We start from the raw sequence: 55,342 nt of genomic DNA on the forward strand, positions 1-55,342 counted from the left end.
TGGCACACCTTGGAAACGGAGTTGTCATCTCTTCGTGGGACGCCCGTCCAGGCAGCGCCGCCGATGCCCCCAATGCCAACAGCATTGTCCAGCGGCGAAGCACGGACAACGGCGCCACCTGGGGCCCGCTCAGCACTATTGCCGCGGGATTCTCCGGCTCGGCAGCAGAAGGCAAATACGGCTATTCGGATCCAAGCTACGTGGTGGACCGAGAGGGCGGAAAGGTCTTCGCTTTCTTCGTGTACTCCAAAGACCAGGGCTTCCACGGAAGCGCCTGGGGCAATGACGACTCCAATCGCAATGTCTTGAGCGCAGCCGTGGTGCATTCAACGGATGCCGGGCTAACCTGGAGCGAACCACGGTTGATCACCGACGTAGTCAAACCCGGAGATAGTGCGGTCCCTGGGGCAGTGCGTGGGACATTCGCGACATCCGGCGAGGGTATTCAAGTCGCACGCGGGCCATATGCCGGACGCCTGATCCAGCAGTACGCCGGCGACGTCATGCAGCCGGACGGTTCACGATCCATCCAGGCATATTCGATCTATTCCGATGACCACGGAAAAACCTGGCAGCGCGGCGAATTCACCGGGCATTCGATGGATGAGAATAAAGTTGTCGAGCTTTCCGATGGGCGTATCATGCTCAACTCCCGCGATTCAGCCGGTGGCGGCTACCGAAAAGTTGCCGTCTCGGACGACGGAGGGCATAGCTATTCGAAGGTCGAACAGGACAAGAACCTTCCCGATCCAACAAACAACGCTCATGTGACGCAAATGCACCCAAACGCCGAAGCAAATAGCGCAGAGGCCAAGAAGCTGCTCTACACCGGCTCCAATTCCCAAACCGCACGTGAGAACGTTTCGGCACGAGTCTCCTGCGACGACGGCAAGACCTGGCCCGGCCTGCGCACCATCCGCCGCGGATTCTCCGCCTACTCGGTGGCTACCGCCTTAGACAAGGGACAGTTCGGTGTCTTCTTTGAGGCGAGCTACACCAACAACATGCAGTTCGCTTCCTTCGATGAACAGTGGCTGAACTACGTCTGTGCACCACTGTCTGCCGATGGCTTCAGCGCCGCGGCCGGAAGCACCCAGGATGTTGAAGTGACCATCACCAACCAGGAAAGCGAGCCGCTCTCCGGTTCGGTGCAGTTCGCTTCCTCCGAAAACTTCTCGGCGGAACCGGTGGATGTAGCGAACCTGCCAGCAGGCGAAAGCACTACGGTGGCGCTGCCGGTGGATATCGCCGCCGTGGCCAACGGCCGACAAAACCTTCAACTGCAGTTCATCACCGCCTCGGGCAAGACCTCGCAGGCTGTTGTGGAAACCGCCATCGCCGGCAGGGAAGTCACGGGCATCGAGGTCACTGGAAAACGTGGCGATGCCGACCGTGATCCAGCAGCGGATCCTTATCAGGTCGGGGAGAAACTTCCCTATCATTTCCTGGTGAAAAACACGGGGAATATCAACCAGTGGGTCGTTCCCACGGAAGGCAACTTTTCACCTTTTGCGGCCAAACCGGTAGGTGAGCCCAGCCCTTCGGGGAACTGCCGCTATTCGAACCTCGCCGCCGGCAAGTCTTATGCCTGCACTACCCCTGCCCACGAGGTAACCGCTGACGATGTAGCCGACGGATTCTTCGTCCCCGCAACTCATTGGACCTCGGGACGCTTGAATGAGTTCAATGCGATTGTTGACGAATACCAGATCACCGGGGACGAAGTGGACCTCCTTGAACGCAATCCCGGGCTGAGCATCTCGGTCGCCGAACCGGTATTCGTCGACAAGGACGATGATGGCTTCGCCTCCCTCGGTGACGTCGTTGCCTACGAACTCACAGTTTCCAACGAAGGCAACGTTCGGCTCACGGACCTGCAGGGGGCCGGAAATGATCTTTCCGCGCTGGAAGCCGGGCAATCCCAGACGGCGAGCGCCACCCGAAAGCTTTCCGCGTCGGATATCGAAGCCGGCACCCTCGACGCCTACACCGAGGTTTCGACGGCAAAAAATGGCTTGCGCCAGGTCGAAGCCCAGTACACTTTGGCCGCCACGCAGCTTCCGCAAGCGCCCCAGGACTCAGAGACCAGCCAACCGGCGCGTGCGGTGCTTTCGCACGATAACGGTTATGACACTGGCCTGAAGGACGGTGACTACACCGTCAGCATGAACCTGTGGTGGGGCGCCAATGCTTCACGATTCGTGCTGCTGGAGGACGGCGCGGAGATCTCCCGCCAAGAGCTCGAACCAAATTCGCCTACGGCCCAGCAGGCGACGGTAGACGTTGCCGGCAAGCCCAACGGGGTGTACGTCTACCAAGCCGTGCTCACCAATGCTGCCGGAACCACGAGGACCGAAGAGCTGGAGCTGGAGGTTACGGACGCCAACCCAGCGACGGGCGTGCTCAGCGGATCCGCCGAGAAGACCGGCGGGAGGGTTAACCTTGAGACCAACATATGGTGGGGCACCAATGCCAGCGGCTATCGCCTCTACGAGAATGGTGAGCTCGTCGACGAACAGGAGCTGAGGGTTGCTACCCCCGCAGCGCAAAAAGCCGTCACCGCATTGAGCCAGCGAGCACCCGGCACTTACCAGTACCAGGCGGTGCTGAGCAACGAGGTCGGAGAAACCAAGACCAAGATCATTGAAGTCAAGGTGCGCTAGCGGCGAAAGGCAATTTCTGGCGGTGACCCGGTAGCTGATCCACCGGGGCGCCGCCAGCTGCTGTTGCGCTAGCGGCGGGCGACCAGCTCGACCTCGAAACCGGCGGCGTCCGCTAGGTACGCGGCGTAGTGTTCTGCTCCTCCGGCATGCGGATGCTCCGCGGGGAACAGCAGCGTGAAGCCGTGCTCGAGCGCCTCGGCGGTCAGCTCATCGACCTGCGCGCGGCTTCCGGCATGGAACGCCAGATGGTTCATTCCCGGGGCGCAGCGTTGATGCGGGGCATCGATTACGTCCGGACCGGATTCGAGCACGATGTAGAAGTCCTGCTGCCGATAGCTGATGCCGCTGGCCCACGTGGATTCGACGTCGAATCCCAGGCGCAGCAGCAGCCAGCCCAACGAGCTGGTGCTGGCGCGCAGGTCGGCCACCCAGAGTTCTAGATGATGCAGCATGACTAGGGGGTGAGCACGAAGTCCCAAGGGTCGGAGTTGATCTGCGACACCTCGATCTCCACCTCGTGGCCCAGATCCTGCAGGACGTTCTGCAGCGCCCGGGCGCCGGCCGAAAGCCAAACCCATTCCGAGGCAAAATGCGACACATCGATGAGGAAGGGGTGTCCCCCGTCGGCTGATTCGCGGGCCTCGCTGGCCGGGTGGTGGCGCAAATCCGCGGTGACATAGACATCGGCCTTGTGCGCGCGCACCGCGTCGAAGAGGGAGTCGCCGGCCCCGCCGCACAATGCGACCTTGCGGACGATGCCCAGACGCTCCCCGGCCACGCGCACGCCGCCGGCTACCGCAGGCAGCACGGAATACACGCGTTCGGCGAAGTCCTCGAGCTTCATCGGCTTGTCCAGGAAGCCGACCCGGCCCAGCCCCTCTTCGGGCAGGCCATCCTTGGATTCGACCAGCGGCACGCAGTCCTTGAGGCCGAAGGCGTCGGCGAGGGCGTCATTCACGCCGCCAATCGCATTGTCGGCATTGGTGTGGGCGGTCAACAAGGCGGTGCCTGTTTCGATCAGCCGGTGAATTGCTTCGCCCTTGAAGCTCGTGCCCGCCACCTGGGTCACTCCGCGCAATAACAGCGGATGGTGGGTGATCAGCAGGTCGGCGTCGCGCGCGATCGCATCGTTGATGACCTCCAAGGTCGGGTCCACTGCCAGGACGATCTTCTTCACCTTGGCGGTGGTGCGGCCGGTGACAAGGCCTACGGCATCCCAATCTTCGGCCAACGACTGCGGCCACAGTTCTTCCACGGCCTCAAGCACGTCGCCTAAGGTCGTGGCACTGATATTAGCGTCGGCCTCGACGTTTTCTGCCGCTTCATCGCTCACGGTAGAAAGATTGGCGGACGGCGAAGCCGGGTTCTTCTGCTCCGGATCCTGCGGGGTATTAGCCTTGCTCTGCATGCTTCCACCCTACGCCGTGCAACTGGGTCAGGAACATAATGCAACGCCGCGACGTTATGGACTCTGTGAGTATTCTCAGATTAGACACACCCCATCGTTTCTCCGCCCGAATGACCGTGGCGGACACCGAACTGACGACCTTTGTCCTTGCCGGTGGCTGTTTTTGGTGCCTCGACGCCGTGTACCAGCGCACCCGCGGAGTGCACGCGGTGCTCTCCGGGTACCAAGGCGGACACACCAGCAATCCGGATTACCGGCAGGTGTGTTCGGGCACCTCCGGTCACGCCGAGGTGGTTGCGGTCATCTTTGATGAACAGGTGGTTCCGGCCGAAGTCATTTTGGACATGTTCTTCACCGTGCACGACCCGACGACGCTCAACCGCCAAGGCTATGACGTGGGCACGCAGTATCGTTCGGCGATGTTCCCGCTGGATCAAAGCCAGCGCGAAGTCTTCGAGGCAAGCATGCAGAAGTACGCGGCACTCTACCCGAGCCCGATCGTGACGACTATCGAGGAGTCGAGAGATTTCTACCCGGCCGAGCAAGTGCACCAAGATTACTACTCGGAGAACCAAGAAGTCGGGTATTGCCGAGTCATTATTGACCCGAAGCTCGCAAAAGTCAGGAAATATTACGCCCAATGGCTTAACGAGAGCTAAGCGGCGCACCAGCCGATTAGGGTTAGTAGTGAAACTTTAGGGACGAAACGCCGTATTCACGGACTTCTCCAACCACCCTCGCCGGGCATCAGCGGCCTGCATCGAGTCACGTAAGGATTGCGTATACATGGGCAAGATCTACAACAATGTCACCGAGATCATCGGCAACACTCCCCTGGTGAAGCTCAACCGCTTAGGCGAAGGGCTGCCGGGCAGCGTCGCGGTGAAGCTGGAGTTCTACAATCCAGCCAACTCGGTCAAGGACCGCATCGGCGTAGCCATCGTCGATGCCGCCGAAAAGTCTGGTGACTTGAAGCCAGGCGGCACCATCGTTGAAGGCACCAGCGGCAACACCGGCATCGCCCTGGCCATGGTTGGCGCAGCCCGCGGCTACAAGGTCATCCTGACCATGCCGGAGACCATGTCCACCGAGCGCCGCGTGATGCTGCGCGCCTATGGTGCCGAGATCGTACTGACCCCGGGTGCCGATGGCATGCGCGGTGCGGTAGAGAAGGCCAAGGAAATCGTGGCCACCTCGGACAACGCCATCTGGGCCCAGCAGTTCGCGAACACCGCGAACCCACAGGTGCACGCGGACACCACCGGCCCGGAGATCTGGGCAGATACCGATGGCAAGATCGACGTGCTCGTGGCCGGCATCGGTACCGGTGGCACCATCACCGGCGCTGGCCGTTACCTGAAGGAAAAGAACCCCAACCTGAAGATCGTTGCGGTCGAGCCCAAGGATTCACCAATTCTCAACGGCGGCAAGCCGGGCCCGCACAAGATCCAGGGTCTGGGCGCGAACTTCATCCCTGAGGTGCTCGATACCGAGCTGTATGACGAGGTGCTCGACGCCTCGATCGAGGATTCGGTCTCTGTGGCACGCGACCTGGGCGTGAAGGAAGGCATCCTCGGCGGTATTTCCGCCGGCGCAGCCGTCTGGGGCGCCTTGCAGATCGCGGCCCGCGAAGAGAACGCCGGCAAGCAGATTGTCACCGTTATCCCCGACTTCGGTGAGCGCTACATCTCCACCCTGCTCTTCGATGACATCCGCGGCTAAGAAATAGTTTCTTTCTTCGCGAATAAATCGGCGTGACCCGTCGTTGGATCTTAATAGGTCCGCGGTGCGGTTTGCGCCGATTTGTCATGTGCCCAATTCAGCGGCACCTCAGCATGCAGCACGCACTAAGGTTGTTTATATGAGTTTTTTCTCCCGGTTACGTGAAGACCTCGCCAACGCCCGCTCCCATGACCCGGCAGCACGCAGCGATACCGAGAACTTCTTCGTGTATTCAGGATTGCATGCCATCTGGATTCACCGGTTGGCGCACAAGATGTGGCAGAACCCCTCGCTGCGCTGGCCGGCCAGGCTGCTCTCGCAGGCGAACCGTGCGATCACCGGCATCGAGATCCACCCCGGTGCCACCATTGGGCGGCGCTTCTTCATCGACCACGGCATGGGAATCGTCATCGGCGAAACCGCCGAGATCGGCGACGACGTGATGCTTTATCACGGGGTGACCCTGGGCGGCCGGTCGCTGGCCAAGACCAAACGCCACCCGACCATCGAGGACCGCGTGGTCATCGGTGCCGGCGCAAAGATCCTGGGCCCGATCACCATCGGTGCCGACTCGGCCGTTGGCGCGAACGCGGTGGTGGTCAAGGACGCACCAGCAGGTTCGATCGTCACCGGCATTCCGGCGCAGAACCGACCGCGCAAGCCAGATGAGCATAAGCCCGCGGTGGATCCTGCGGAGTACATCGACCCGGCGATGTGGATCTAATTCCCCGCTGAATCGACTGCGGCGGCCCGGTGCCTTGGCATAGCAATTGCTGTGCCAAGGCACCGGGCCACCGGCATTTAACCTGCTCTGCGAAGTGGTGCCGGCAAGTTATGGCAACCAGTGGACTGCCCGATCTGGCCCCTAAGATGCTGGCGATCAGGGGGTGCGCAGATGCATCCCGATCATCACCTTAGCCCCACGAAGGAGTGGATCGTGCCTCATCAATCCAGAAACCTGCGATACCGGAAGCTCTTGGCGGCGTCCTGCCTCGGCGCGCTTGGCCTGGGCTTGCTCGCCTCCCCGGCGGGGGCGGCCCCGGCCAAGCATCCGTACCCCGGCAGCGGCACGCTCGAAGTCGTCCCCGAGGTGCTCGGGCCGATCGAAGCCACCGGGGATAGCTATCCCTGGTCCTCCCTGAGCCACGCTCGGGTGCCGGCGGATGTCTCGGAGCTGGGCTACGTGGAGGAAGAGTTCTTCCTGCGCGGTGAAGCGAACGTCTACGGCAATCCCGAGGGCGAACTGCAGGTAGTCACGGAAAACGTGCCGTATACCAACCACCTGCTGGTGCGCCGCCCGGCCAAGAAGGCGGACTCCTCTGGCGTGGTGCTCGTGGACATCCTCAACGCCTCCAACGGCTTTCCCGGCGAGGACCACCTGCGGCGCATGTGGGACTGGGCCGTAGAAGAAGGCCACACGATCATCGGCGTGACGTCCAAGCCCATCCAGGTCGACGCGTTGAAGAACTTCGACCCCGAACGCTATGCGCCGCTGAGCTGGGATACCGCGGACGCTGAGCGCGAACCGATCATCGCCGACCGCGATGACCCCTCGTCCTTCGACCCGTTCATGGTGGTGCCCGGAGCCGAAGAAGGGCTCGCCTGGGACATCATCACCCAGGTGGGCACGCTGCTGGAGAGCAGGCAAGGCCGCGCGCTGCTTGGCGGCCAGCAGGCGAAAACCGTGCTGCTCATGGGCCAATCCCAGTCGGGACTCTACCTGAACACCTATGCCTCGAACTTCCACGAGCCCGTCACCGAGGCCAACCGCGGACCGGTCTTCGACGGGTACCTGAACACCGTCGGAGCCGTCCTCGAGCGTCCTCTGGCCCAGCCGCAGGCCGGCGGGCTGGCGACGGTGCCCGGGTCCGAGCCGGCGCTGGATGTCCCGTTCATCACGGTCACCTCCGAGGGCGATGCAGGCCTGTTCGGGGCCGCCACCCTGGCCGAGAAGGAACTGACGGAGAATCGACGTCACTGGCAGGTGCCGGGCACGCCGCACACCGATCTGCTGTCGCCGGTCGTCCCGGCGGATGCCGAAATCTACCGTTCCGGACGACTGCCGAATACCGCGGTGCACGACGAGGCATTCCGCAGCACGCTGAACACCTTTCCGCTGGAACCTGCGGTCGTTGCGGCCACCGAGTCGCTGATCAACTGGTCCAAGCGAAATCGCGAAGCCGCGCCTTCTCAGTGGTTCGAGCAGTCGGCGGGCCAATTGGTACGCGGCGCGGACGGCAATGCCGCCGGCGGACTGCGCTACGGGCTGCTGGAGCACCCGTTGGGCCAGTTCCACGGGGCAGCGCACCCTGGGGCGGTATACGGCTCGATGGAGCTGATCTCCGCGGAAGAATTTGCGCAGAGCTACGGGACCCGGTCCGCTTATCTGGAGCTGGTCGGCAAGGTCGATACGAAGCTGATCGAGCAGGGCTACCTCACCGAATGGGGGCAGCGTTACTTCGCCGAAGTGGCCAACGATCTCCTGGATCGCATCGGCGTGCCAGCCGGCACGAAGTAGCTTCCGAACAACGGTTGAGCGCAAAAGCACCTGGGACCAACGCATCAGCGTTGGTCCCAGGTGCTTTTGGCGGTGCGCACGGTCTCCGACGGCTGCTGGAAGCGCAGTCGCCCCAACTGCGCGATTACCCCGGCTTGAGCGGCCATCCGGGTTTCGCCGAAGCGTAGAGGTGATGCCCGCGGATGTCTCTCCATACCCACCATCACCTGGGGCATAGCTCAGACTCGCAGCGTCCGGGTCTGGCAATGAAGCTCGAGGCACGAGCCGCATCCGTCCACATCCATTCTTTGCCTTTGGTTCAAAGAGGGAAAACCATGAATGGAATCGAGGTCTCGGCGCCAGAAGTTCCGGTGGTGGATCGGCGTACGGGATCGGAGCAGCAATACCCGAAGAGAATCCACGCCGGTAGCGCTAGGCTGGCCACATGATGAGGATTGTTTCAGCTCCGGCAGATCTTGTTGTCGCAACCAATGATGGCGTAGACGTACGGTTTGCCGGCATCGAAGCGATGGCCGATGTACCGATCGTTTCCGACGAATGGCTGGGACGCGAAGGCGTCAGGATCTACTTTCAAGGCATTCGCAGCCACGAGACGTGGCAGCGCGACGTTCGCTACGAAGAGCAATTGGCGCAATGGGCCGAGCTGAGGAACCGTGATGGGGAGGAAGCCGCGGGAGACCCGCCATCAATGCCCGGCCAGCTCGTTCTTGGTCCGGTTGGAGCGGTCATCTCCGACGACGCGGGGACCACTTACCGGTTGAGCGCCGGACAAGTCGCCGGGAGCGCGGCGGGGTGGGAGGCCTCTTGGGTGTATCTTCCCGAGCCTCCGAAGACAGCTCGGCTCTTAACGCTTGAATTCACTCTTGATAGTCAGCTAACCGGCAAGACATGCCAAGTGCGATTGGACTGACTCGGGAAAGTGCCGGTTTTGGGTTCGGTCGGCGGTGCAACATCTGGATTTCTATGAGAAGTCGCCCCGCCCGGGCCCCTAGGTCCAGAGCGGAATGCGGGTCAAGATGTGGACCATATGGCGCGGAGGATACGGATCGTTTCATCTAGCTCAACGGCTTCGCTTTTGCTTGTTTTGACAAGGTGCGTAGCCGCTGAGAGAACAGCGCCAGGGGTGGCCGAGCCATTTGCGCTCACGCGTGTACCACTTCCGATCCGGGTGACGAGGAAGCCTTCGCCCTCAAGGGCCGTATAGGCTTTGGCAACTGTGCCAGGCGCTATGCCTAAGTCATTGGCCAGTTGCCGGACGGAGGGCAGCTTCTGGCCGGCGGATAACAAGCCGGAGGTAATGAGCCCGAGAATTTGGTCCCGAATCTGATCGACAATCGGGGTGCCTGAATCGCTGAGGGTGATGATCATGGCCGCGCTGCCTTGCTGGTTTCATGTGTACGCGTGGCGAGTGATCCGATCAAGACTGACCACCACAACACCATGCCGACGATGGACGAGAGGAGCGCAGCCACCTGCAGCACTGGCCCAAGTGCCGCAAAGGAGGTTCCGAACTCCGACCATCCCGTTTGAGAGTAGCTGAGCGAGGCCGTGCCTGAGAGGGTTTGCAGGGTGACGCTGAGGTGGAGAAGCACCCCTCCCGTGGCGACAGAGAAGATCTTGCTGCTGCGTACGGCCCTTTGGCCTGCATCGCGTTGTGAGTCGCTGGCTAGTGCTGGACGTGAAATCGAGGCAATACCGATCAGTACGGTGATGCAAATGATCGCGATCAAGATCAAACAAGGCGTCGAAAACCACCATCCGTAGATATTCGTGCTCGCGCTGACGCCTTCGGCGGGGTGCATCGTGAACATCACATATCTGCCGCGTTCGTCAGGGCTTGAAGCCAGTCCAGCGAAAAGCGCGATGGCGAACGCCGCAGCCACCACAGCGGCCAGGCAAGCTAGCCAGGCACGAGAAGTGAAAGTCAGGAGAGTGCGTGGGGCCAGCGCGGCAGAGCCGCTCGGGCCGGATGCAGGCGCGGGAACCACCATGAAGATCAAGGCAACAACGGTCAAGACCAGTGGGGCCAGATAACGGACAAGCTGCACTACCAGGACTGGGTCTTCACCGAGGTTTGCCAGCCTCCACAAGTACAGGGGCCAGGCGGCCAATGCGATGACGCCTCCAAGCGCGAGGACCATTCCGAGGAGAGTGGATCGACGTACGGCTTCGGGCAGGACCAAGTGCGCTCGCCGGCCGAAAAGCGCCATAGCTAACGCTATGAGCAGTGCAACAACAGTTGGGCCTGCCATGTACAGAATCATGATCATTGAATTTGCCTCCCGAAAGTGTACTAGTGCTATGGCACATAAGTGTGCCATAGCGTTAGTACACTTTCTAGGGCTAGCACCATTTGATCCGGGCATCACGCTGCGCCGAGCGCTGGGACACGGAGGAAAATAATGCCCCTCAATGAGAATTCGCTTCAGCTCGAAGTGAAGCGTCTGATCAATCCATCGGGCACGGTCTTAGCGCTGGTCGGCCACCGTCACGACGGTGATCGAATATGGGATCATCGAACTCGCGTCAGTCACTGCCATGACTGCAATTCCAGCCGCGATCCAGCCTTATGCATTTCAAGGCTGCCGACCATTGTCCGCATCGGAACACGAGTCGTCAATCGGGGATACAGGCTGGGAAACGCTTGGGTTAATCACCGTCAACGCCGGCCGACCCTTGCGCGGGAACGGCTATGATACTCTCCGCGCCCGGGTGCGGCCGGCCAGTTTCTTGCCGTGCGGACGAACCTCAATTGGCTCCGGCTACTGCCCATCCTCGGCGCGTTGGGCGGCAGTCGATTGGTGGAACCTTTCCCAAGCCGACTGGCGCGACATCCCCAAGGATTCTCCGATGCTGGCCCAGCTCAGCTTCCGCACCCTGGCGGCAGAGACCCAGTTGCGAAGGTGGCCCTCGACGTCGTCTCGCGCCTTGGCCACACGGGGAAGCTGCCGGAGCAGGTCCGCGTCATTCAAGATGTCCCATGGGGCACGCGCAATCGAGTGCGCCTCGGGATCCGCTTTGTGAAAAAGCCCTAGGGCAGCCTCCGCGCATTGACGGCAGATACCCACCGCTGGCGCTCCCACCAGAACGCCCGTTTCTTCACGCGATCGGAGGCAGAACGAACACATGAACGGTTGGTCGGCACTGGCAATGTCCTTGACGCCGCCGATTTCATTTCCCATGAAACCAGTCTAGGCGAACTTCTTGTTTTGTCAGCCAGTAGCTGACAAGGTGTAAGGAAATGCCTGACACGAAGTTTGGGAGCCCATGACCTTTCACGATCCGACCGCGCTAGCCGAGCAAACACCGCCAAGGCTCCCCCGCGCCTTCACCTCTATGATGTCGACCAGCGCCGCGGAGGGTTTTGGCGACGTGCTGGCCCGGACGCTCCTGCCCATCCTGGCGGTCTCCATTTTGGGCTTCGGTACGGGATTTGTGGGGATCCTCAACTCGATCGGGCTGGCTTCGTTCCTTCTGCTAGGCGTGCCGGTTGGCATGCTCATTGACCGGTTGAGGAACCGACATCGGGCCATGCGCGTGGCCACCATTGCCCGGTGCCTGGTACTGCTGGGCCTTTTCGCATCGCTCTATGCCGGTTGGCTTTCGGATGCCGTGGTCATCGGCGCCGCGGTGGTCATCGGATTCGCAGATGTCGTGTTCACCACCGCCCAAAGCACTGTCATTCCGCGGCTGGTCCAGACCGAACGCTTGAAACACGCGTACTCACGGCTGGCCATCGTCAATCAGACAGCATCCACCGCTGCTGCGGCCACCGGCAGCCTTACCTTGGGATTGCTCGGTATGCCCGGCATGATCTGGGCGGCAATATGCTCCTACGCGGCGTCTGTCCTGTTCCAGCGCGGCATCAAGTTAGATTCAGCCCCTGCCCAGCGAAGTCCGGCACGCCGGGGAAAAGGGAGTTTCCGCGACGGATTCCAGACCTTGCACCGAGTACCTGCCTTATGGGCCTTGACCCAGTCCGGAGCACTGACGAACGCCGGGGTCATGCTGGGTAACACCGTGCTGCCGGTCTTCCTTTTGCGGGACCTCGGCGTTGCACCTGCAGCGTTCGCCGCCCTGGGAATCGTCTCCGCGATCGGCGCCATCCTCGGAGCAGGCCTTTCACCGCGACTTTCGGCGAAATTCGGTCTGAGAACGCTTCGAATCGCGGCAGCGTTCCTTTCGGTTCCCGCTGTAGCCATGGCTATCGCCTGCCAGCAATTGCCCGGCCACGAACTCATCTGGCTATCGGCCCAATCCCTCACATGGAGTTTTCTGGTTTCGATATCCGCAGTTGCCGGGGCGGAAGTCCTGCCACGTAGTGTTCCTGCCGAGGAACTGGCCACCGTGGGCTCGGCCCAACGGACCATCACCCTGGGCATCATGCCTATTGCTGCACTACTGGGCGGAGCAATCGCGGCATTAACCGGGCCCGTCCCGCTGCTGTGCGTCTGGGCGGTGTTGGCGGGAGCCGCCGCGCTACCGATCCTCCGCGAACAGTCCCTGAAGTCGTTTCGCTAGCAGGCAGAGGATGCGGCGCATGAGACCACGCGCCTTCACGGACCGGGAGAGCAGACAGCAAACGAGCTGCCGCGCAGTTGCCTAGCTGATCAGTTCACGGCGAAGAGCGTCGACCAAGACACGTCGATCACGCATAGTCCATCGTCGGTTTCGCGATAAAAGACGTCTCCCGGGTAGTCGGTGCCGGGCACTGCCCCCTCGGGAAGACCTTCTAGATTGATGCTCCACTGAGGGTCGAGCGCCGCTTGATCAACCCAATGCCCGGCGAAGAACTCCTCCGGCTCGCCGGCGGAACGCCCCGACCAGTCGCTGGGCGATCCGAGATCCGCAACGGAATCCTCGCAGACAGTGTCTGGCGTTTCGCCCGAAGCCATATCACTGACAAGCTGCTCGGTCGTTTGAATCACCTGGGCACCATCGTTTCCCCAGATGAGGCTGTCAATTGCGCATCCAGTCAATAGCGCCGCGAGCGTACCTACCGAAAGTCCGTAAACGGCTCTGCGAATCCGTGTCATGCTTCAAACCTACCGCCTTGCCTGCCCGTCCTTCGTATGGAAGCCAAACAACGAATGCTATGCCCGGTAATGGTTCCTTCATCGGGCAGGAACTAGGACGAACCGATCGCTTGGGGTCAAGAAAACATCAGCCGCGGGACCTGAAACCTGTGCTGAGGTAGCCTTTCATTAACGTCCACCCGGAGGGTTCGAAAATGCGCATGCGTAGGATTTCTTTAGCAGTCATTGGCATCGGTGGGGTGCTGGCACTCACCGCGTGCTCCGGGCATAGCGGGATTCAGGCACTGGATGAGCAATTCGCTTCCGAGGATGCCCTGCCCGCAGCGGTTGATTTGGGAGATGCCATAGACCGGGAAAGTTCAAGGCACCTGACTACCCACGAACAGGTCCGGTATTTCGTAGCCGCCTCCCCTGATTCCTCGCTAGGCTGCATCATCGTTGTTCCCCCAGGCGCAGATCCCCATTGGTTTTCCGGCTGCAGTTCGCTGGGAGCAACCGACGTGATAATGACCGCGTCGACTCCACCCAGCGGCCTTGCGGCTTCCCTAGTCAGGGATGACGCTGATACCCGCGAGCTGGAATCCGAAGGATGGATCAGGATTCACGACAATGTCCTCGTCCCCGGCCCGTAGCCACGTTCCTTGAACTACTGCGGCCCCATCGCGACAAGCACACCGGTTGAGCGCTTAAAGCACCTGGGACCAACGCTTATGCGTTGGTCCCAGGTGCTTTTTGATGGTGCGAAGAGCTAGTCGGCCAGGGTGTGCGACTCTTTGCCGCTGCCCGCGATGACCTCAACCTGCTCATCGGCAGGATCCTGCGCCTGCGCGCCGAGCTTGCCGCGGGTGAGCTTGTGCATGATCAACGCGATGGCTCCGTCGCCGGTCACGTTGGTGGCGGTGCCGAAGCTGTCCAGCGCGATGTAAGCGGCGAACATCAGTCCGACCTCGACCTCGCCAAAGCCGAGCATCTGCGCCAGCAGGCCCGCGGCGGCCGCGATGGCACCGCCGGGAACGCCAGGAGCGGCGATCATCATGACGCCGAGCATCAGGATGAATGGCAGGTAAGCGCCGAAGGAGACGTTGCCGCCGGTGAGCAGCAGCACGGCCAGCGAGAAGCAGGTGATCTTGACCATCGAGCCGGAGAGGTGGATGGTCGCGCCCAGTGGCACCACGAAGCCCGCCACCGAATCGGAGACGCCGTTCTTCTTCGCCGAGGCGAGGGTGACCGGAATGGTGGCCGCCGAAGAGGAGGTGCCCAGGGCGGTGAAGTAGGCGTCGCGCATATTCCACAGCGCCTTCAGCGGGTTCTGCCCGGTCATCGAACCGGCCACCGTGTACTGGATCAGCAGCACCACAAGGGTCAGCGCGAAGGACACCACGGCCACGAGCAGGAACTTGGTCACCACGGTCACGGCCGAGCCGCTGGCCGAGAGATCAAGGAAGATTCCGAAGATGAACAACGGCAGCGCCGGGACGATAATGCGGCGGATTACCATCTCGATGATGGTGCGGAATTCGACGGCACCGCGGAAGAGCACGGTGCTGCGGAATGCGGTCAGGCCGATACCGATCACGAACGCGAGGATCAGCGCGCTCATCACGCCGATGACAGGCTCCAAGACGATCTCGGTGGCACCGTCCCCTGCGGAAGTCACCAGCGAGAGGTAGGCCTCGAACCCGGATCCGGAATCCTCACCCAGGGTTTCCAATCCGCCGCCGCTGAGCGCGGAGGTGAACAGCCAGCGGCCCACGAAGTAAGCGAGCAGGCCGGCCAGAACGGTGGAGGAGTAAGCGATCAGCGCCGTCACACCGAGCCACTTGCCGGCACCCTTGCCCAGCTCGGCGATCGCGGGCATCACCAGGCCCAAGATGATCAGCGGCACGATGAAGCTCAGGAATCCCGAGAAGATCGAGTTGTATGTCAGGAATGCGCTGCCCAGCCACACCGGCATCACCGGCCCAAGCAGAATGCCCAGGACGATAGCAACAAGGATCCACCCAAGCAGTGGGATCTTTTTCAACAGGTTCATGTGCTTCTTTCATGGTGACGAATGATGTGTGATGAGCTGAGGGGCGTCGAACCCACGGGTTTTGTGGCGCACGACATGCATCCACCATGTTATGGCCTGCACTCGGTTCTTAGAAACCATGAGACAGGTCATATGGATGAGACGTGGCTCAATGCCGCCAACTCTCGCCTTTTGTCCAGAGAATCCCGCGCTTTGGCGAATCCATTGAGCGTTCCGTCTCCGAACAACGATTAAACGCTAGCGCCCCAGCCCGACGAGGGATACCAGGTTACCTGCACCGCGTCATATTCTGCCGCCCTGACGCCCCCGGGTTTAATGAGAGGGCCATCCTCTCCGCCCATGACTTGGAGCACCTCGATATGTTTTCCGGGCTCAGCGCCTTCCCGCTCACTCCCCTGGTCGAGGACCGCCTCGACGAGCCACGCTTCACCGCGCTCATCGAACGGCTATCTGGCAGCGGCGTCGATTCAATCACCGTGCTCGGCTCCACCGGCATGTACCCCTACCTCGATCCCGGCGAGCGCGCCCGGGCAGCCGAGCTGGCGGTGCCGGCCGCCAACGGATTGCCGGTATACGTGGGCGTCGGTGCGCTGCGCACCTCGCAGGTCTTGGCGAATGTGCGTTCGGCCGAGCTGGCCGGGGCCCAAGGACTGCTCCTGGCCCCGGTCAGCTATCAGCCGCTGACCGAAGATGAGGTGTTCGCCCTGTTTGCCGCGGTCTGCGCGGCGAGCACCTTGCCGGTGATCCTCTATGACAACCCGGGCACCACCCACTTCAACTTCAGCCTGGAGCTCTACGCGAGGATCAGTGCCCTGCCAAACGTCGCGTCGATCAAGATCCCACCGCTGCCGGCTAACCCGCAAGCGGCACGCGAGCACCTCGCCGCGATCCGTTCGGTGATCCCGGCGGAGGTCACCCTGGGGATTTCGGGAGATGCCGTCGCCGCGGCGGGACTGGCCGCCGGATGCGACGGGTGGTACAGCGTGCTCGCCGGAACCCTGCCGGAGCTGGCGTTGCGGATCTGCGCACCGGCCAGCGAGTCGGATCATGAGCGGGCGCTCACCGAATCGGGGCAGCTTGCCGGCCTGTGGGAGTTCTACACCGCCTGCGGCGGCAGCGCCCGCGCCATCGCGGGCCTGGCCCGGGAGCTCGGGATGGTCTCGGACTCCGCCCTGCCGGCCCCGCTGCACAATCTGAGCGGCGAACTGCGCACCCGGGCCAGGGAGCTGCTGCGGGAACTGGGTAGGATTTAGCTCATGACCCAGCATCCTGCAGATACCCATGACCTGATCCGCGTCCGCCAAGCACGGGAGAACAATCTGCAGGGGGTGGATGCGGACATCCCCAAGCGCCGCATCACCGCTTTTACCGGAGTCTCCGGCTCGGGCAAGTCTTCGCTGGTCTTCGGCACCATTGCCGCGGAGTCGCAACGGCTGATCAACGAAACCTACACCTCCTTCGTCCAGTCCTTCATGCCCTCGATGCCGCGGCCCGATGTCGAGGTGCTGGAAAACCTGTCGGCGGCGATCGTGGTGGACCAGGAGCGCATGGGGGCGAACTCGCGCTCCACCGTGGGCACCGCCACCGACGCGTACTCGCTGCTGCGCGTGCTCTACTCGCGCTATTCCACCCCGAGCGCCGGCGGGGCCGGAGCGTATTCGTTCAATCTTGGCGAGGGGGCCTGCGCGAGCTGCGAGGGGTTCGGCACCGAGGCGAGCATCGACCTGGACGAACTGCTCGACTGGGATAGAACGCTGGCCGAGGGAGCCATCACGGCCCCAAACTTCGCCCCGGATTCCTGGCTCTGGCAGACGCTGACCGCAGGCACCGAACCGGACCTGCAGGTGAAGCTCAAGGACATGCCCAAGGACATGCTGGAGCGGATGCTCTACGCGGAGCCGGGCAAGGTCAAGCTCAACGGGGCGAATATGAGCTACTCCGGGCTGATCACCCGGATCAAGTCCAACTACATCCACTCCGGCCGGGAAATCAAGCAGGCGCATATCCGGGATTGGATCGAGCGCATCTCCACCACCGCACCCTGCGCCGCCTGCAACGGCTCGCGGTTGAGCGAGAAGGCGCGCGCCTCGAAGATTGCGGGCCTGGGCATCGCCCAGATGACCGCCATGCAGGTCACCGACCTGCATGCGCAGCTCGAGAAGCTCGCGATCGAAGACGCCGCACCGCTGCTGGCCAATCTGCGCGCGATCCTCGCCTCCATGATCCAGATCGGCTTGGGCTACATCTCACTGGACCGCCCGGCCGGCACACTCTCCGGCGGCGAGGCGCAGCGCGTAAAGATGATCCGGCACCTGGGCAGCGCACTCTCCGATGTCACCTACGTATTCGACGAACCCACGGTGGGCTTGCACCCGCACGATATCCAGCGCATGAACCACCTGCTGCGCGACCTGCGCGACAAGGGCAATACGGTGCTGGTCGTCGAGCACAAGCCCGAGGTCATCAAGATCGCCGACCACGTGATCGACCTCGGCCCCGGGGCCGGGCTGCACGGCGGCAACATCAGCTACGCGGGCAACCTGGCAGGCCTGCTGGCCAGCGACACCGTGACCGGCAGGCACTTCTCCGCCCGGGTGCCGATCAAGCGGTCCGTGCGCAGCGGCCAGGACCCGCTGCAGATCCGCGCGGCCAGCACCCACAACCTGAAGAATATCGACGTGGACATCCCGCGCGGCGTGCTGTGCGCGATCACCGGGGTAGCCGGCTCCGGAAAGTCCACGCTCATCCACAGCACCATCTCCAAGCGCGAGGACGTCGCGGTGGTGGACCAGTCCGCCATTGGCGGCTCCCGGCGCAGCAACCCGGCAACCTACACCTCGATCCTGGACCCGATCCGCGCCGCCTTCGCCAAAGCCAATTCCGTCAAGCCAGCGCTGTTCAGCGCCAACTCGGAAGGGGCCTGCCCGAACTGCAACGGGGTGGGCTTCACCTACACCGATCTGGCCACCATGGCCGGGGTGCAACTGCGCTGCGAGGTCTGCGAAGGCAAGCGCTACACCGCCAAGGTCCTCGAATACCAGCTGGACGGGCTGAACATCGCCGAGGTGCTCAACCTGAGCATCGAACAAGCATTCGACCAGCTCAAGATCCCCAAGGCCAAGGCCATGCTCGAACGGCTGAACCAGGTGGGCCTGGGCTACATCAAGCTCGGCCAACCGCTGAACACCCTCTCCGGCGGCGAACGCCAGCGCCTGAAGCTGGCCATCAACCTGGGCAAGGGGCAGGGAACCTACATCCTGGACGAACCCACCACCGGCCTGCACATGGCCGACGTGGACCGGCTGCTGGGACTGCTTGATGAAATGGTGGACGAAGGCAATACGGTGATCGTCATCGAACACCACCTGGCCGTGGTCGCCCACGCGGACTGGGTGATCGATCTGGGCCCGGGCGCCGGCCACGACGGCGGCAGCATCGTCTTCGAAGGGACCCCCGAGCAGCTGGCCGGCTCCGGCACGCTCACCGGCCAGCACCTGGCCGAATACACCGCCGGCTAGCCCATGGACTTCACCCTGCGCGCCCCCGGACCGGCCGATGTCGAGGCCCTTGCCCGGCTGCATACCCGCTGCTGGAAGCAAAGCTACGCCAACCAGCTGCCGCCCGATTACTTCACCGCGGAGCAGCTGGAGTCACGGCGCGCCCTCTGGAAGCGGCTGGCCGCCGACCAGAATCCGGCGCTGCGCCGGATCGTGGCCGAGTCGCACGGAGAACTGGTCGGTTTCGCGCTCGCCGGTCCGGGCCTGGATGGCGAAGACCAGCTGCAGCTGTACAGCCTGTACTTGCTGGCCCAATGCCATGGAACGGGCATCGGGCAGGGGCTCTTGGATGCGGTGCTGGGAGACGAGCCGGCGGTGCTCTGGGTGGCCCAGGGCAATCCGCGGGCCACGGCGTTTTACCGGCGCAACGGCTTCGCCTTCGACGGGACCGAAAAGACGGATCCGCAGTTGCCGCAAATGATCGAGTTGCGCATGCTTCGCTGAGCGAATCCGCACGGGCCTACAATGAAGTTCGGTGGATTGCCCACCGGATCGAATTCTCCGCGTGAGGTGCACCGCCATGGAGGAAGCCAAGTCCCGGATCGTTCAGGGCTACCGGCAGGATGCGCAAAGTCTGCACCGCCTTCTGCGCACCGCTAGCAAGGCCGACCTGCACCGGAGGAGCAATGGCACCGGGTGGACCAATGAGCAGCTGCTCTTCCACATGGTGTTCGGCTATATGGTCGTCCGCGCGCTGATCCCGCTGGTCCACGTCCTGGTGCGCTGCCCCGCCGGCGTTCAGTCGGGATTCTCCCGGCTGCTGAACGCCACAACCCCGCTGTTTCATCCCGTCAACTACGCCGGCTCCTGCGCGGCGGCGCTGGTATTCAACCACCGGCGCATGGAGCGCCGGCTGCGGCTGAGCATCAATGCCCTGGAGCGGAAGCTGGATCGGGAGGGCCCCGCCGCGCTCTTGCGGCGGGCGAATTTCCCGGAGCGCTGGGATCCGTTTTTCTCCCGGGCAATGACGCTGGCCGAGATCTATGCCTACCCCAGCCGGCATTTCGCATTCCATGCCCGGCAGCTGAGCCTTCGGCCATAGTTATTCGCTGGTGAAGATCTTCAGGATCTCCGGGTCGCTGTCGCGCCCCAGTTTCTGGTCGATCCGGAGCGCCAGCTGGGCTTGGCGCATCATGGTCTCGTGCTCGGGACGCAGCTCCGGATTCAGGCGTATTCCCATCGAGCTAAAGCGCCGCGATTTGCTCAGCGCCAGATCCTTGACCATATCGTGGATCATCGCCAGATCCTCGGGCTGCACCTTCCAGCGCAATTTGCTCAGCCGTTCCCATTCGCGGCGCTGCTCCTCGTCCAGGCCCTCGGGCATCTCGCCCTGGCCCTGGAGGTGCGCGAGCATGGTGGTGCCCAAATTCTGCTCAACCGTGCTGTCGGCCAGGCAATGGTTGACGGCGTTTTCCACGCGCACCCACCATTGCTCGGCGCTTTTGATTTTAGTCCGGAAGCGCAGGGCCCTGAGCGCCACAAAAGCACCCGCCGCGGCGACCAGGACGGTGAGCAGCGGGGCGAGCAGCAGCAGTCCCGCGACCGGCCCGGAGGTCGAATCCAATCCATACATGATCCGATCCTAACCCGGTGGGCACTTCTTGTGGCTGGCCAGGTCGATTAAATGCGGATCATGATCCGCCAGGGCCCATCAGACCGGCGAGGCTTGGAGCACGGTGCTCAGGCGCTGTTCATTTCAGGGATTCGGCGTACCGCGGCCGACGGCCGAGGTGAAGTAGAAGTCCAGCATTTCGTTCAGCGGCTGGGCATTCCCCCGAAGCCGGCTGCGAAGCGCGGCGCCTTCCCAGCAATCCACCAAGAGGGTCGCCATGATTCGGGGGTCGGCCCCGGCCGCAACCTCGCCGCGTTCGATAGCCAGCTGGAGGCAGGCCGCGATGCGTTCGGCAATCTGGGTCAGGCACCCATCGATCTTGCGCCGGAACACCTCGCTGACCCCAGAGAGTTCCTGGCCCAAACCTCCCAGGAGACAGCCCAGATAGCCCTCCTCGCGGTAGCTCTGCTGGGTCAGCTCGAAGAATGCCCGCACCCGGTCCAGCGGAGCAAGATGCTCATCGGTCAGGCATGTATCGAGACCGTCGTGCACCCCGCGCATGTACTGCCCGATGACTTGGAGCGCAAAATCTTCCTTGTCCCGGAAATGATGGTAGAAGGAGCCTTTCGGCGTGCCGGTGGCCGCGAGCAGTGCCTGGATACCAAGATCGTTGTAGCCCTGCTTCAGCAGCATCGGCATCCCCGCATCGAGCAAGAGCTGCTTGGTCGGATGGTGCATTTGACCAGACGGTGCGTCCACGAGGGGTTAGCCACCGACTTTCTTGATCATATGGTCGATAACCTCGCTGTGCGGCTGCTCCGGACTGAACATGACGATTTGGGCATCTGCATCGACGCGCACGTTATGGCCCGACGGCCAGTAGAAGAGATCATGGGCGGCGACCGTTTCCTGAGCGCCCAGGGAATCCGTCGTGGTGATCCGGCCTTGCAGCACGTAGCCCCAATGCGGGCATTGGCACAGATCGCCTTCCAGTCCCTCGAACAACGCGGTGGTGTCCACGCCCGCGGCGAGGGTGAAGTATTCACCACTGATGGACTCGAATCCGCTCCCGTCGCCGAATCCCTTGCGCTGACGGATCACCGCGCCGGGAATTTCCATCCTGACTTCGACATCGTCCCTTGCCACACGCATGATTCTTCTCCCTTGAAGAAATACTGCATCAAATTAGACCGGTCGGTCTATTTCCACTCTACGCTTCACTCCGGCGCTCTCCTAGGGGTAGGAGCCAGATACTTTCTCGGCTTTCCGCGGCCTCCGTTGCGATGCGCACCGGGAACCGCAAGGTGGCCTGCGAGAATCGAGTTTTTAAGCACGCCCGCAATTTGCACCGATCGGGGCGAGCGGTGACCGGCCAAGTTCCGAAGCCTGCGAATTTCGCCTCGCCAAGCATGGTTGAATCCCCAGGCCCGCGGATTGGCTCACCGAATCACGCATGGTCTTGGTCGGCAAAATTCTCAATGCACTCTGGCAGCGACGGGAGACAGCAGGAGCGCAACTGGGCTCTGCAAAGTCATTGCAGAGCCCAGTGGCACTCACTTCATGGTGCTGGCGGCTAGATCCGCACCAGCATCTTGCCGGTGTTGGCGCCGCGCATCATGTCCAGGAACGCATCCACGGTGTGCTCGATGCCGTCGACGATGGTCTCGTCGTAGGCGATCTTGCCCGCGGCGAACCAATCCCCCATTTGCTGCCCGAATTCTCCGGACAGGTGCAGGTAGCTGGAGAGGGTGAAGCCCTGCAGCTTGAGCCCGCGGGTGATCAGGTTGGCCATATTGTCCGGTCCGGCGGCTTTTTCGGTGGTGTTGTATCCGGAGATCGCCCCGCACAGTGCGGCGCGTCCACCGTCGTTGAAGGAAGCTAGCGCCGCTTCGAGATGCTCGCCTCCGACGTTGTCGAAGAACACGTCGATTCCCTCGGGAGCGGCGGCGGCCAGTTGGCCGCGCACATCGCCATCCTTGTAGTTGAACGCCGCGTCGTAGCCGTACTTGCTGGTGAGCAATTCGACCTTCTCGGCGCTGCCGGCAGAACCGATGACCCGCTTGGCTCCGAGCAGCTTGGCGATCTGTCCGGCCGCGGTACCCACGGCACCTGCGGCGCCGGAAATGAAGACCGTCTCCCCGGCCTTCAACGAGGCAATCTCGGTCAGGCCAACATAGGCGGTCAACCCGGTCATCCCAAGGATATGCAGGCGCAATGACAGGGGCATGCCCGGAATCTCGGGAACCTGGCTGAAGCTGGAGGCTTCTTCCTGGACGGTATCGGACCAGCCGTGCTGGTGGAGCACCACCGTTCCGACCGGCAGCTCTTCGGCTGCGGACTCGACGACGCGGCCGATCGCGCCTCCCGTGATCCGTTCGCCAATCCCGTAGGGCGCAACGTAGGAACGCGCGTCGCTCATTCGTCCGCGCATATATGGGTCAACGGATAGGAATTCGTTGCGTACTCGCACCTGGCCGGCACGCAGCGGCCCGAAGGCGCTGGTGGTGACGTTGAAGTTTTCGGCAGTTGGCCAGCCGGTGGGACGGCTAGCTAGCTGGATCTGCGTACTGGTAAATTCGCTCATCCTGATGAGTACCTTTCTGGGGGCGGTTGTCGGGTACGGAAATAACCTAGAGGGCCAGACCGAGGATCATGAAGATCACCGCGAGGAGCGGCAGCACTCCCTGCTTCAGCGCCGCGGAGGCCTTGTCCGGACTGGAGATCAGCAGTACCGTGGCGGCAAGCACCATGGAACCGGCACCGGTGAGCACCAAGGTGGCTGCGATCACCGGCTGGCCCATGAGGAAAAGCACCACACCGAGCAAAACCGCGATTCCGAGGAACAGGTTGTAGAAGCCTTGATTGAAGGCCAGTTCCTTGGTGGCCTTCGCTTCCGCCTCGCTGGTTCCAAAAATTGCGCGCGCTCGCGGGGTGGTCCACCACACGGATTCCATCAAGAAGATGTAGACGTGAATGATTGCTGCCAACGCGCCAAGCACGAGTCCGGTAATAACCATGATGGAGGGCTCCCTACGGGCTTAGTGGCCCAAGTTATTTTGTAATGACCATTTCAATATATACTGGAATGGTCGTTACCGAAAGTGGAAAGGTATGTGATGGCAAGAACACTAGCTTTCGACCGCGCGGAAGTCATCGAAAATGCTCGCTCGGTTTTCTGGTCGAAGGGCTTCGAGGCTACCTCGGTGCCCGAGCTCGAAGCCGCCACGGGACTCAGCCGCTCGAGTATCTACAATTCCTTCGGTTCCAAGCGTGGCCTGTTCGATGCGGCTGTCGTCAGCTACCTCGAAGAAATCGTGCGGCCTCGGCTGCTCCCGCTGCTCGCAGACCAGGTTCCGGCCTCGGCGCTCACCGACTACCTGCAGGGGCTCGCCGCCGTTTTTGCCCGCCCAGAATCCCTGCCCGCCGCGCATGGCTGCCTGTTGATCAATACCGCCAGCGCACCTTTGGCCCAGGACTCGAAGATTTCGCGCATCATCGGCGAATACCGCGCCGAGTTGCAGGCCGCGATACTCCGTGGCGTGGCCAGCGCGCTGCCCGAGGCGAGTGCGGAGCGCGCGGGCATGCTGAGCACCGCGATCACCGGCCTTGTGGTCGCATCTTTCGCCCTGGTGCGCATAGCGCCCCAGGAGGCCGTGCGGCTGCTGGCCACGGCAGAACTGCTGCTCGCCGACTGACCTCCAATTAAACGAGCACACCCGCAGATTCTAAGAAGAATCTGCGGGTGTGCTCGTTTTACGTGAAGACTAGTGGGTGTCCACTGCCTCGACCTCGGTGCGGTCACCGCTCCACTGCGTGTGGAAGGTGCCTTCCTTGTCGACGCGTCGGTAGGTGTGCGCGCCGAAGTAGTCGCGCAGCCCCTGGGTCAGCGCTGCCGGCAAACGCTCGCGGCGCAGGCCATCGTAGTAGGCAAGCGAGGAGGAGAACAGCGGCGCTGGGATACCCAGCTGCACTGCAACCGAGACCACGCGGCGCCAAGCCGGCACGGCCTTGGCGATTGCCTCGGCGAAGGCCGGAGCGAAGAGCAGGTTGACCGGCTTCTCATCTGCCGAGTAGGCGGCGGTGATGTCCTTGAGCAGGGCGGCACGAATGATGCAGCCTTCGCGCCAGAGCCCGGCGATCTCGTCCATCTTCAGTTCCCAGTTGTACTCACCGGCAGCCGAGGTGAGCATGTCCAGGCCTTGTGCGTAGGAGACGAGCTTCGAGGCGAACAGCGCCTGGCGCACATCCTCGATGAAGTTCTCCGGCAGGGTGACCTCGGTGGTGTTGGCCGCCAGGACTTCCTGGCCCACCGCGCGGATCTCGCGCTGCGAGGACAGCGAACGGGCGAAGACCGATTCGGCGATGGCCGAAACCGGCGAACCCATATCCAGGCCGGACTGCACGGTCCAGCGACCGGTGCCCTTCTGGCCTGCCGAGTCCTGGATGACATCAACCAGTGGCTTGCCGGTGGCGGCATCCGTGTGGCCGAGGACCTCTGCGGTGATCTCGATCAGGAAGCTGGAGAGCTCGCCCTTGTTCCAGTCGGCGAAGATCTCTGCCTGCTTCGCCGGCTCGATGCCAGCGGCATTGCGCATCAGGTCGTAGGCTTCGCCGATGACCTGCATGTCGGCGTACTCGATGCCGTTGTGCACCATCTTCACGAAGTGGCCGGCACCGTCGGTGGAGATCCATGCGCAGCATGGAGCGCCATCGTCGGCCTTGGCCGCAATCTTCTCGAGCATCGGGCCCAGAGCCTTGTAGGACTGGGCCGACCCGCCTGGCATGATCGATGGGCCGAGCAGTGCGCCCTCTTCGCCACCGGAGACGCCAACGCCAACGAAGTGCAGACCCTTTTCGGTCAGTGCCGCTTCGCGGCGGCGGGTGTCGGTGTAGTGCGAGTTGCCGGCGTCGATGACGATGTCGCCCTCTTCGAGCAGTGGCACCAGCTGATCGATGACCGAATCAACCGGACCGCCGGCCTTCACCATGATCAGCACGCGGCGCGGGGTCTCGAGATTCGCGACCAGCTCTTCGAGCGATTCGGTGCGGATGAAGTCACCTTCATCGCCGTGCGTCTCTAGCAGGGCATCGGTCTTGGCGACCGAGCGGTTGTGCAGGGCGACAGTGTATCCGTTGCGGGCGAAGTTGCGGGCGAGGTTCGCGCCCATCACGGCCAGACCTGTGACACCAATCTGTGCAGGCATAAAAATAAGTCTCCATCAGTTACCGGGGAGTTGTACCGTTTTTTGGAAACCGGGAACTCACGGCCTCCATCACGGCCATGTGACGGGTTCTATTCTACGCGTGCGCACCCATCGATTCCCAGACCTGAACGCTTTTTAAAGCATATTTATTTTTCGCCTCGGCTGTGCCAGCGCATCTTGACCAGCAGATATTGGCTAAACTGACGCCATGGCAACTAGTCTGCACGCTCATGTGGTTGAGCACCTCGGCTCCCGAATCGTCAACGGGCAGATCCCGCGCGGATCGATCATCCTGGCCGCCGAGCTGGAGGCAAAGCTCCAGGTTTCCCGTTCCGTGATCCGTGAAGCGGTGCGCGTTCTAGCGCAGTGCGGCCTAGTCACCAGCACCAAACGCGTAGGCATCAGGGTTCTGGGGCCCGAAGAGTGGAATCCTTACGACACTCAGGTCATCCGCTGGCGCCTGGCGAGCGAGCAACGCGGCGCCCAGCTGCGCTCGCTGACCGAACTGCGCATCTCGGTGGAGCCGATGGCCGCAGAATTAGCCGCAGAGTTTGCCCCCGAAGCGATGCGCAAAGAGCTTCTGCTGATCTCGGCCCAGATGAATCATTACGGACGCCAGGGCGATTTGCGTCGCTTCCTCGAACTGGATATCCGCTTTCATTGCCTGGTGCTCGCCGCCTCGGGCAATGAAATGTTCGCGAATCTGGCCACCCCCATTGCCGCGATCCTGCGCGGACGCACCGAACTGGGCCTGATGCCCGAACGCCCGCATGAGGAGGCCCTGGCCTGGCACCAGTCGGTTGCCGAAAGCATCTCCCATGTGGATGCGCTCGGCGCACGGCGCAATATGGAAAGCATTATGCGCCGCACGCACAACGAAATCTGCAGCCTGTGGGACGGCGCACCGCGCGTATTCGTCGATCCGAATACGAAAAAATAGCGCCGCGCGACCACGGACCACGACCCGCCCCCGAGTGAGCCCGACACCTTTAATCGCTGGTCAGAGATTTATTCTGCGCTTGCGAGCTGTGGCAGAACACCCGAAAAAACTGTTTTCGATGTGACGTAAGTCAAGTATGGTTAGTGGCACGCGGCGACAGGCCACGAACAATTGCATAGTCTTCCGAACACTCGTGGCCGGTGAATCCCGGAGCACGCTCGGACACCGGTGGGGCTCACTTCGGCCAGCCTCATTCACCCCCGAGCCCCGCCGCGTACGGAAACCTTGGGGCGCAGTTACCGGGCATAACGGTTCCCCGACGAGAAGTGCCTGAGTTGTGCATCGGGCATGAAACTGGTTCAACACGGCGCTCGCTTACCGCCGTGAACCATGCGCTGAGGGGTAGACCGCTGATGCACTTCCCAGCCGTGGTGGACAACAATTCCACCGATATTCTCGCAGTAGCCAATTCGCCGGTGCTTTGGGCCTGCGCCGTCGGCGTTTTCTTGGTCATCGTGCTCCAGAGCATCATCTACATGAAGGCCGCCAAAATCGCGGCGCCTCATATAGGAATGAGCCAGGCGGAGATCAAGAGAAGCTTTAATGCAGGCGCCATCTCCGCTTTGGGCCCGTCGCTGGCAGTAGTCATGGTGGCGGTCGCCTTGCTCACGGTCTTCGGAACCCCGGCCGTGCTGGTCCGCATTGGTCTGATCGGATCGGTATCCTATGAAACCGCGGCCGCGGCCATCGCGGTGAATTCCACCGGCGCCGAACTCGGTGGCCCCACCTATACCCAAGCGGTCTTCGGCCTGGCGCTTGCGGCCATGAGCCTTGGCGGTGCCATTTGGATGATCGCCACGCTGGTGCTCACCCCGCTGCTCAAACGCGGTGATTCGGCGCTGCGCAAGGTCAACCCCGCCATCATGATGATCGTTCCGGGGGCCGCGATGGTCGCCGCCTTTATGGTGCTCGGCATCGGCGAGCTTCCCAAATCCTGGATCCATGTGGTCGCCTTCGGTTCCTCGGCGGTGATCATGACCCTGCTGATGCTCCTCGCCAAACGCGTGGACCGGCCCTGGATCAAAGAATGGGCACTGGGCATCGCCATCATCTTGTCATTGGCCATCACGCACCTCGCTACGCGTGCCTAGCCCACACTGGATTCAAGGAGCACATCATGAGCAATTCCACCGAAATCCACGAGGCGCTCGGAACCTTCGACAAGACCACCTCGCGCTGGGGCCGGATTACCATGATCATTGGCCTCTTTTTCTCTCTCGCGGCCCCGACCTATCTGGTCTTCTTCTCCGGGCTCGATATTGAACTCGCCGGTGTCCTCGCCGCCTTCGCCGCCCTAGCGGCGGTTTTTGGCGTGATCTGGGTCGTTGAACCGCTGACCTATTACCCGATCCTCGGCGCCTCGTCCATGTACCAGGCGTTCATGATTGGCAACATCTCCAATAAGCTGCTTCCCGCGGCCATGATCGCCCAGTCGACCATCGGGGTGAGGCCCGGAACCCGCAAGGGTGAGCTGTCCTCGGTCGCTGCCATCTGTGGTGCGGCCGCGGTTCACCTGACCTCATTGTTCATTTTCGTCGGGCTGCTCGGCACCTGGCTGGTCAGCGTGATTCCCGCCGATATCGTGAACACCGTCCAGGTCTACATCCTGCCCACGGTGATGGGTGCGGTTCTCATCCAGGCAATCGTCAGCCAGAAGTCCCCGCGCGCCGCGGTGATCGCGTTGGTGGTCTCGCTGATCGTGGTCTTCGTGCTGTCGCCGCTCTCCCCCAAGATGGCGCTGTTCTCCACCGCGATCACCGTGATCTCCACGGCCGTGCTGGCCTGGGTGCTACGCGACCGCAAGAGCCTGCCGTCCACGGAAGACTCCGAGGGCGAGGTGCCGCCGGAGGGTCCGGTGTATTAGCAACGAGCCGATTCACTGCGGCGATTCTGCGTGGTTCCGCCGCACCTACTTGTCAAAGGACCAGGAACTCCGATGAGCAACATCCCGCAGCCACTGAAAATGACCGAGGCCATGGCGGCCGATCTGCTCGACACCTACAAGCATTTGCATGGCAGCCCCGAACTTTCAATGCAGGAACAGCAGACCGCCGCGTATCTCGCGGCGCGTTTGGAGGCGCTTGGTCTTGAGGTGTTCCGCTGCGGGGGCACCGGGGTGGTGGGGGTGCTGCGCAATGGGGCCGGGCCGGTGATCGGCCTGCGCGCGGACACCGATGGGCTGCCCGTCCTGGAGGACACCGGTTTGGATTATGCCAGCCGGGCCAGCGGGGTTTTGGAGGACGGAACCGAAGTTCCGGTGATGCATGCCTGCGGGCACGACACCCACATGGCCACCGCGCTCAAGACCGCCGAGCTTTACGCGCAGGGAACGGAGCATTGGGCCGGTAGCATCGTTTTCATTCTGCAGCCCGGTGAGGAAACGGCCGCCGGAGCCAAGGCCATGGTGGACGACGGCCTGTGGGACAAGGCCCCAAAACCCGAGGTGATCTACGGGCAGCATGTGATGAACGGGCTGGCCGGAACGATTACCATCATGGAGGGCGCCGCGATGACCACCGCCGATTCCTTCCGGGTCACCGTGTTTGGCCAGGGTTCGCACGGTTCGATGCCCGAGCATTCCATCGACCCCATCGTGCTCGGCGCGGCGATGGTGATGCGCTTGCAGACCATTGTCTCGCGGCAGGTGGCCCCGCAGTCCGCCGCAGTGGTGACCGTCGGTTCATTCCATGCGGGGTTGAAGGAAAACGTGATTCCGGACCGGGCGATCTTCACCCTCAACGTGCGCACCTTCGACCCGAAGGTCCGCGAGACGGTCCTTGGCTCGATCCGGCGCATAATCACCATGGAAGCCGGCGCCTCCGGTGCCCCGGAACCACTGATCGAAGACATCTCGCACTTCCCGCCGCTCTACAACGATCCGGCGGAAACCGCGAGGCTCACCGAAGCATTCCACGCCGAATTCGGCGCGGAACGGGTCCTGCCGGGCCAAGCGGTGATGGGAAGCGAGGATTTCGGAGCCCTTGGCTCGGCGATCGGCGTGCCAAGCGTGTTCTGGTATTTCGGTGGAAACGACGCCAAAACTCTGGCCGCCGGAACCCCACCGGCGAACCACTCACCGTTTTTCGCACCGGTGCTCGAACCGACCTTGAGCACCGGAGTACGGGCCGCGGTGCGCGCCCTGTACTCGAAAGTCGGCAAGTAACGGCTGCGGTGGACCTAGCTGCCCGATGACAGGCGACCTACTACCCGGCATTCTTAAACAGCTTGCCTCCCGGAATCCACAGATTCCGGGAGGCAAGCTGTCGCCACATATCCAAGAGGCTAGGCGAACATGCTGGCAATCGCATAGAGCACCATGACCACGGCGAAACCGACGAGCGAGATCAGGGTCTGGCTCACGGTCCACACCCGCAAGGTGGTGGGAACGTCCATTTGGAAGAAGCGGGAGATCAGCCAGAAGCCCGAGTCGTTGACGTGGCTGGCAATGACCGAGCCGGCCGCCAGCGCAAGGACCATCAACACTACCTGCAGCGCGCTGAGCGAGGCGTCGGCCAGCACCGCGGGCTGGACGATAGCAGCCGCGGTGGTCAAGGCAACGGTTGCCGAGCCCTGCGCCACGCGGACGACGGCGGCAATCAGGAAGGCCGCAACGATCAGCGGCAGTCCGACATTCTCCAGCGAGGACGCAATGGCGTCGCCGATTCCGCTGGCGCGCAGGACGCCACCGAACATGCCACCGGCACCGGTGATCAAGATGATTGAGCATACCGGGCCGAGCGCCGAATCGACGATCGTCTCGATCAGGGTCTTGTCCTTGCCCTTGCGGAAACCCAGCAGGTACATCCCGAGCAAGACGGTGATGATCAGCGCGACTGGAGTTTCACCCAGGAGCCGCAACCATTGAACCCAGGTTGCTTCCGGATCAACCACGCCTGCGGAACCGAGCATGTTCAGCCCGGTGTTCAGGAAGATCAAGCCCAGCGGGAGCAGCAGCAAGCTGAAAACGGTTCCGACCGATGGGGAGGATTTGAAGTGGTTCTTGTCCTGGCCGTTGCCCAACGCGGCACCCAAGATATCGGGAACCGGGATGTCGAACTTGCGGCCGACGAACTTGGCGAACAGGTGCCCGGCAATGTACCAGGCGGGAATCGCAACAATCAGACCCATGATCAGCACAAGACCCACGTTGGCGCCCAGCAGGCCGGAGGCTGCCACCGGACCCGGGTGCGGGGGTACGAAGATGTGCATGGCAGAGAATGCGGCCGCGGCGGGAATACCGTAGAACAGCAGCGATCCGCCGAGGCGGCGAGCCACGGTGAAGATGATCGGCAGCATGACCACGAGGCCCGCGTCGAAGAAGATCGGGAAGCCGAACAGCAGCGAGGCGACGGAGAGCGCCAGCGGCGCACGGTCCTCGCCGAATTTATCGATCAGCCAATTCGTCAGCACCTCGGCGCCACCGCTGGTTTCGAGCATCCGTCCGAGCATTGCACCCAGACCCACGAGGAGAGCCACGCTGGCCAAGGTGCTTCCGAAACCGCTGGTCATCGTGGAGATGATCGAACCTGCCGGAATACCGGCGGCAACGGCCGTAAGTAGGCTGGTCAGCACCAGCGCCACGAAGGCGTGGACGCGGAATCGGATAATGAGCAGCAGCAGCAACGCGACGGCCGCCACGGCTACTCCAAGGAGGCCTGGGGTTCCCAGCGTCCAGTTCATTTCGAGCTCAGATGTCATTGTCTTCCTTGATCAATGGAGGTTATTAGCGCTTCGGGTCTAGTGCTGGAGTTGGAGCTGCTGGAGCAGATCATTGACGATTTGCTCTGGAGTGTGTGCAATATCCCCGAGGAGCACATGCTCATCGCTGCCTGGTTCTTCAAGCGTAGCCAGCTGGCTGATCAACAGGGAGCTCGGCATGAACTCGTGTTCTCGCGCCGCCATGCGTTCGCCAATCAAGTCCTTGCCACCGGTGAGGTGAACAAAGAGTGTGCTCGGTTCGTGGGATCGAATCAGATCTCGATAAGCCCGCTTGAGTGCAGAACAAGCGATGACCACCGGTGCGCCTGCCGTACGGCTCGACGCCAAGGTGTTGCCGATGATCTGCAGCCATGGGGTGCGGTCTGCATCCTCGAGGGCAATTCCCGCGGCCATTTTGGCGCGATTTTCCTCCGGATGCAGCGCATCCCCATCGATGAATTCCTGCCCTAGGTGAGCGGCGAGAAGGGCTCCAATGGTGGATTTGCCGCTTCCTGAAACGCCCATCACGATGATGGGCAGGTTGTTCAATGTCATTATTCACTCCGTCGTGCGCGAAACATATATCAGCTTTTATTGGCCTTGCTTGATATAAAAGCAGATTTAAACAGACTAGAAGCGCCACCCTCGCGTGTCAAGGAAAAAATCCCTCAAATCCGAGCTCCACAGAGTCCATGCATGTCAGCTCGCGGGTCGCCGCGAATACTCGTAAACCTTCAGGCGGCGGTTGAGAGTTTTCCAAAAATTCTCCTAAAAAATTGCCAAGGACGTGGAACTCCTACTCAAAGGCGAGTAGTGCCACCACCAAGTAGGTCAAACCCGACCACTTCTGATAGTTAGACCATTGGAGAGAACCATGGGATTTATTGGATGGATAGTTCTGGGATTGATTGCCGGAGCTATCGCAAAAGCAATTTTGCCAGGCAAGCAAGGCGGCGGCTGGATAATGACCTTGCTGCTCGGTGTTGTCGGCGCTGTCGTCGGCGGCTGGATCGGTAGCGCTATCTTCGATGTTGGTGTCGATAAGTTCTGGTCGCTTTCAAGCTGGCTGCTCGCCATCGGCGGTGCGCTCATTGTCCTGGTCATCTGGGGCTTCATCACCAAGAAACGGGCTTGATCAGCTCCCGAGGCGCCTAGTCCTCGGGCTTAAGGTCTCAAGGGGCCCGGAAATCGACATTAATCGATTTCCGGGCCCCTTGCCTTGCCATCCCCCGCTAATCGGCTAGATCCTCCAGCGTAGTCGCGCGTCCGGCTTAGCTGCCCGCCGCGTATCTGATCTTGATGTTCTCCGGAATCTGCGGCGTGGCAGTGTCTTTTTTTACTGGTTGGCTTGATCGGCTTTACCTTGGCAGCCTTTGGCTCCGGCAACTTCTCAGGACCTTTTTCATGGCATTCTTTTCGGCCTTGGTTACCGGCAAGGCGTATTTTTTCTTCACGCTGATCTGGGTGGCCACATATTGGCACCGGAAGGATTTATTTTTCGGCATCCACTCGGCCGCGTTCTTGCGCCTTTTTGGCGATTTGCCGACGCCGAGGAAGCCATCAGTTTCAACGGTTCGTTGGCTAACGTCTGCCGCTGCGGCTGGGGCAGTTTCTGGCCTCCGGAAATCCACGCATTCTTCAGTGCCGCCACATGATTAATGTCGACCGAAGCTACCGAGCCAATCGCGAGCACGGCTAGAAGACGGCGCAGTATTTGCCTCTCCCCTTTGCGCAAGTGAATGACGATGGTTGAGAGGTGATCGGGCTTGCTGATCGACCACAGCAAGCTTTGACGGAATCTTCAACCACATAGGTAGCTTAACCCGCCAATTCCCCGAGAGCGCTCCGGCACGAGGGCCGGAGGCAGAGCCGATATTGAGCGACTTGAACGACGAATGCCTTTCGTTCACAGACACGTCATCGGCGCATTTGATGCCCAATAGTGTGGAAAACGAAGCTGCTGGTCTCACGTAGACTTCAAGCAACTAGGCACACGTCTTCGACTAGCTAAGGAACCGCATGACAGGCAACTTCTCCGAAGCCAACGAGCCGACCCCGCCGAGGAAACGTCGGGAGCCGACCCCAGGAACCGAACGGACCAGATGGCGCGGTGTCATTCATGCGTGGAGCACCCCGCTGGTCATCATCTTGGGCTTGCTCTTGGTGGTTCTCGCTCAGGGTGCGGCCGCGGAATGGTCTACCGCCGTATTTGTGCTCACCTCGATTACGCTGTTCGCGACATCGGCCATGTACCACCGGGGCAATTGGAGTCCGCAGACCATGGTCTGGTTCCGGCGCGCCGACCACGCGAATATTTTCCTGCTGATCGCCGGTACCTATACTCCGATTGCCATCCAGATCTTGGAGAGGCCGCAAGCCACGTTGACGCTGTCGATCATCTGGGCCGGCGCCGTACTCGGGGTTCTGGTGAAGACCTTTTGGCCATCGGCACCACGCTGGTTCTCCGTAGCGCTCTATATCCTGCTCGGCTGGGGTGTGGTCATGGATATCCCCTCCTATTGGGCAGCGAGCCCTGCGGTTCTGCTGCTCATTCTGGCTGGCGGCTTGTTCTATACCGTGGGTGCGGTGTTCTACGCGATGAAGCGACCGAACCCGATCCCTACGGTCTTCGGATTCCATGAACTATTCCATGCCTGCACGGTCTTGGCCTTCCTCTGCCACTGGACCGCGGTGCTGCTGGTAGTCCGCTAGGGGCGCGCAACGAAAAACGGCTTCGATCTTCCACAAGGGAAGATCGAAGCCGTTTGGCTTGGGGCCGCGCCCGAGGGCTAGCGCAGCTTGTAGCGCAAGCGAATGAAGGCCAGGCCGATCAACGAAACCACGGCGATGGCCATGTAGTACAGGCTCGGCGCGTCCAAGGATCCGGTCACGCTGAGCAGCCAGGTCAGCACCAGCGGCGCGATTCCGCCGAGCAGGGTCACCCCGACGTTGTAGGTCACCGAGATGCCCGAACCGCGAATGGCTGCCGGGAACAGCGAAGAAATCAAGGCTGGCAACGGTCCGAAGTAGAAGGACATGATCACGCCAAGCAAGGCGATCACCAGGATCATCACCGGGATGCTCGGGTTGCTTGTCATCAGCTTGAACAGCGGCCAGGCGAGCACCAGCGCGCCGACCGCAGCCCAGGTCATGACCTTTGCCGGACCCACCCGGTCAGCGAGGTGCCCGATCAATGGCACGCTGATCAGCGTGATGGTGCCGGCGACAACTCCGCCGAGGAACGCGGCATCGGCTGGGATATTCAGATTCGTCACCGCGAAGGTCGGCATGTACAAGATCATGTACACCGAGATCGTGGCCACGCCGATGGCCGCCGATCCGGCCAGGAGCCGCCCGTAATGCTGGCTGAACAACTCGCCCAGCGGGGACTTGACCTTCTTGGTGGTGATGAACTCCTCGGTCTCTTCCAGGCGCGCACGAATATACAGTCCCACCGGACCGATGAGCAGGCCTACGAAGAACGGCACACGCCAGCCCCAGCTTTCCAGGGACTCCTGGGACAGCTGGGTGGTCAGCACGTAGCCGAATCCGGAAGCCAAAAGCATCGAGACGCCCTGCGCGGCGACCTGCCACGAGGAGTAGAACGCCTTCTTGTGCGGCGCGCTTTCGATCAGGAATGCAGTGGCGGTGCCGAACTCGCCGCCGGCGGAGAAGCCCTGGATCATGCGTGAGAGCAGGATGATCAGCGCACCCCAGACCCCGACCATCGCATAGGTGGGAGCCACCGCCATGATCAGCGTTCCGACCATCATCAGCATCAAGGTGAGCGTCAGCGCCTTTTTCCGGCCCTTGCGGTCCGCATAGCTGCCGAGCACCATGCCGCCCAGCGGCCGGATGAGGTAGGAGATGGCGAAGGTCGCAAAGGTCAGGATCAGCGCGAAGCTCGCATTGGACTCCGGGTAGAACAGCTTGGCGATGGTGGTGGCGAAGGTGGCGTAGACAATGATGTCGAACCACTCAAGGGCGGCGCCAATGGAGGAGGAAATAACCGCCTTGCGGGCTACGGCCAGCTGCTGCGGGGTAGCTATCTGTTCGCTGGTGCTCATGCGGACAGCTCTTCGGCCAGACGCAGAATGAAGTTCTCGCAGTCAACGAGCTGCTGCAGTTCGATGAACTCATCCGGGGCGTGCGCCTGCGCGATGTCGCCCGGGCCGCAGACGACGGTGGGGATTCCGGCGGCGGAGAACAGGCCGGCTTCGGTACCGTAGGTGACCTTTTCGTCGGTGGCGATCGCACCGCAGGCGGCGCTGAGGCCAACGATCTCGGCGTCCTGGACGGTTTCCAGTCCCGGGGCGCCGGCAATCTGCTCGAACTCCACCGAACCTGCCGAGTTGACCTGTTGCATCTGCGCTTCGAGCTCGCTTGCGTAGTCGCGGAAACGCTGAATCAGCGCTGCGCGATCCACGACCGCCAGCGAACGGAATTCAAAGTGCACCACGCATAGCGAAGGGATCGTGTTCACCGCGATGCCCCCGTCGATGCGGTTCACGTTCATGGTGGTGGTCGGCTCGATGAAGGCGGCATCCGACGGGCCGTCGGTGCGCAGTTCCTTGGAGACCTCTTCGACGAAGCTGGCGAAGCGCAGCGCGTAGGAGATCGCATTCAGGCCCTCGCCTGGCAGCGAGGAGTGCGCCGCGACGCCGTTGAACGCCACTCGGAAAACGTTCATGGACTTGTGCCCGCGAATGGCGCGCATGCTGCTCGGCTCCCCCACGATCGCTCCGCGCGGGGCGAGTTCCTGGCGGGTGATCTCCTCCACCAGGCTGACCGCACCCACGCAGCCGACCTCCTCGTCATAGGACAAGGCCAGGTGGATCGGCTCGGCTAGCTTCGCGGCCGTCAGCTCGGGAAGCTTGGCCAGGATGACGCCGATGAAACCCTTCATATCGCAGGTGCCCCGGCCGTAGAGCTTGCCGTCGCGGACCTGGGCGCTGAATGGTTCGCTGGACCAGTCCTGCCCGTCGACCGGGACGACGTCGGTGTGTCCGGACAGCACGATGCCGCCGGTACGCGATCCGTCGGCCGCCGGGATGGTGGCCAGCAGGTTCGCCTTGCTGCCATCTTCGTTGTGGATGAGCTGCGAGCTGATGCCGGCCGCGTCGAGCTTGCCGACCACCAGGTCGATCAGTGGCAGGTTGCTGTCGCGGCTGGTGGTATCGAGGCTGATCAGTTCGTTGATCTGCGCCATGGTCGCTTCGGCTGGTGAAGCCATAATGAACTCCCGGTCTTCGTGGTAACTACGATCTGCCAATGCTTTCACACCAAGTCACCGCCGCAAAGAAGATTTCAGACTATGGCCAACACCTAGCGGGCCGATGCCCCGCCAGGTGGCCTCAGTCCAGCCCTGCGCCGCGCAGGTAAGTGGTGATGAGTGTGGCGAAGACTTGGTCCTGATCCACGCTCGCCGGACCTTGGGCGAGCGACTCGGCCAGCAGCGGGTACTTGCCCGTCCCCAGGGCGGAGATCAGTGCTGCTGCGCCCTTCCCGTCGCCGTCGCCCGCCGGTTCGCCTTGTTCGTTCTGCACGAAGGCCGAGGTGATGGCGGTCAGCATGGCGATGGTTTGAAGTTTTGCGGCCCCGGTGAGCGCGGTGAATTGCAGCGCCGCCAATCCGCGCTCCAGATACGCCAGCGTGTGCGGCCCCAGCGCGCGCTTGGCCAGCAGCAGCGGCGCCACCCACGGATGCCGGTGCATGATGTTCCGCCCCTGCCTGGCCAGGGCGAGCAGCTGCTCGCTGGCGCTACCGTCCAGGCCATTGAGCTCATAGCCGGAACTCACCTGGTCGATCATGAGATCCACCAATTCCTCAACGGAGTCCACATAGCGATAGAGCGAGGCCGCGCCCGAACCTATTTCAGCGGCTACCCCGCGGATGGAGACCGCGCCGATCCCCTCCCGGTCTGCCAGCTCCACGGCCGCCTGGGCAATCTTTTCGCGCGAGTGCTGGGGCTTCGGGCCGGTGCTGCGCCGGGCGCTGGCCCCAACGGTGGCCGGTTGCTTTTGCTTCACTACGGTGCTCCTCCCAATTGCGCCTTGGCTGTTGTAATCCCTTGCTTCCATTTGACTATATACTTAATTGCGAACGGTGATCGCAATTAAGTATCGAGGGAGAAGAATGCGTGTACTCATGGTGACCCCAGGCACTCGGGGCGACGTGGCTCCGATGGCCGGGCTGGGCAAAAAACTGCAGGAGCACGGCTTTGCGGTGTCCATTGCCGCCAACGCCGCGCATGCGCCGCTGATCACCGCGGCCGGATGCAGCTATCACGAGCTGCCCGGCGACATGAGTGCGCTAGTCAGCCCCGCCGCCCCGGGGGCCAAACCGAGCGCCAGCCAATTGTCCTGGTACATGCGCGAGCTCGGGGCCTATTTCGACTCGGCGGCCACCGGCACGCTCGAAGCGGCCGAACAGGGCGCGGATGTGATCATCGCAAATTCGGTCGCCCCCTACGCCTATGATGTCGCCGAAGCCTTCGGCATCCCGGTGATCGGCGCTCATCTACAGCCCAACGAGCCCAGTACGGCCTATGCGCCGATGGTCCTAGGCACCGCACGCAGCTTCGGAGCCCTGGGAAACAAGGCCTTGGGTTCCCTCATCGGCTCCGGCAAAGCACCGTACGACGCCCCGGTGGCACGGATCCGCGCCGGCCTCGGACTGCCCAAACGCACCCGGGCCTCCGGCGAACGCCAACGCAGGCGTGCCAACGCCCCGGTATTGCATGGCTTCAGCTCATCGATCGTCCCGCGCCCCGCGGACTGGCGCTCGGGCTTGAGCAACTGCGGGTATTGGTGGCCGGCAAGCGATGAAGCTTGGACGCCACCTTCCGCGCTGGCCGACTTCCTCGCCGAGGGCCCGGCTCCGGTCTTCATCGGCTTCGGCAGTACCGAGGCGCTGGATCCGGAGTTCATGCTCGACGTGGCGCGTCGCAGCGGCCGGCGGGCGATACTGCAGGGTGCCCCAGAAATCAGCGAGCCGGGCATTCTCGGGATCGGAGCTGCCCCGCACCAGTGGCTGTTCCCGCAGATGGCCGCGGTGATCCACCATGCCGGGGCAGGCACGACGGCCGCAGGCTTGCGCGCCGGAGTCCCCACGATCGCGGTGCCGATTTTCACCGACCAGCCCTTCTGGGCCGCCCGGGTACACGCGCTAGGCGCGGGCGTGGAGCCGGTGAAGTACAAGGATCTGAGCGTCGACCGGCTGGCTTCCGCCATAGATCAGACGCTGTCCACGGACCACTACGCCGCCAACGCCTCGCGCATCGCTCGGCTGCTGGCCGAGGAAGAAGACAGCTCGCTGCCGGTGGCCAGGGCCCTTCGCGAGGCCGCAGCGGCTCGCTAGGAACGCCGCCGCAATCGCATTGGACCCCGGACGCGCCAACGGCACCCATCGAATAATCGATGAGTGCCGTTGGCCAAAAATCGTTTACTTGTTCAGATCGTCGCGGACATCCTTGGCGGCGTCCTTCACTGCTTCGCCAGCCTGCTTGGCCTTGGCAGCTGCCTGGTCTTTGACACCTTCAGCTTGCAGGTTCTCATTGTTGGTTGCGTCGCCTACGGACTCTTTGACCTTGCCGGAGGCTTCCTGCGCCTTGTTTTTGAACTTATCGCCCAAACCCATTGGATGTTCTCCTATCAATTGATCGAACAACTTACTTTTCCGACGCTACCTGCCAAGGCCTAGTGCGAACTGTCCGGAACCTTGGCGTTGGCTGACAGTTCCGCTAAGGCGTTGTTGCCAGCAGTGCACGAAGCTGCTGCTTGTAGTTTTCGAAGGCCGCGCGGCCCTTGCTCGTGAGCGCAATGTAGGTGACCGGCGATCGCCCCTCGAGGATCTTCTCCACGCTCACATACTGGCTGTCCTCCAACTTGCGCAGGTGCGTCGCCAAGTTCCCCGAGGTCATTCCCAGCAGCCCCTGGAGTTTGGGAAAGGACATGCTGTCGCCTGCGCGCAGGGCATCGAGCACGGTGATGGTGCGCAGTCTTGCCTGCGCATGGATCACCGGGTCAAGCTCTTGCATGCCCACCGCGAACCACCTCGCCCGAAACCAATGCGGGCCGAGCGCCATGCAGCAGCCCCAGGGCGATCAGCCCAAGTCCGCCGAGCACACCGGCCAAGAGGTTATAGGGGGCTGGCACCGCCAGCGAGATGAGCCCGACGAGAAGAATCCACGCGCCGAAGATCAATTGGGTCCGATCATTCCAGATCAGCGATCCGGCGACCACCAGCACACCGACCACCAGGCACAGAGCCGCCAGCGAGAAGGCCAGCAAGCCCATGGCGTCGAGCCCCGAGGCATGCAGGCGCCACCCGAGCAGTCCGGCGAAGATCATGCCTAGGGTGAAGGTATTTCCGTAGATCGCGCCTTCGACCATCGAAGGACCCTTGGTGCCCACCGCGCGCTTGGCCGAGTGAACGGCCGAGAATACGATGGCAAGCACGAAGGCGATCACCGCGATACCGACCCCGAGCAACCTGGGCAGCAACGGTGCGCCGAGCGGTGCGAACGTGAAGAAGATCGCCAGGAAGGCGATAACCCACCCGGTCCCCCAGAGCGAAAAGAGCAAGCGCTGATCCGGGCTCAGGGCCTCGCGTGTTTGCCGCGCGTCGACCTCGATGCCCTGCAGGATCCGGGCCGGATCCACCTCATGCCCATTCTTGTTGTCCATGGCGTTACCTCTCCCTCGCCGAGCCGTTCGCGCAATCCACAAAGTAGTTCGCGGTGGAAAGCGCTTTGCATTACAAAGTTAAAGATAGCACTCGCCCACCCGATAGTGAAGAGACCATTTCCGCAAAGCCCGGCGCCGGCCAACCAGGTTTTCCCGAACCCCCTGGAACACACAGGTCACAGGCCCTCAGAGGCGGTTTTGACCTAGTGAAAATGCAGCGGAACATATGCACAGCCAGCGCGTTCTGGGCGCAGGTCCGCTTCGCGCACGGTGATCTTCGTCAACGGCGGCAAGCCGGAGATCGGAGCACGCCGGCCCGGTTTCCTCGGTATCATTGGAACTATCGAACTTCGCAGCAGTTCTGCTCGTGCGCGGTTGCCAATCGGGTGAGCACCACGAATCGACGAGGTGGATTCTTATCTCTCACGCACCCATTGCCGCCGATCAATTGATCTGCTGGGAACACGAGGGCGTACGCACCTCGGCCAGCTGGTGGTCGGCTAATGCGCGCTCGGCGCCCAAAGATCTTGTTGTCGTCGACGATCGCCTCACCGCGGATGCGGCCATGCGAAATGCCGCCCGGGGCACCGCAATGCTGTGGCTCGGCGACTTCCACAATGCCAAGCAGCTACTGGCGGCCATCGACCGCCGCCTGGCCAAGGCCGGCACCGGCAAGGCCTCCCGCAAGCCGCTGACCGACGCCGAGAAGTTCTATGCCATCCGGCAATCCCGCGCCCAGCGCTCACGGATGATGTCCCTGCTCCTGGTCCCGCTGAACTTCGACACACCCGGCGGCACCGCGACGCTGCCGCTGTCCCGGGCCCCGCTGGTCGGTTCCGCGGTGGCATTCGGCTACGCGCAACAGGCGCAGCCTGCAACGGGCCACGCGGTAGTCAGCCTGCAGGAACTGACCGGCATGCTCGGCGCCTACCAGTGGTTCCTCAACGGCGTTGACGTTCCCGCACTGGGAGCGAAGATCCACCCCCACTACGGCACCTTCCTGCCCACCCGCCACGAGTACGTTGACCTGGTGGCCAAGGCACCGCTCAATACCCACCAGCTGGCCTTCGACATCGGCACCGGCACCGGGGTGCTGGCCGCCGTGCTGGTGGCCCGTGGGATGAAAAACGTGCTCGGCACGGACATCCATCAGCGCGCGGTTGATTGCGCGAACGATAATTTTGCGCGCTTGGGCTTCCAAGACGCTGCGCGAGCCGAGCTGACCAGCATGTTCCCCGCGGGCAAGGCCCCCTTGGTGATCTGCAATCCGCCGTGGCTGCCCGGGAGCGCGCCAAGCTCGCTGGATGCGGCGGTCTACGATCCGGGAAGCAAAATGCTGCTGCAGTTCCTGGGCGGACTGCCCGAACACCTGACCGAAGATGGCGAGGGCTGGTTGATCATCTCGGACCTCGCCGAGCTGCTCGGCCTGCGCACCCGTGAGCTATTGCTGGAAGCCATCGATCATGCGGGCCTGGAGATCATCGACCGGCTCGACACCTCACCAACCCACGCCCGGGCCAAGGACCACTCGGACGTTCTGCACGCAGCGCGCTCGCGGGAAGTCACCTCGTTGTGGCGGCTGCAAGCCAAACGCTAAGACACAACTATGCGCTGCGTCCAAGCACGGCGACCAGGAAGTCGTCGGCCGCCCGATGCATATTCCAGGTGGAGTAGCGCTGCTGCAGCTCGAGTCCGGCCTGCGCGGCATCCGCTTCGAACTCGGCGAAATCGTAGCCCCGCCCGGCGCCAAAGCCGACAACGAGCCGGCCTTCCGACGCCAAATGCCCGCGCAGCCGTTGCAACGCAGGCAGCCGTTCATTCTGGGCAAGGAAGGTCAGCACATTTCCGGCGCAGACGATGAGGTCGAATTCTTGGGCTGCGCCGGATTCGTCGTTCAGCGTGAACGTCGCAAGGTTTCCGGCGTGCCACTGCGCTGCCGGGTAATCCTCGCGGGCGACCTCGATAAGGTGCTCATCCAAATCGACGCCGACTACTTGGTGCCCGTGCTCGGCAAGCCAGCCGCCGATGCGGCCGGTGCCGCAGCCGGCATCGAGTATCCGGCTCCCCCGCTCGGCCATGGCATCAATCGTTCGGGCTTCACCGAAAATATCGTTGCCCTCAGCGACAATTGTCCGCCAACGCTGAGCGTAGTTCTGGGCGTGGTCGGGATTGGCGCGCACCGCGGCGAGCCATACATTTTCTTCGGGAGCACTCATGCCTCCAGTTTCCCACGCCATCGGGCACAAACAGCATTCAAGGCGCGGCCATGGGTATTTTTACCCATGGGTCCGCGGTGCGACGTTGCATCAATCGCCCGACGCGGACCTGGCCGCTGGCTGCGTAAGGTGAAATCCATGATCGGTTCGGGGGCTTCCCGGCACCGTAAACCAGCGAGGTTTTCGCTGATTTCCATGGCTCGCATGGAGGATGTTATGTCCAACCACAAGCAGGAAAAATCAACACCCACCCAGCCGGCGCGCAACGTCGACACACTGGTCATCGGCGCTGGCCAGGCCGGGCTCTCCGCGGCCCAGCAGCTCAAGGAACGCGGCGGAGACTGCCTTGTGCTGGAAGCCGGGGAAAGGATCGGCGACCAGTGGCGCCACCAGTACGATACGCTGCGCTTGTATACCACCAATCGGGTCAATCATCTGCCCGGGATGAAGTTCCCCGGCGAACCGGGCGGCTTTGCCAGCAAGGACGAACTGGCCGACTTCCTGGAGCACTATGCGGCCAGCTTCGAGCTGCCGGTGCTCTGCCGGGCGCGGGTCAGCTCGCTCACCGGGTACGGGCAACGCTTCGTGGCACAAACCGCTGCGGGAGAAATCCACGCTCAGCAGGTCGTGATCGCCACCAGCCCCTTCGGCCAGCTGCCGGCCATCCCGCAACTGGCCGATGAGCTCGACGAACAGATCCTGCAATTGCACTCCAGCGAATACCGCCGCCCGGGACAGCTCAAACCCGGCCCGGTGCTGGTGGTCGGCGCCTCGCATTCGGGCTGCGATATCGCGTGGGAAGTTGCCCAGCGGCACCCGACGATGCTGTGCGGACGCGACACCGGTGAGGTCCCAGTGCCCTGGGGCAGTCCGCTGATCCACGTGGTCGTTCCGCTGGTGATGTTCGCCCACACCTACCTGGAAACGCGCAGCACCGCCTTCGGCCGGCGCAAGCGCCTCGAGGTTCTGGAGCACGGGGCGCCGCGGCTCCGGGTGAAACGCGCGGATCTGGCCGCCAGGGGCGTGAAATGGCACGAGCAGCGAGTCACCGGGGTTCGCAACGGCCAGCCGGTGCTTGCCGACGGCACCGTGCTGGAGGTGGACAACGTCATTTGGGCCACCGGATTCCGCCACGATTACTCCTGGCTGAAATTGCCGGTGCTCGATGAATCCGGCTGGCCGCGCGAATACCGCGGCGTCGCCCAGGACGTGCCGGGGCTGTACTTCTGCGGACTGGCCTTCCAGCACTCTGAGGCTTCGATGAACCTCTTCGGAGTGGGGCGCGATGCCGCCTACGTCGCACGGCAGATCATCCCCCGTGCCTCGAGCCCGCACAAGGCCGCGGACACCGAGCGGATGATTGCATAGCAAAGTCCATGGGCGTAGCCTCGCAAGTGAGGCTACGCCCATGGATAATCCCGAATCTGACCCAGCGCACCAACCGGAGCATCAGGATCTGCTGCCCGAGCAGCTGATGGCCCGAGGCACGCACGCCCATTTGACCGGCGAATCCGCCCGCGGTCTTGACCTGCTGCACCAGGCTTTCGTGAAATTCGGCGAGCAGCATCAACCGGCGCAGGCATTGCAGGCGGCCTTCAGGATCACCATGGTCTATGGCACCAGCGGACAGCCTGCGCTGTTTAATGGCTGGTTGGCTCGCTCGCGCGCCCTGCTGGCCGAGCATGAAACCGGCGGCGTCTTGCCGCCGGCCCTCGAGGTGGCCGCCGGATACCACGGCGTGCTGCAGCTGCATCAGGCGCTGATGAGCGGCGGGTTTGCCGTCGTGACGGAGAAAGCCGCCGAAATCCTGCGGCTCGGACGCAAACACCGCAACGCGGACCTGCTGGCACTGGCCCTGGTTGCCAGCGGCAGGTCACGCATCTACGCCGGGCCGGTGCCGGCCGGCCTCGACATGCTCGATGAGGCCATGGCCCTGGTTTTGGCTGGGGAATGCGAGGCCATACCCACCGGGCTTGTCTGGTGCGCCGCCATCGAAGCCTGCCAGGAAATCGGGGCCATCGACCGGGTATCCCAATGGACCGAGGCACTGGCCGCCTGGCGGGCGGAACGTCCGCAGATCACCGCTTTCGGCGGGGAATGCTCGCTGCACACCGGGCAGATCCTGGCCTTGCGCGGTTCCTGGGGCGCGGCCATCGACGAGTTCACCACCTCTTGCCACCGTTTTGAGCTCCGCGCCCAGCCCTATTCCGCAGGGGTCGCGCAGCGCGAACGCGGGGATCTGCTGCGCATCCAAGGAGACTTCGATGCCGCCGAGACGGCCTACCAGGCTGCGGCGGAGCATGGCTGCGACCCACAGCCGGGACTAGCACTGCTGTGGTTGGCCAATGGCTCAACCGACGCTGCCCTGGCCGCCATCCGCCGGTGCCTGGACGAACGCCAGCTGCCCGCCCAACGCCTCGCGCTCTTGCCGGCCGGCATCGAAATCGAACTGCAGCTGGGCACCCGGGATGCGGCGGAGCGGTTGCTGAGCGAGTTGGACGGACAGGCTGATGCCACCGGCTGCCTGATCACCTTGGCCGCGGCCGCCTATGCCCACGCCGATCTGGAGCTCTCCAAGGACGATGCCCACGGAGCTCTGCCCTATGCCCGCAAGGCGGTGCAGGACTTCGGGCAGATCCGCGCACCCTATCTCTGCGCTCGCTCCCGGGTCCTGTTGGCCCGCTCCCTGCTCGCGGTCGGCGACACCCGGAGCTTTCATGCGGAGATGCAGGCCGCCACGGCCACCTTCGAGCAGTTGGGCGCCACTCCGCAAGGCGCCGCGGCCCAGTCGCTGCTGCAGGCGGTCGGCCACGCCGAACCCGCTCCGGGCGGGCTGACCGCTCGCGAGGTCCAAGTGCTGCAGTTGGTGTCCGCCGGGCACAGCAACCGGCAGATTGCCCAGGAACTCTATCTGAGCGAAAAGACAGTTGCGCGGCACCTGAGCAATATCTTCACCAAGATCCAGGTGCCATCGCGCACCGCGGCCGCGGCCTGGGCCTACGAACACGCTCTGGCTTGAAATCGCTCAGGTACGCCTCCGGGCCGGTGCCTCGCGTGGGCCCGGGCCCGTACTTGGATGCTCCGGGCATGGCGAGCAATGCGGCCTCATATCGAGCTCCCTCGTTTTAATCTATGGAGATAGTCCGGGCGCACCCGTGCGCTCTGTGCCTGCCCAACTGGGACTTGCCTCGTGGATAAATCGCATGGCTAATCGGCAAAGCCTCAACTGGCCAAATTATCGAGCGACGTAAATGTGCGTGCACTACCGCCCCACCTCCTGGGCAGCCAGATGCAGCGCAACTATGAGCCGAGCAACCGCCAGAGCCTCCCGTAAGTCGACTTCTTTCCGCCGGGCTCAAAGCACCGCACTGGCCCAATGGTTTTCGTTGTCGGGCCCTTATTCGACCAGTCTGGGCATTCGCATGCCGTGGCTATGGCAGTCTGGTCAGGCCGGATCGTCCCGTTTCGCAATCAAATACGAGAAAACCCGCTTCATCCAGCCTGATTAGACTAGATGAAGCGGGTTTTGCTTGGTGGGCCCTACCGGGATCGAACCGATGACATTCACGGTGTAAACGTGACGCTCTACCAGCTGAGCTAAAGGCCCTGACCATTGCTGAACGAAGAATCTCCTTCGCGCCAACAGAGAATAACTTTACTTGCGATTCCCTATCCGCGCAAATCAGCAGGGCGTGACGTGCGTCTCCCACTTCACGGCTCGGTCCAAGCTCACCCAGATTGCGCCACGACTGGAAGCGTTAAAACCAGGCCTGCGCAAGGAGCTGCAGGGAACGATCACGCACAGCTGGATCGAAGGCGTAGGTCGTCGTAATGAGTTCATCCGCACCGGTTCGCTGCACAAACGCATCCAGTTCAGCTTTCACCGTCGAGGCAGCGCCCACCGCCTTGATCTTCAGCATCGGGTTTCTCATGGCGCCGTGGCTTGCCAGCGTCGCTGGGTCCACCGGAGGCTGCAGCTTGCGCGATTGTCCGTGCTGAATATCTTGGAACATCTGCTCTATCACCGTGAATTCTCGCGCCGCTTCCTCATCGGTGTCCGCGACCATCACGTTGATGCCAGCCATCACGTAGGGCTTTTCAATCTGAGCCGTCACCGACTGCGGATTGAATGCCTCTCGGTAGACTTTCAGCGCGTGGTCAACTTGTTCCGGAGCGAAGTGCGAGGCGATCGAAAATGGTAGACCTAATTGCCCGGCAATAGAGGCACCATTGACCGTGGAGCCAAGCACCCAAATCGGCACGTTCATGCCGGCTGACACCGCAGAGACGATCGGCATGCTGTGGGCCGTGCCGGTTTCCCCGAACCAGCCCTGCAGGTCATAAATGCTCCGCGCAAACTCTTGCGGATCAGCCGAGGAACGACTGAGCGCCTGCGCGGTCATACCGTCTGTTCCTGGTGCGCGGCCAAGGCCCAGATCGATCCGATCACCGTGCATGTTAGCCAAGGTTCCATACTGCTCAGCGACCATCAGCGGAGAGTGGTTGGGCAGCATCACGCCACCAGAGCCCACTCGAATCCTCTCGGTGACCGAGGCCGCCTGCGAGATGAGCAACGCCGTGGCGCTCGAGGCGAGACTTGGGGTGTTGTGGTGTTCGGCAAACCACAGCCGATGGTACCCAAGTTCATCTGCCAGCCGGGCGGTCTTCATCGAAGCGGCGATCCCCTCGCGAGCTGTGGAGCCGTCAGAGATGGAGGCAAGATCAAGAATGCTCAACGGAACAGGCAAATCGTTTCCTTAAGTTAGAATTTTTGCAGTATTTTCTTCGCAAAACGGAATTTCGTCGCATTAGGCAGTAACCACGCTGAGCGCATTCCTATTCCAATGCCCTCCGGCTCACAGGGGCTTTCGGCAGCAGGACACCGATCACGATCGCCTTTCCCCGGCATCCGTACCGTCCACGGAGAACAGCCGTCCGCTGAAGATCCTCGTTCTATGAAATCAACACTCTCCGGTGAACCCCATGCCGTTCAAACGATATGCATTACTTTGGGTTGCGCCACGACACCGCAGGACCCTACAAGTCGATTCTGATCAACAGCATGGTCGGGTGTTGATGTCTTTGTGGAACGCCGTGTCTACTTTCGAACCCTGATGACGCACATCGCTGAGGAATTAATCGACAACGTCTAGATGGTTCTTTGGATTGGCAGTCGAGGGATCTTGGGCTTCGTCATCACTTCTGCCGAAGCTCTCGATGATCTGCTGCCGGTAATCAAGGGTTAAGTGCCAAAAAAGGTGTACAGAAGCCACCCAAAACAGATGACCACTAGGACTAACACTGCCAACATATGCTCTACGATCTTGCTGCATGAAAACAGCGACCCACCCTGAGGGGCGAGCCGCTGAATCGTGTTTTCAAAATCGGTTAAATGCCGTTTTGAACTATGAAATTTTGGTGGGCCCTACCGGGATCGAACCGATGACATTCACGGTGTAAACGTGACGCTCTACCAGCTGAGCTAAAGGCCCAAATCTCTATGCTGCCTTGCGTTTATCCAAGCCAACGAGAGATAAATTTACCGGCATTTTCCTCACCGTGCAAATCGAGGGAAGCCGGCGTGCGGCGAGCAACGTCACCGCGACCTCTTGACCGCCTCGAAGTAGCTTTCCAGACTGCGCGGTTCGGTCATCAAGCTGGTCATCACATCTTGCACGACGCCGTCCACCAGATAGAGAGTCAGGCGCGTTGCCACGCCCTTTTCTTCGTCAAAGGCTCCAGCCAGCCGGGCAACCGCCCCATGGGGCCAGAAGTCGGCGAGCAGGTCGAATTCTATGCCCAGGGATTCGGCGTAGGAGCGCAGCGTGAACTTATGGTCCACGGAAATTGCACAGACACGCACCTGCCGTTCGCTGAAAAGTTGGTGGTGTTCTTGGATTTCTGCCAGTTCGGATCCACAGACGCGGGAAAATGCCCACGGATAAAAAACCACCAGCACCCGGCCCGAAGCGAGCTGGGTGCTGGTGATCGTTTCGCCGTACTGATTTTCCAGCGAGAAATCGAACAGGCGTGAACCTGTTTCGATCATTAGTTCTTCTTGCGTGGTGCCAGGCGGATGGCGGACCAATCCTCGGAGACACCCTCGGTAGTAGTTACATGAAGCCCCGCGGTGGGAGCATCCTGTTGAATCTGGGTTGGGGACACATGTCCGGCCCGACCCTGCTTAGGGGTTAGCAGCCAAACAATGCCACCTTCATCAAGGCAATCCAATGAATCCATTAGGGCGTCGACCAAGTCACCATCGCCGTCGCGCCACCAGAAAATGACTGAATCGACTACGTCGTGGTCGTCTTCGGTGAGCAATTCTGAACCGATCAGGTCCTCGATAGCATCGCGAAGATCGAAGTCCACGTCTTCGTCATAGCCCAGTTCCTGAATAAGGTCTTCATCTTTGAAACCCATAATCTTAGCGGGTTCCAGGTTTGCCGATACGGCGTCGCTCACTTCATTTCCTCCTGCTGCTACAAAGCGTTACTAACAACAAAACACTCTTTTGCCGTCCCATTCAAGCGCTAACGACGTAACACGCCGGTAATTCTACCTCGATGCATTGTGACTAACATCATTCTTACACGACCATTGACTACATAGCTCCTGTACTGAGTTGCATATGTCACTCAATAAGTCAGATATAAGCCGTTTTTGGGTCAAAAACGTGTACTTTTCACTTCCCCATAAGAACTAGAGTATGGGTTGAAACGAGATGCTCACGTCACTCAAGTGTGCCTGTCTCAAAGTCCCAACCCGTTGAACGGTCCAAAACTTAGACCAGATCGACGGAGCCGCAATTCAATCAAGGAGCTTCCGTGGCTGTAGAGGAACACATCTCCCAGATCCGTAGTGGTTTGACTTACCAGCTATCCGATCGGGATCCCGAGGAAACTCAGGAATGGTTGGACTCATTCGACTCGCTCGTCGAGGCGCAGGGCACCGAACGTGCCCAGTTCATCATCCGCTCGCTGCTGCAGCGTGCCGGCGCGAAATCCGTCGGTGTCCCACACGTGACCACCACCGACTACGTGAACACCATTCCGGTGGACCAGGAACCAGAATTCCCGGGCGACGAGTCCGTGGAACGCCGCTTCCGCGCATTCATGCGCTGGAACGCAGCGATCATGGTGCACCGCGGCCAGCACCCTGACATCGGCGTCGGCGGACACATCTCCACCTATGCCGGTGCGGCCACCCTCTACGAGGTCGGCTTCAACCACTTCTTCCGCGGCAAGGACCACGCCGGCGGCGGAGACCAGGTCTTCTTCCAGGGCCACGCCTCCCCGGGCATGTATGCCCGCGCCTTCCTCGAAGGACGACTGGGCGAAGAGGACATGGACGGCTTCCGCCAGGAGAAGTCCAAGGAAGGCCACGCGCTGCCTTCCTACCCGCACCCGCGTTCGATGCCGGACTTCTGGCAGTTCCCGACCGTGTCGATGGGTCTGGGCCCGGCAAACGCCATCTACCAGGCGCAGCTGAACCGCTACATCCACAACCGCGGCATCAAGGACACCTCCGACCAGCACGTCTGGGCCTACCTGGGCGACGGCGAAATGGACGAGCCGGAGTCGCGCGGATTCCTCCAGCTGGCAGCCAACGAAAAGCTGGATAACCTCACCTTCGTGGTCAACTGCAATCTGCAGCGCCTCGACGGTCCGGTGCGCGGCAACGGCAAGATCATGCAGGAACTCGAGGCCTTCTTCCGCGGTGCCGGCTGGAACGTCATCAAGGTCGTCTGGGGCCGCGAGTGGGATGCCCTGCTCGAAGCCGATCCGGACGGCGCTCTGGTCGACGTCATGAACCAGACCCCGGATGGCGACTACCAGACCTACAAGGCGGAGTCCGGCGCATTCGTGCGCGAGCACTTCTTCGGCCAGCGTCCGGAGACCAAGGAACTGGTCTCCGAGTACACCGACGACGAGATCTGGAACCTCAAGCGCGGCGGCCACGACTACCACAAGGTCTACGCGGCCTATAAGGCAGCCACCGAGTTCAAGGGCAAGCCAACGGTCATCCTGGCCAAGACCGTGAAGGGCTACGGCCTGGGCACGCACTTCGAGGCGCGCAACGCGACCCACCAGATGAAGAAGCTGACCCTGGAAGACCTCAAGGGCTTCCGCGATCACCTGCGCATCCCGATCACCGACGAGCAGCTCGAAGCCGATCCGTACCTGCCGCCGTACTACCACCCAGGTGTTGACTCCGCGGAGTACAAGTACCTGATGGAACGCCGTGCGGAACTCGGCGGCGCGGTGCCAACCCGCCGCAAGGAGACCAGCACGCCGATCTCCCTGCCCGGGGACAAGTCCTACGCCTTCGCCAAGCGCGGTTCGGGCAAGCAGCAGGCGGCCACCACCATGGCCTTCGTGCGCCTGCTCAAGGACCTGATGCGCGATAAGGACTTCGGCCACCGCATCGTGCCGATCGTGCCCGATGAGTCGCGCACCTTCGGCATGGACTCCTTCTTCCCCACCGCCAAGATCTACAACCCGGCCGGGCAGAACTACCTGTCGGTGGACCGCGATCTGGTGCTGGCCTACAAGGAATCCCCTGCCGGACAGCTGATCCACCCGGGCATCAACGAGGCCGGCGCAGTCGCGGCCTTCACCGCCGCGGGCACCAGCTACTCCACCCACGACGCGCCGCTGATCCCGATCTACGTGTTCTACTCGATGTTCGGTTTCCAGCGCACCGGCGACGCCTTCTGGGCGGCCGCGGACCAGATGACCCGCGGCTTCATCATCGGCGCCACCGCCGGGCGCACCACGCTGACCGGCGAGGGCCTGCAGCACGCGGACGGCCACTCGCCGCTGCTTGCCGCAACCAACCCGGCAGTGGTCACCTACGATCCGGCCTTCGGCTACGAGATCGGGCACATCATGCGCTCGGGCCTGGACCGGATGTACGGCGGGAAGCACGAAGATCCAAACGTGATGTACTACCTCACCGTGTACAACGAGCCGATCTCCCAGCCTGCCGAGCCGGAGAATGTGGATGTCGAGGGCATCGTCAAGGGCATCTACCTGCTGAAGGAAGCGACCACCGACGGGCCGCGTGCCCAGCTGCTGGCCTCCGGCGTGGCACTTGCCTGGGCCGTGGAAGCCCAGCAGATCCTCGCCGATGAGTGGGGTGTCTCCGCCGATGTCTGGTCGGTGACCTCCTGGAACGAGTTGGCGCGCGACGGCCAGATCGCCGACGACAAGGTGCTCACCGATCCATCCTCCACTCGCCCGGTGCCGTTTGTGACCTCGAAGCTTGAGTCCACCACCGGTCCGGTCATCGCCACCACCGACTACATGCGTGCGGTGCCGGAGCAGATCCGCCCCTACGTCCCGGGTGAATTCCACACCCTGGGCGCGGACGGCTTCGGCTTCTCCGACACCCGTGCCGCGGCGCGTCGTTTCTTCAAGATCGACTCGCACACCCTGGTGGTCAAGACCCTGGCCTCACTGGCAGAACGCGGCGAGATCCCGGCGGACACCGCGGTGAAGGCGCACGCCAAGTACGACCTGAACAACCCGAACGCCGGAACCTCCGGCAACGCGGGCGGCGACTCCTAGCCTCGAGCTATGCCAAGCCGAGGCGGCAAGGGCACGAATGCAGTTCAACTGCCTTCGTGCCCTTGCGGTTATTAACCTCATATTCGCTTCGCGGCGGGGCAAACCTACGAGCGAGTACCGGAAAACTTCCGTATGCTGTGAATTATGAGTCCTCAGGTCGAACCCACATCCAGCGTGCGCTCGCGCGCCGTGCGTTTGCCCAAGCCCACCCCGGAAACCATCCGCCGGCTCAAGAGCCACCTCGGGGTGCTTTCCACCACGGCGCTGAAATACCTGGACCAATCCCTGCCCTGGTACCGCTCGCTGGAGCCGGACGAACGCGCCGCGCTCGGGCTAGTCGCGCAGAAGGGCATCTCCACCTTCGTCTCCTGGTACGAGGAACCCGAATCCACCCCGGCCTGGGTGATGAACGACGTCTTCGGCGCCGCCCCCACCGAGCTGACCCGCTCCATCTCGCTGCAGAAAGCGCTGGCGCTGCTGCGCACCATCGTGGAGGTCGTCGAATCCCAGGTGCCCGATATCGCCGCGGAGAACGAACAGGCCCAGCTGCGCGAGGCGGTGCTGCGCTACTCGCGTGAGGTCGCCTTCGCCGCCGCCGACGTCTACGCCCGGGCCGCCGAAACCCGCGGCGCCTGGGACTCGCGGCTCGAAGCCCACGTGGTGGACGCGGTGCTGCACGGAGAATCCCAGGATTCGCTGTCCTCGCGCATCGCGGCCATCGGCTGGAAGTCGCAGAAGAACATCCGCATCATGGTGGGCACCACCCCGGGCTCGAACTCGGTGACCTTCGTCGCCGCGCTGCGCCGGATGGCGCTGCGCTATTCCAGCGACTCGCTGGTGGGGGTGCTCGGCGAGCGGGCGATCCTGATGCTCTCGGATACCAAATTCGAGGAAGCCGACCTCTCGCGCTTCGCCAGGTTCTTCGGACCCGGCCCGCTCGTCTACTCTCCGATGGCAGCCACGGTCAAGGATATGCACACCGCCGCCAGCGCAGCGGTGGCCGGCTATGCCGCGGCCAAAGCCTGGCCGCAGGCGCCCGCGCCGGTGGGCGCCGACGACCTGTGGCCCGAGCGCGTCTTCAACGGCGACCAGATGGCGCGGACCGCGCTGATCGAGCGCGTCTACCTGCCCCTGCTGCATGCGGGCAACGGCCTGCTCGAAACGCTCTCCAGCTATCTTTCCCTGGGGCACTCCTTGGAGGGGACCGCCCGGGCGCTGTTCGTGCACGCGAACACCGTGCGCTATCGGCTCAAGCGCGTCTCCGAGGTGACCGGCTGGGATCCGCTGGTGCCCCGCGACGCATTTGTGCTGCAAACCGCGCTGGTGGTCGGCCGGCTCGCCGAGGCGAACTAGCCGCACCCCGGTTTTTATGGAGACCGCACAGTTCAACCGGCGCAACACAAGCGCATTACATGGGTTTTCATGCTCGGCGTACGATAAGCTTTTGTAGAGTTCCTACAAAGAGCCACCACGAGCTTGGTACCGAAATACCGCGCGTGAAGCCGCAACTATTTGGAAAGCTGTAAGAGTGCTAGCAATCGTTTGCCCCGGACAGGGCTCCCAGACCCCAGGTTTCCTCACCGACTGGCTCGAAGTGGATGGCGTTCGCGACCATCTCTCGGCCCTGAGCGAGATCACCGGACGCGATCTCATCGCCCACGGCACCGTCTCGGATGAAGAGACCATCAAGGACACCGCCGTCGCCCAACCGCTGATCGTCGCCGCCGGGCTGGTGACCGCGCGTGCCCTGTTCGGTGCGCAGCTGCCCGCCGGTGCCGTCCTCGCCGGACACTCGGTCGGCGAAATCACCGCCTCGGCCCTGGCCGGCGCGCTGGGCGAAAACGATGCAATGAGCTTCGTGCGCACCCGCGCCAACGCGATGGCCGAAGCCGCAGCTGCCACCCCTACCGGCATGGCAGCGGTGCTCGGCGGAGACCCCGATGAGGTGCTCGCCAAGCTTGAAGAGCTGGGACTGACCCCGGCCAACGCCAATGGCGGCGGGCAGACCGTCGCCGCCGGCACCCTGGAGCAGCTGGAAACGCTGGTGGCCAACCCCCCGGCGAAGGCCCGCGTGATCCCTTTGAAGGTCGCCGGCGCATTCCACACCAGTCACATGGCCCCCGCGGTGGGCGTGCTCGAAGAACTGTCGAAAACGCTGGCCCCGCAGGCCCCGGCTCAGCTGCTGCTCTCGAACTTCGACGGTGCCCCGGTGGCCAACGGCGAGGCGAACCTCGGCTCGCTGGTAGCCCAGGTCTCCCGCCCGGTCCGCTGGGATCTGTGCATGGAGACCCTCGCAGCCCAGGGCGTCACCGGACTGCTGGAGCTCTCCCCCGCAGGCACCCTGGTGGGCCTGGCCCGCCGCGGACTGAAGGGCGTGAAAACCCTCGCGCTGAAAACTCCCGAAGACCTGGGCGCGGCCCGCGACTTCGTCGCCGAGCACACCGCCAACTAGCAGACGGGCAGCTTTCCGCAATCATGAGCCTGCAACTGAAAACTCCGGCCACCAACGCCTACAGCCGCATCCTGGGCACCGGATCCTTCCGCCCGGATGTCGTGGTGACCAACGACGACATCTGCCAATGGATCGACTCCTCGGACGAGTGGATCCGCCAGCGCACCGGCATCATCACCCGCCACCGCGCGGATGCGAACACCTCGGTGCTGGATATGGCCGAAGCCGCCTCCCGCCGCGCTTTGGAGGACGCCGGAATTACCGCCGAGCAGCTGGATACGGTCATCGTCGCCACGGTCACCTTCCCGCATGCCACCCCGTCGGCCGCCTCCGCGCTGACCGAACGCTTGGGCGCTACCCCGGCCCCGGCCTATGACATTTCTGCCGCCTGCGCCGGCTACTGCTACGCGGTGGCTCAGGCCGACGCGCTGGTGCGTGCCGGGCTGGCCCAGCACGTGCTGGTGGTCGGCGTGGAGAAGCTCTCGGATTACATCGACAATTCCGAACGCACCATCTCATTCCTGCTCGGTGACGGCGCAGGCGCCGTGGTGATCGGCGCCTCCGAGGTTCCGGGGATCTCCCCGTCGGTGTGGGGTTCGGACGGTTCGAAGTGGAATGCGATCAGCATGACCCACTCGCAGCTGGCATTGCGCGAATCGGTGCTCGGCAGCGAAAACGAGCTGCTGGAAAGCGCCGTGGACGAACCGCTGGAGGAACACGCCAACCCGTGGCCGACGCTGCGCCAGGACGGCCAGACGGTCTTCCGCTGGGCGGTGTGGGAAATGGCGAAGATGGCCCGCAAGGCCTTGCACGAGGCCGGGATCGAAGCCGAGGATCTGGCCGCGTTCATCCCGCATCAGGCGAATATGCGCATCATCGACGAGATGGTCAAGCAGCTGAAACTTCCCGAATCGGTGGTGGTGGCCCGCGATATCGCCGAAAACGGCAATACCTCCGCGGCCTCGATTCCGATGGCCATGGACCGCATGCGCCGCGAGCACCCTGAGGTTTCGGGCAAGCTCGCC

54 protein-coding genes and 2 tRNA genes (1 of these 56 cut by a window edge) are annotated in these 55,342 nt (G+C 62.5%); 28 read left to right on the forward strand and 28 right to left on the reverse strand.

Translation table 11 applies throughout. The features are described 5' to 3' along the window. Positions 1–2,663, forward strand: a 2,663-nt coding sequence (locus ACT3TP_RS07905) for an exo-alpha-sialidase (RefSeq protein ID WP_444620283.1), incomplete at its 5' end; no start/stop codon positions are given. A gap of 68 nt (positions 2,664–2,731) precedes the next feature. Here ACT3TP_RS07905 and ACT3TP_RS07910 read toward each other — a convergent pair. Together ACT3TP_RS07910 and ACT3TP_RS07915 are read right to left on the reverse strand one after the other, a co-directional pair. Continuing rightward, positions 2,732–3,115, reverse strand: coding sequence for a VOC family protein (locus tag ACT3TP_RS07910; protein ID WP_444620285.1), 384 nt, complete (start codon positions 3,113–3,115; stop codon positions 2,732–2,734). 2 nt (positions 3,116–3,117) lie between these two features. Then, positions 3,118–4,071, reverse strand: coding sequence for a Nif3-like dinuclear metal center hexameric protein (locus tag ACT3TP_RS07915; RefSeq protein ID WP_444620287.1), 954 nt, complete (start codon positions 4,069–4,071; stop codon positions 3,118–3,120). A 131-nt stretch (positions 4,072–4,202) separates the two neighbouring features. Here ACT3TP_RS07915 and msrA point away from each other — a divergent pair, with 131 nt between their 5' ends. From msrA to ACT3TP_RS07935, 4 genes are all read left to right on the forward strand, one after another. Further along, positions 4,203–4,730 carry a peptide-methionine (S)-S-oxide reductase MsrA gene (msrA, locus tag ACT3TP_RS07920; RefSeq protein WP_444620398.1) on the forward strand — a complete coding sequence of 176 codons (528 nt, stop codon included), beginning with the start codon at positions 4,203–4,205 and terminating at the stop codon, positions 4,728–4,730. 127 nt (positions 4,731–4,857) lie between these two features. Continuing rightward, positions 4,858–5,793, forward strand: coding sequence for a cysteine synthase A (gene cysK / locus ACT3TP_RS07925; RefSeq protein ID WP_444620289.1), 936 nt, complete (start codon positions 4,858–4,860; stop codon positions 5,791–5,793). A 139-nt stretch (positions 5,794–5,932) separates the two neighbouring features. Next, entirely contained in the window at positions 5,933–6,517 is a 585-nt protein-coding gene (gene epsC / locus ACT3TP_RS07930) for a serine O-acetyltransferase EpsC (protein ID WP_096288809.1), read from the forward strand. Positions 6,518–6,730: 213 nt separating this feature from the next. After that, entirely contained in the window at positions 6,731–8,311 is a 1,581-nt protein-coding gene (locus tag ACT3TP_RS07935; protein WP_444620290.1) for an alpha/beta hydrolase domain-containing protein, read from the forward strand. Between the two features lie 44 nt (positions 8,312–8,355). On the opposite strand, the gene ACT3TP_RS07940 is transcribed toward ACT3TP_RS07935, so the two are convergent. Beyond that, positions 8,356–8,505, reverse strand: a complete 150-nt coding sequence (locus ACT3TP_RS07940; protein ID WP_444620292.1) for a hypothetical protein — start codon at positions 8,503–8,505, stop codon at positions 8,356–8,358. Positions 8,506–8,735: 230 nt separating this feature from the next. Here ACT3TP_RS07940 and ACT3TP_RS07945 point away from each other — a divergent pair, with 230 nt between their 5' ends. Continuing rightward, positions 8,736–9,221: a hypothetical protein gene (locus ACT3TP_RS07945; RefSeq protein WP_105569104.1), complete on the forward strand. Its 486-nt coding sequence runs from the start codon at positions 8,736–8,738 to the stop codon at positions 9,219–9,221. A 101-nt stretch (positions 9,222–9,322) separates the two neighbouring features. Here ACT3TP_RS07945 and ACT3TP_RS07950 read toward each other — a convergent pair whose 3' ends face one another. The 3 genes from ACT3TP_RS07950 to ACT3TP_RS07960 all read right to left on the reverse strand — a co-directional run bounded on the left by ACT3TP_RS07950 (position 9,323) and on the right by ACT3TP_RS07960 (position 11,493). Beyond that, complete coding sequence (locus ACT3TP_RS07950; protein WP_444620294.1) at positions 9,323–9,679, reverse strand: GntR family transcriptional regulator; 357 nt, start codon at positions 9,677–9,679, stop codon at positions 9,323–9,325. Next, entirely contained in the window at positions 9,676–10,563 is an 888-nt protein-coding gene (locus ACT3TP_RS07955) for a hypothetical protein (protein ID WP_444620296.1), read from the reverse strand. The genes ACT3TP_RS07950 and ACT3TP_RS07955 overlap by 4 nt, the downstream gene beginning before the upstream one ends. Positions 10,564–11,073: 510 nt before the next feature. Continuing rightward, the gene (locus tag ACT3TP_RS07960; protein ID WP_096287045.1) at positions 11,074–11,493 is read right to left on the reverse strand and encodes a ClpX C4-type zinc finger protein; all 420 of its coding nucleotides are present in this window, start codon (positions 11,491–11,493) and stop codon (positions 11,074–11,076) included. An 85-nt stretch (positions 11,494–11,578) separates the two neighbouring features. Here ACT3TP_RS07960 and ACT3TP_RS07965 point away from each other — a divergent pair, with 85 nt between their 5' ends. Next, entirely contained in the window at positions 11,579–12,832 is a 1,254-nt protein-coding gene (locus tag ACT3TP_RS07965) for an MFS transporter (RefSeq protein WP_444620298.1), read from the forward strand. An 89-nt stretch (positions 12,833–12,921) separates the two neighbouring features. Here the strand turns inward: ACT3TP_RS07965 and ACT3TP_RS07970 are convergent, their stop codons facing one another. Beyond that, positions 12,922–13,347: a hypothetical protein gene (locus tag ACT3TP_RS07970; RefSeq protein ID WP_444620300.1), complete on the reverse strand. Its 426-nt coding sequence runs from the start codon at positions 13,345–13,347 to the stop codon at positions 12,922–12,924. A 194-nt stretch (positions 13,348–13,541) separates the two neighbouring features. Here ACT3TP_RS07970 and ACT3TP_RS07975 point away from each other — a divergent pair, with 194 nt between their 5' ends. Next, positions 13,542–13,979, forward strand: coding sequence for a hypothetical protein (locus ACT3TP_RS07975; protein WP_444620302.1), 438 nt, complete (start codon positions 13,542–13,544; stop codon positions 13,977–13,979). A gap of 116 nt (positions 13,980–14,095) precedes the next feature. Here the strand turns inward: ACT3TP_RS07975 and ACT3TP_RS07980 are convergent, their stop codons facing one another. Further along, positions 14,096–15,379: a dicarboxylate/amino acid:cation symporter gene (locus tag ACT3TP_RS07980; RefSeq protein ID WP_444620304.1), complete on the reverse strand. Its 1,284-nt coding sequence runs from the start codon at positions 15,377–15,379 to the stop codon at positions 14,096–14,098. Positions 15,380–15,738: 359 nt separating this feature from the next. On the opposite strand from ACT3TP_RS07980, the gene ACT3TP_RS07985 reads away from it, so the two are divergent. From ACT3TP_RS07985 to ACT3TP_RS08000, 4 genes are all read left to right on the forward strand, one after another. Continuing rightward, entirely contained in the window at positions 15,739–16,632 is an 894-nt protein-coding gene (locus tag ACT3TP_RS07985) for a dihydrodipicolinate synthase family protein (RefSeq protein WP_444620306.1), read from the forward strand. Positions 16,633–16,635: 3 nt separating this feature from the next. Then, on the forward strand, positions 16,636–18,897 hold the full coding sequence (locus ACT3TP_RS07990) for an ATP-binding cassette domain-containing protein (protein WP_444620308.1): 2,262 nt from the start codon (positions 16,636–16,638) through the stop codon (positions 18,895–18,897). A 3-nt stretch (positions 18,898–18,900) separates the two neighbouring features. Next, positions 18,901–19,380, forward strand: a complete 480-nt coding sequence (locus ACT3TP_RS07995) for a GNAT family N-acetyltransferase (protein WP_444620310.1) — start codon at positions 18,901–18,903, stop codon at positions 19,378–19,380. A gap of 61 nt (positions 19,381–19,441) precedes the next feature. Next, a complete protein-coding gene (locus ACT3TP_RS08000) occupies positions 19,442–19,978 on the forward strand; it encodes a DinB family protein (protein WP_444620312.1) in 537 nt (178 codons plus the stop codon). Here ACT3TP_RS08000 and ACT3TP_RS08005 read toward each other — a convergent pair whose 3' ends face one another. The 5 genes from ACT3TP_RS08005 to ACT3TP_RS08025 form a co-directional block, all read right to left on the reverse strand. Beyond that, positions 19,979–20,509: a hypothetical protein gene (locus ACT3TP_RS08005; protein ID WP_096286964.1), complete on the reverse strand. Its 531-nt coding sequence runs from the start codon at positions 20,507–20,509 to the stop codon at positions 19,979–19,981. Between the two features lie 123 nt (positions 20,510–20,632). Further along, positions 20,633–21,226 carry a TetR family transcriptional regulator C-terminal domain-containing protein gene (locus ACT3TP_RS08010; protein WP_444615888.1) on the reverse strand — a complete coding sequence of 198 codons (594 nt, stop codon included), beginning with the start codon at positions 21,224–21,226 and terminating at the stop codon, positions 20,633–20,635. Between the two features lie 27 nt (positions 21,227–21,253). Next, positions 21,254–21,634, reverse strand: a complete 381-nt coding sequence (locus tag ACT3TP_RS08015) for a hypothetical protein (RefSeq protein WP_219844238.1) — start codon at positions 21,632–21,634, stop codon at positions 21,254–21,256. 427 nt (positions 21,635–22,061) lie between these two features. Further along, complete coding sequence (locus ACT3TP_RS08020) at positions 22,062–23,072, reverse strand: NADP-dependent oxidoreductase (protein WP_096286968.1); 1,011 nt, start codon at positions 23,070–23,072, stop codon at positions 22,062–22,064. Between the two features lie 46 nt (positions 23,073–23,118). Next, a complete protein-coding gene (locus tag ACT3TP_RS08025) occupies positions 23,119–23,505 on the reverse strand; it encodes a DUF1304 domain-containing protein (RefSeq protein ID WP_105552046.1) in 387 nt (128 codons plus the stop codon). Positions 23,506–23,604: 99 nt separating this feature from the next. On the opposite strand from ACT3TP_RS08025, the gene ACT3TP_RS08030 reads away from it, so the two are divergent. Beyond that, complete coding sequence (locus ACT3TP_RS08030; protein ID WP_096286972.1) at positions 23,605–24,183, forward strand: TetR/AcrR family transcriptional regulator; 579 nt, start codon at positions 23,605–23,607, stop codon at positions 24,181–24,183. A gap of 69 nt (positions 24,184–24,252) precedes the next feature. Here the strand turns inward: ACT3TP_RS08030 and gndA are convergent, their stop codons facing one another. After that, positions 24,253–25,692, reverse strand: a complete 1,440-nt coding sequence (gndA, locus tag ACT3TP_RS08035) for an NADP-dependent phosphogluconate dehydrogenase (RefSeq protein WP_105552045.1) — start codon at positions 25,690–25,692, stop codon at positions 24,253–24,255. A 208-nt stretch (positions 25,693–25,900) separates the two neighbouring features. Between gndA and ACT3TP_RS08040 the strand changes: the two genes are divergently transcribed. The 4 genes from ACT3TP_RS08040 (at position 25,901) to ACT3TP_RS08055 (ending at position 29,855) form a co-directional block, all read left to right on the forward strand. Beyond that, complete coding sequence (locus ACT3TP_RS08040) at positions 25,901–26,632, forward strand: FadR/GntR family transcriptional regulator (RefSeq protein ID WP_096286976.1); 732 nt, start codon at positions 25,901–25,903, stop codon at positions 26,630–26,632. Positions 26,633–27,045: 413 nt separating this feature from the next. After that, on the forward strand, positions 27,046–27,783 hold the full coding sequence (locus tag ACT3TP_RS08045; protein WP_444620316.1) for a DUF5058 family protein: 738 nt from the start codon (positions 27,046–27,048) through the stop codon (positions 27,781–27,783). 26 nt (positions 27,784–27,809) lie between these two features. After that, positions 27,810–28,556, forward strand: coding sequence for a hypothetical protein (locus ACT3TP_RS08050; RefSeq protein ID WP_105552044.1), 747 nt, complete (start codon positions 27,810–27,812; stop codon positions 28,554–28,556). 72 nt (positions 28,557–28,628) lie between these two features. After that, the gene (locus ACT3TP_RS08055) at positions 28,629–29,855 is read left to right on the forward strand and encodes an amidohydrolase (RefSeq protein ID WP_444620318.1); all 1,227 of its coding nucleotides are present in this window, start codon (positions 28,629–28,631) and stop codon (positions 29,853–29,855) included. A gap of 119 nt (positions 29,856–29,974) precedes the next feature. Here ACT3TP_RS08055 and ACT3TP_RS08060 read toward each other — a convergent pair whose 3' ends face one another. Both ACT3TP_RS08060 and ACT3TP_RS08065 read right to left on the reverse strand, forming a co-directional pair. Next, positions 29,975–31,390: a GntP family permease gene (locus tag ACT3TP_RS08060; RefSeq protein WP_105552042.1), complete on the reverse strand. Its 1,416-nt coding sequence runs from the start codon at positions 31,388–31,390 to the stop codon at positions 29,975–29,977. Positions 31,391–31,429: 39 nt separating this feature from the next. Next, positions 31,430–31,945, reverse strand: a complete 516-nt coding sequence (locus ACT3TP_RS08065) for a gluconokinase (RefSeq protein WP_217990385.1) — start codon at positions 31,943–31,945, stop codon at positions 31,430–31,432. Positions 31,946–32,264: 319 nt separating this feature from the next. Here ACT3TP_RS08065 and ACT3TP_RS08070 point away from each other — a divergent pair, with 319 nt between their 5' ends. The 3 genes from ACT3TP_RS08070 (at position 32,265) to trhA (ending at position 34,102) form a co-directional block, all read left to right on the forward strand. Further along, positions 32,265–32,525, forward strand: coding sequence for a GlsB/YeaQ/YmgE family stress response membrane protein (locus ACT3TP_RS08070; protein WP_105552041.1), 261 nt, complete (start codon positions 32,265–32,267; stop codon positions 32,523–32,525). Between the two features lie 269 nt (positions 32,526–32,794). Continuing rightward, positions 32,795–33,049: a hypothetical protein gene (locus ACT3TP_RS08075; protein WP_141393552.1), complete on the forward strand. Its 255-nt coding sequence runs from the start codon at positions 32,795–32,797 to the stop codon at positions 33,047–33,049. A gap of 360 nt (positions 33,050–33,409) precedes the next feature. Continuing rightward, positions 33,410–34,102 carry a PAQR family membrane homeostasis protein TrhA gene (gene trhA / locus ACT3TP_RS08080; RefSeq protein WP_444620321.1) on the forward strand — a complete coding sequence of 231 codons (693 nt, stop codon included), beginning with the start codon at positions 33,410–33,412 and terminating at the stop codon, positions 34,100–34,102. Between the two features lie 77 nt (positions 34,103–34,179). Here trhA and ACT3TP_RS08085 read toward each other — a convergent pair whose 3' ends face one another. The 3 genes from ACT3TP_RS08085 to ACT3TP_RS08095 all read right to left on the reverse strand — a co-directional run bounded on the left by ACT3TP_RS08085 (position 34,180) and on the right by ACT3TP_RS08095 (position 37,419). Continuing rightward, positions 34,180–35,457 carry an MFS transporter gene (locus ACT3TP_RS08085; RefSeq protein ID WP_096286993.1) on the reverse strand — a complete coding sequence of 426 codons (1,278 nt, stop codon included), beginning with the start codon at positions 35,455–35,457 and terminating at the stop codon, positions 34,180–34,182. Further along, positions 35,454–36,623 (reverse strand): acetylornithine deacetylase, encoded by a 1,170-nt coding sequence (argE, locus tag ACT3TP_RS08090; protein ID WP_176484199.1) that lies wholly within the window; start codon positions 36,621–36,623, stop codon positions 35,454–35,456. The genes ACT3TP_RS08085 and argE overlap by 4 nt, the downstream gene beginning before the upstream one ends. A 121-nt stretch (positions 36,624–36,744) precedes the next feature. Beyond that, on the reverse strand, positions 36,745–37,419 hold the full coding sequence (locus ACT3TP_RS08095; protein ID WP_444620323.1) for a TetR/AcrR family transcriptional regulator: 675 nt from the start codon (positions 37,417–37,419) through the stop codon (positions 36,745–36,747). A 106-nt stretch (positions 37,420–37,525) separates the two neighbouring features. Between ACT3TP_RS08095 and ACT3TP_RS08100 the strand changes: the two genes are divergently transcribed. Further along, positions 37,526–38,749, forward strand: coding sequence for a glycosyltransferase (locus ACT3TP_RS08100; protein WP_444620325.1), 1,224 nt, complete (start codon positions 37,526–37,528; stop codon positions 38,747–38,749). Positions 38,750–38,833: 84 nt separating this feature from the next. Here the strand turns inward: ACT3TP_RS08100 and ACT3TP_RS08105 are convergent, their stop codons facing one another. From ACT3TP_RS08105 to ACT3TP_RS08115, 3 genes are all read right to left on the reverse strand, one after another. Further along, positions 38,834–39,028: a CsbD family protein gene (locus tag ACT3TP_RS08105; protein ID WP_096286999.1), complete on the reverse strand. Its 195-nt coding sequence runs from the start codon at positions 39,026–39,028 to the stop codon at positions 38,834–38,836. Between the two features lie 103 nt (positions 39,029–39,131). After that, complete coding sequence (locus ACT3TP_RS08110) at positions 39,132–39,428, reverse strand: transcriptional regulator (protein ID WP_096287053.1); 297 nt, start codon at positions 39,426–39,428, stop codon at positions 39,132–39,134. Beyond that, the gene (locus ACT3TP_RS08115) at positions 39,415–40,077 is read right to left on the reverse strand and encodes a hypothetical protein (protein WP_096287001.1); all 663 of its coding nucleotides are present in this window, start codon (positions 40,075–40,077) and stop codon (positions 39,415–39,417) included. Before ACT3TP_RS08115 ends, ACT3TP_RS08110 begins: the two co-directional genes overlap by 14 nt. Positions 40,078–40,525: 448 nt before the next feature. Here ACT3TP_RS08115 and ACT3TP_RS08120 point away from each other — a divergent pair, with 448 nt between their 5' ends. Further along, a complete protein-coding gene (locus ACT3TP_RS08120) occupies positions 40,526–41,674 on the forward strand; it encodes a methyltransferase (RefSeq protein WP_444620327.1) in 1,149 nt (382 codons plus the stop codon). A 7-nt stretch (positions 41,675–41,681) separates the two neighbouring features. Here ACT3TP_RS08120 and ACT3TP_RS08125 read toward each other — a convergent pair whose 3' ends face one another. Then, positions 41,682–42,293: a class I SAM-dependent methyltransferase gene (locus tag ACT3TP_RS08125; protein WP_105569124.1), complete on the reverse strand. Its 612-nt coding sequence runs from the start codon at positions 42,291–42,293 to the stop codon at positions 41,682–41,684. 216 nt (positions 42,294–42,509) lie between these two features. Between ACT3TP_RS08125 and ACT3TP_RS08130 the strand changes: the two genes are divergently transcribed. Both ACT3TP_RS08130 and ACT3TP_RS08135 read left to right on the forward strand, forming a co-directional pair. Beyond that, entirely contained in the window at positions 42,510–43,661 is a 1,152-nt protein-coding gene (locus ACT3TP_RS08130; protein WP_444620329.1) for a flavin-containing monooxygenase, read from the forward strand. Between the two features lie 40 nt (positions 43,662–43,701). Then, positions 43,702–45,312, forward strand: a complete 1,611-nt coding sequence (locus tag ACT3TP_RS08135) for a helix-turn-helix transcriptional regulator (RefSeq protein WP_444620331.1) — start codon at positions 43,702–43,704, stop codon at positions 45,310–45,312. A 512-nt stretch (positions 45,313–45,824) separates the two neighbouring features. Here ACT3TP_RS08135 and ACT3TP_RS08140 read toward each other — a convergent pair. The 5 genes from ACT3TP_RS08140 to ACT3TP_RS08160 all read right to left on the reverse strand — a co-directional run bounded on the left by ACT3TP_RS08140 (position 45,825) and on the right by ACT3TP_RS08160 (position 48,716). Further along, positions 45,825–45,900 (reverse strand) — tRNA-Val (locus ACT3TP_RS08140). 151 nt (positions 45,901–46,051) lie between these two features. Continuing rightward, on the reverse strand, positions 46,052–47,041 hold the full coding sequence (locus ACT3TP_RS08145) for an LLM class flavin-dependent oxidoreductase (protein WP_444620333.1): 990 nt from the start codon (positions 47,039–47,041) through the stop codon (positions 46,052–46,054). Positions 47,042–47,709: 668 nt separating this feature from the next. Next, positions 47,710–47,785 (reverse strand) — tRNA-Val (locus ACT3TP_RS08150). 104 nt (positions 47,786–47,889) lie between these two features. Continuing rightward, a complete protein-coding gene (locus ACT3TP_RS08155; RefSeq protein WP_444620335.1) occupies positions 47,890–48,342 on the reverse strand; it encodes a redoxin domain-containing protein in 453 nt (150 codons plus the stop codon). Beyond that, positions 48,342–48,716: a DUF3052 domain-containing protein gene (locus ACT3TP_RS08160; RefSeq protein ID WP_105649268.1), complete on the reverse strand. Its 375-nt coding sequence runs from the start codon at positions 48,714–48,716 to the stop codon at positions 48,342–48,344. The genes ACT3TP_RS08155 and ACT3TP_RS08160 overlap by 1 nt, the downstream gene beginning before the upstream one ends. Before the next feature lie 404 nt (positions 48,717–49,120). Between ACT3TP_RS08160 and aceE the strand changes: the two genes are divergently transcribed. From aceE to ACT3TP_RS08180, 4 genes are all read left to right on the forward strand, one after another. Beyond that, entirely contained in the window at positions 49,121–51,865 is a 2,745-nt protein-coding gene (gene aceE / locus ACT3TP_RS08165) for a pyruvate dehydrogenase (acetyl-transferring), homodimeric type (protein WP_444620337.1), read from the forward strand. A 144-nt stretch (positions 51,866–52,009) separates the two neighbouring features. Further along, entirely contained in the window at positions 52,010–53,218 is a 1,209-nt protein-coding gene (locus ACT3TP_RS08170) for a PucR family transcriptional regulator (protein ID WP_444620338.1), read from the forward strand. Between the two features lie 175 nt (positions 53,219–53,393). Continuing rightward, positions 53,394–54,317, forward strand: coding sequence for an ACP S-malonyltransferase (locus ACT3TP_RS08175; RefSeq protein WP_444620339.1), 924 nt, complete (start codon positions 53,394–53,396; stop codon positions 54,315–54,317). A gap of 23 nt (positions 54,318–54,340) precedes the next feature. Beyond that, positions 54,341–55,342, forward strand: partial view of a beta-ketoacyl-ACP synthase III gene (locus ACT3TP_RS08180; RefSeq protein ID WP_444620340.1) — the 5' portion only. The gene runs 60 nt beyond the window's last position; only the first 1,002 of its 1,062 coding nucleotides appear in the window; it begins with the start codon at positions 54,341–54,343; the stop codon falls past the right edge of the window.

The organism is Glutamicibacter sp. AOP38-B1-38 (assembly GCF_052377485.1).
GTDB lineage: Bacteria > Actinomycetota > Actinomycetes > Actinomycetales > Micrococcaceae > Glutamicibacter.

What these genes read in the sequence shown, in the direction of transcription:
- ACT3TP_RS07965 (WP_444620298.1), top strand. Translation starts at nt 11,579, where the DNA reads ATGACCTTTCACGATCCGACCGCGCTAGCCGAGCAAACACCGCCAAGG.
- ACT3TP_RS07995 (WP_444620310.1), top strand. Translation starts at nt 18,901, where the DNA reads ATGGACTTCACCCTGCGCGCCCCCGGACCGGCCGATGTCGAGGCCCTT.
- ACT3TP_RS08135 (WP_444620331.1), top strand. Translation starts at nt 43,702, where the DNA reads ATGGATAATCCCGAATCTGACCCAGCGCACCAACCGGAGCATCAGGAT.
- trhA (WP_444620321.1), top strand. Translation starts at nt 33,410, where the DNA reads ATGACAGGCAACTTCTCCGAAGCCAACGAGCCGACCCCGCCGAGGAAA.
- ACT3TP_RS08025 (WP_105552046.1), bottom strand. Translation starts at nt 23,505, where the DNA reads ATGGTTATTACCGGACTCGTGCTTGGCGCGTTGGCAGCAATCATTCAC.
- ACT3TP_RS08105 (WP_096286999.1), bottom strand. Translation starts at nt 39,028, where the DNA reads ATGGGTTTGGGCGATAAGTTCAAAAACAAGGCGCAGGAAGCCTCCGGC.
- ACT3TP_RS08170 (WP_444620338.1), top strand. Translation starts at nt 52,010, where the DNA reads ATGAGTCCTCAGGTCGAACCCACATCCAGCGTGCGCTCGCGCGCCGTG.
- ACT3TP_RS08130 (WP_444620329.1), top strand. Translation starts at nt 42,510, where the DNA reads ATGTCCAACCACAAGCAGGAAAAATCAACACCCACCCAGCCGGCGCGC.
- ACT3TP_RS07955 (WP_444620296.1), bottom strand. Translation starts at nt 10,563, where the DNA reads ATGGCAGGCCCAACTGTTGTTGCACTGCTCATAGCGTTAGCTATGGCG.
- ACT3TP_RS07960 (WP_096287045.1), bottom strand. Translation starts at nt 11,493, where the DNA reads ATGGGAAATGAAATCGGCGGCGTCAAGGACATTGCCAGTGCCGACCAA.
- ACT3TP_RS08070 (WP_105552041.1), top strand. Translation starts at nt 32,265, where the DNA reads ATGGGATTTATTGGATGGATAGTTCTGGGATTGATTGCCGGAGCTATC.
- ACT3TP_RS08030 (WP_096286972.1), top strand. Translation starts at nt 23,605, where the DNA reads ATGGCAAGAACACTAGCTTTCGACCGCGCGGAAGTCATCGAAAATGCT.
- ACT3TP_RS08125 (WP_105569124.1), bottom strand. Translation starts at nt 42,293, where the DNA reads ATGAGTGCTCCCGAAGAAAATGTATGGCTCGCCGCGGTGCGCGCCAAT.
- ACT3TP_RS08050 (WP_105552044.1), top strand. Translation starts at nt 27,810, where the DNA reads ATGAGCAATTCCACCGAAATCCACGAGGCGCTCGGAACCTTCGACAAG.
- ACT3TP_RS08040 (WP_096286976.1), top strand. Translation starts at nt 25,901, where the DNA reads ATGGCAACTAGTCTGCACGCTCATGTGGTTGAGCACCTCGGCTCCCGA.
- ACT3TP_RS07945 (WP_105569104.1), top strand. Translation starts at nt 8,736, where the DNA reads ATGATGAGGATTGTTTCAGCTCCGGCAGATCTTGTTGTCGCAACCAAT.
- ACT3TP_RS07910 (WP_444620285.1), bottom strand. Translation starts at nt 3,115, where the DNA reads ATGCTGCATCATCTAGAACTCTGGGTGGCCGACCTGCGCGCCAGCACC.
- ACT3TP_RS08110 (WP_096287053.1), bottom strand. Translation starts at nt 39,428, where the DNA reads ATGCAAGAGCTTGACCCGGTGATCCATGCGCAGGCAAGACTGCGCACC.
- ACT3TP_RS08065 (WP_217990385.1), bottom strand. Translation starts at nt 31,945, where the DNA reads ATGACATTGAACAACCTGCCCATCATCGTGATGGGCGTTTCAGGAAGC.
- ACT3TP_RS08155 (WP_444620335.1), bottom strand. Translation starts at nt 48,342, where the DNA reads ATGATCGAAACAGGTTCACGCCTGTTCGATTTCTCGCTGGAAAATCAG.
- epsC (WP_096288809.1), top strand. Translation starts at nt 5,933, where the DNA reads ATGAGTTTTTTCTCCCGGTTACGTGAAGACCTCGCCAACGCCCGCTCC.
- ACT3TP_RS07940 (WP_444620292.1), bottom strand. Translation starts at nt 8,505, where the DNA reads ATGGAGAGACATCCGCGGGCATCACCTCTACGCTTCGGCGAAACCCGG.
- ACT3TP_RS08085 (WP_096286993.1), bottom strand. Translation starts at nt 35,457, where the DNA reads ATGAGCACCAGCGAACAGATAGCTACCCCGCAGCAGCTGGCCGTAGCC.
- ACT3TP_RS08045 (WP_444620316.1), top strand. Translation starts at nt 27,046, where the DNA reads ATGCACTTCCCAGCCGTGGTGGACAACAATTCCACCGATATTCTCGCA.
- ACT3TP_RS08160 (WP_105649268.1), bottom strand. Translation starts at nt 48,716, where the DNA reads ATGGGTTTCAAAGATGAAGACCTTATTCAGGAACTGGGCTATGACGAA.
- ACT3TP_RS07950 (WP_444620294.1), bottom strand. Translation starts at nt 9,679, where the DNA reads ATGATCATCACCCTCAGCGATTCAGGCACCCCGATTGTCGATCAGATT.
- ACT3TP_RS08100 (WP_444620325.1), top strand. Translation starts at nt 37,526, where the DNA reads ATGCGTGTACTCATGGTGACCCCAGGCACTCGGGGCGACGTGGCTCCG.
- ACT3TP_RS07975 (WP_444620302.1), top strand. Translation starts at nt 13,542, where the DNA reads ATGCGCATGCGTAGGATTTCTTTAGCAGTCATTGGCATCGGTGGGGTG.
- ACT3TP_RS07985 (WP_444620306.1), top strand. Translation starts at nt 15,739, where the DNA reads ATGTTTTCCGGGCTCAGCGCCTTCCCGCTCACTCCCCTGGTCGAGGAC.
- ACT3TP_RS08020 (WP_096286968.1), bottom strand. Translation starts at nt 23,072, where the DNA reads ATGAGCGAATTTACCAGTACGCAGATCCAGCTAGCTAGCCGTCCCACC.
- ACT3TP_RS08060 (WP_105552042.1), bottom strand. Translation starts at nt 31,390, where the DNA reads ATGACATCTGAGCTCGAAATGAACTGGACGCTGGGAACCCCAGGCCTC.
- argE (WP_176484199.1), bottom strand. Translation starts at nt 36,623, where the DNA reads ATGGCTTCACCAGCCGAAGCGACCATGGCGCAGATCAACGAACTGATC.
- ACT3TP_RS08075 (WP_141393552.1), top strand. Translation starts at nt 32,795, where the DNA reads ATGGCATTCTTTTCGGCCTTGGTTACCGGCAAGGCGTATTTTTTCTTC.
- ACT3TP_RS08055 (WP_444620318.1), top strand. Translation starts at nt 28,629, where the DNA reads ATGAGCAACATCCCGCAGCCACTGAAAATGACCGAGGCCATGGCGGCC.
- ACT3TP_RS08010 (WP_444615888.1), bottom strand. Translation starts at nt 21,226, where the DNA reads ATGCACCATCCGACCAAGCAGCTCTTGCTCGATGCGGGGATGCCGATG.
- gndA (WP_105552045.1), bottom strand. Translation starts at nt 25,692, where the DNA reads ATGCCTGCACAGATTGGTGTCACAGGTCTGGCCGTGATGGGCGCGAAC.
- ACT3TP_RS07915 (WP_444620287.1), bottom strand. Translation starts at nt 4,071, where the DNA reads ATGCAGAGCAAGGCTAATACCCCGCAGGATCCGGAGCAGAAGAACCCG.
- ACT3TP_RS07970 (WP_444620300.1), bottom strand. Translation starts at nt 13,347, where the DNA reads ATGACACGGATTCGCAGAGCCGTTTACGGACTTTCGGTAGGTACGCTC.
- cysK (WP_444620289.1), top strand. Translation starts at nt 4,858, where the DNA reads ATGGGCAAGATCTACAACAATGTCACCGAGATCATCGGCAACACTCCC.
- ACT3TP_RS07980 (WP_444620304.1), bottom strand. Translation starts at nt 15,379, where the DNA reads ATGAACCTGTTGAAAAAGATCCCACTGCTTGGGTGGATCCTTGTTGCT.
- ACT3TP_RS07990 (WP_444620308.1), top strand. Translation starts at nt 16,636, where the DNA reads ATGACCCAGCATCCTGCAGATACCCATGACCTGATCCGCGTCCGCCAA.
- ACT3TP_RS08005 (WP_096286964.1), bottom strand. Translation starts at nt 20,509, where the DNA reads ATGTATGGATTGGATTCGACCTCCGGGCCGGTCGCGGGACTGCTGCTG.
- ACT3TP_RS08115 (WP_096287001.1), bottom strand. Translation starts at nt 40,077, where the DNA reads ATGGACAACAAGAATGGGCATGAGGTGGATCCGGCCCGGATCCTGCAG.